Annotated in this window: 56 protein-coding genes and 1 riboswitch (1 of these 57 running past the window's edge); of the genes, 53 read left to right on the top strand and 3 right to left on the bottom strand. The window is 46.8% G+C overall.

The features are described from left to right. Nucleotides 1-517 carry the 3' portion of a 16S rRNA (cytidine(1402)-2'-O)-methyltransferase gene (rsmI, locus tag AB4Z30_RS26185; protein WP_441930360.1) on the top strand. It extends 368 nt beyond the left edge of the window, so the window shows 517 of its 885 coding nt (coding positions 369-885); the start codon falls outside the window, past its left edge; the stop codon is at nucleotides 515-517. A 238-nt stretch (nucleotides 518-755) separates the two neighbouring features. Here rsmI and AB4Z30_RS26180 read toward each other — a convergent pair whose 3' ends face one another. After that, nucleotides 756-1,010, bottom strand: coding sequence for an AbrB/MazE/SpoVT family DNA-binding domain-containing protein (locus AB4Z30_RS26180; protein WP_017691383.1), 255 nt, complete (start codon nucleotides 1,008-1,010; stop codon nucleotides 756-758). A gap of 328 nt (nucleotides 1,011-1,338) precedes the next feature. On the opposite strand from AB4Z30_RS26180, the gene AB4Z30_RS26175 reads away from it, so the two are divergent. The 14 genes from AB4Z30_RS26175 to AB4Z30_RS26110 all read left to right on the top strand — a co-directional run bounded on the left by AB4Z30_RS26175 (nucleotide 1,339) and on the right by AB4Z30_RS26110 (nucleotide 14,316). Further along, entirely contained in the window at nucleotides 1,339-2,616 is a 1,278-nt protein-coding gene (locus AB4Z30_RS26175) for an HD domain-containing protein (RefSeq protein WP_441930359.1), read from the top strand. A gap of 340 nt (nucleotides 2,617-2,956) precedes the next feature. Then, nucleotides 2,957-3,724 carry a TatD family hydrolase gene (locus tag AB4Z30_RS26170; protein WP_441930358.1) on the top strand — a complete coding sequence of 256 codons (768 nt, stop codon included), beginning with the start codon at nucleotides 2,957-2,959 and terminating at the stop codon, nucleotides 3,722-3,724. A gap of 241 nt (nucleotides 3,725-3,965) precedes the next feature. Then, nucleotides 3,966-4,219: riboswitch (cyclic di-AMP (ydaO/yuaA leader) on the top strand. A gap of 269 nt (nucleotides 4,220-4,488) precedes the next feature. Next, nucleotides 4,489-5,673, top strand: a complete 1,185-nt coding sequence (locus AB4Z30_RS26165) for a ubiquitin-like domain-containing protein (protein ID WP_441930357.1) — start codon at nucleotides 4,489-4,491, stop codon at nucleotides 5,671-5,673. Between the two features lie 154 nt (nucleotides 5,674-5,827). Beyond that, nucleotides 5,828-6,373 carry a ribonuclease M5 gene (rnmV, locus tag AB4Z30_RS26160; protein WP_441930356.1) on the top strand — a complete coding sequence of 182 codons (546 nt, stop codon included), beginning with the start codon at nucleotides 5,828-5,830 and terminating at the stop codon, nucleotides 6,371-6,373. Nucleotides 6,374-6,377: 4 nt separating this feature from the next. Continuing rightward, nucleotides 6,378-7,280 (top strand): 16S rRNA (adenine(1518)-N(6)/adenine(1519)-N(6))-dimethyltransferase RsmA, encoded by a 903-nt coding sequence (gene rsmA, locus AB4Z30_RS26155; protein WP_441930355.1) that lies wholly within the window; start codon nucleotides 6,378-6,380, stop codon nucleotides 7,278-7,280. Between the two features lie 57 nt (nucleotides 7,281-7,337). Continuing rightward, the gene (yabG, locus tag AB4Z30_RS26150) at nucleotides 7,338-8,234 is read left to right on the top strand and encodes a sporulation peptidase YabG (protein WP_441930354.1); all 897 of its coding nucleotides are present in this window, start codon (nucleotides 7,338-7,340) and stop codon (nucleotides 8,232-8,234) included. 176 nt (nucleotides 8,235-8,410) lie between these two features. After that, nucleotides 8,411-8,686, top strand: a complete 276-nt coding sequence (gene veg / locus AB4Z30_RS26145; protein WP_145336376.1) for a biofilm formation stimulator Veg — start codon at nucleotides 8,411-8,413, stop codon at nucleotides 8,684-8,686. Between the two features lie 252 nt (nucleotides 8,687-8,938). Beyond that, nucleotides 8,939-9,115: a small, acid-soluble spore protein, alpha/beta type gene (locus tag AB4Z30_RS26140; RefSeq protein ID WP_090924606.1), complete on the top strand. Its 177-nt coding sequence runs from the start codon at nucleotides 8,939-8,941 to the stop codon at nucleotides 9,113-9,115. Nucleotides 9,116-9,264: 149 nt separating this feature from the next. Next, complete coding sequence (ispE, locus tag AB4Z30_RS26135) at nucleotides 9,265-10,119, top strand: 4-(cytidine 5'-diphospho)-2-C-methyl-D-erythritol kinase (protein WP_441930353.1); 855 nt, start codon at nucleotides 9,265-9,267, stop codon at nucleotides 10,117-10,119. A gap of 96 nt (nucleotides 10,120-10,215) precedes the next feature. Further along, a complete protein-coding gene (purR, locus tag AB4Z30_RS26130) occupies nucleotides 10,216-11,043 on the top strand; it encodes a pur operon repressor (protein ID WP_441930352.1) in 828 nt (275 codons plus the stop codon). Between the two features lie 188 nt (nucleotides 11,044-11,231). Then, nucleotides 11,232-11,516 carry a septation regulator SpoVG gene (gene spoVG, locus AB4Z30_RS26125; protein ID WP_017691372.1) on the top strand — a complete coding sequence of 95 codons (285 nt, stop codon included), beginning with the start codon at nucleotides 11,232-11,234 and terminating at the stop codon, nucleotides 11,514-11,516. A gap of 209 nt (nucleotides 11,517-11,725) precedes the next feature. Next, nucleotides 11,726-11,860 (top strand): hypothetical protein, encoded by a 135-nt coding sequence (locus AB4Z30_RS26120; RefSeq protein WP_441930350.1) that lies wholly within the window; start codon nucleotides 11,726-11,728, stop codon nucleotides 11,858-11,860. A gap of 11 nt (nucleotides 11,861-11,871) precedes the next feature. Further along, nucleotides 11,872-13,263, top strand: coding sequence for a bifunctional UDP-N-acetylglucosamine diphosphorylase/glucosamine-1-phosphate N-acetyltransferase GlmU (gene glmU / locus AB4Z30_RS26115; RefSeq protein ID WP_441930371.1), 1,392 nt, complete (start codon nucleotides 11,872-11,874; stop codon nucleotides 13,261-13,263). Nucleotides 13,264-13,362: 99 nt separating this feature from the next. After that, a complete protein-coding gene (locus AB4Z30_RS26110; RefSeq protein WP_441930349.1) occupies nucleotides 13,363-14,316 on the top strand; it encodes a ribose-phosphate diphosphokinase in 954 nt (317 codons plus the stop codon). Nucleotides 14,317-14,425: 109 nt separating this feature from the next. Here AB4Z30_RS26110 and AB4Z30_RS26105 read toward each other — a convergent pair whose 3' ends face one another. Then, nucleotides 14,426-14,626, bottom strand: coding sequence for a hypothetical protein (locus AB4Z30_RS26105; RefSeq protein WP_110899227.1), 201 nt, complete (start codon nucleotides 14,624-14,626; stop codon nucleotides 14,426-14,428). Between the two features lie 116 nt (nucleotides 14,627-14,742). On the opposite strand from AB4Z30_RS26105, the gene pth reads away from it, so the two are divergent. The 37 genes from pth to AB4Z30_RS25920 all read left to right on the top strand — a co-directional run bounded on the left by pth (nucleotide 14,743) and on the right by AB4Z30_RS25920 (nucleotide 55,847). Beyond that, nucleotides 14,743-15,303 carry an aminoacyl-tRNA hydrolase gene (gene pth / locus AB4Z30_RS26100; RefSeq protein WP_441930348.1) on the top strand — a complete coding sequence of 187 codons (561 nt, stop codon included), beginning with the start codon at nucleotides 14,743-14,745 and terminating at the stop codon, nucleotides 15,301-15,303. 108 nt (nucleotides 15,304-15,411) lie between these two features. Beyond that, nucleotides 15,412-15,642: an anti-sigma-F factor Fin gene (locus AB4Z30_RS26095; RefSeq protein ID WP_434748614.1), complete on the top strand. Its 231-nt coding sequence runs from the start codon at nucleotides 15,412-15,414 to the stop codon at nucleotides 15,640-15,642. 341 nt (nucleotides 15,643-15,983) lie between these two features. Then, on the top strand, nucleotides 15,984-19,511 hold the full coding sequence (mfd, locus tag AB4Z30_RS26090) for a transcription-repair coupling factor (protein WP_441930347.1): 3,528 nt from the start codon (nucleotides 15,984-15,986) through the stop codon (nucleotides 19,509-19,511). Next, a complete protein-coding gene (locus AB4Z30_RS26085; protein WP_441930346.1) occupies nucleotides 19,495-20,640 on the top strand; it encodes a peptidylprolyl isomerase in 1,146 nt (381 codons plus the stop codon). The genes mfd and AB4Z30_RS26085 overlap by 17 nt, the downstream gene beginning before the upstream one ends. Before the next feature lie 340 nt (nucleotides 20,641-20,980). Then, entirely contained in the window at nucleotides 20,981-21,523 is a 543-nt protein-coding gene (gene spoVT, locus AB4Z30_RS26080) for a stage V sporulation protein T (protein WP_441930345.1), read from the top strand. Nucleotides 21,524-21,960: 437 nt separating this feature from the next. Further along, nucleotides 21,961-23,781 carry a putative polysaccharide biosynthesis protein gene (locus AB4Z30_RS26075; protein ID WP_441930370.1) on the top strand — a complete coding sequence of 607 codons (1,821 nt, stop codon included), beginning with the start codon at nucleotides 21,961-21,963 and terminating at the stop codon, nucleotides 23,779-23,781. A gap of 176 nt (nucleotides 23,782-23,957) precedes the next feature. Further along, the gene (gene mazG / locus AB4Z30_RS26070; protein WP_441930344.1) at nucleotides 23,958-25,451 is read left to right on the top strand and encodes a nucleoside triphosphate pyrophosphohydrolase; all 1,494 of its coding nucleotides are present in this window, start codon (nucleotides 23,958-23,960) and stop codon (nucleotides 25,449-25,451) included. Between the two features lie 304 nt (nucleotides 25,452-25,755). Beyond that, nucleotides 25,756-26,028 (top strand): HU family DNA-binding protein, encoded by a 273-nt coding sequence (locus tag AB4Z30_RS26065; protein ID WP_090924617.1) that lies wholly within the window; start codon nucleotides 25,756-25,758, stop codon nucleotides 26,026-26,028. Continuing rightward, nucleotides 26,028-26,306, top strand: a complete 279-nt coding sequence (locus AB4Z30_RS26060) for an RNA-binding S4 domain-containing protein (RefSeq protein ID WP_090924618.1) — start codon at nucleotides 26,028-26,030, stop codon at nucleotides 26,304-26,306. Before AB4Z30_RS26065 ends, AB4Z30_RS26060 begins: the two co-directional genes overlap by 1 nt. A 180-nt stretch (nucleotides 26,307-26,486) precedes the next feature. Beyond that, nucleotides 26,487-26,771 (top strand): sporulation protein YabP, encoded by a 285-nt coding sequence (gene yabP, locus AB4Z30_RS26055; protein ID WP_441930342.1) that lies wholly within the window; start codon nucleotides 26,487-26,489, stop codon nucleotides 26,769-26,771. Then, the gene (gene yabQ / locus AB4Z30_RS26050) at nucleotides 26,768-27,361 is read left to right on the top strand and encodes a spore cortex biosynthesis protein YabQ (RefSeq protein ID WP_441930341.1); all 594 of its coding nucleotides are present in this window, start codon (nucleotides 26,768-26,770) and stop codon (nucleotides 27,359-27,361) included. The genes yabP and yabQ overlap by 4 nt, the downstream gene beginning before the upstream one ends. Further along, nucleotides 27,354-27,689 carry an FtsB family cell division protein gene (locus AB4Z30_RS26045; RefSeq protein WP_441930340.1) on the top strand — a complete coding sequence of 112 codons (336 nt, stop codon included), beginning with the start codon at nucleotides 27,354-27,356 and terminating at the stop codon, nucleotides 27,687-27,689. Before yabQ ends, AB4Z30_RS26045 begins: the two co-directional genes overlap by 8 nt. 198 nt (nucleotides 27,690-27,887) lie before the next feature. Then, nucleotides 27,888-28,415, top strand: coding sequence for a S1 domain-containing RNA-binding protein (locus AB4Z30_RS26040; protein ID WP_090924622.1), 528 nt, complete (start codon nucleotides 27,888-27,890; stop codon nucleotides 28,413-28,415). A 501-nt stretch (nucleotides 28,416-28,916) separates the two neighbouring features. Then, nucleotides 28,917-31,424: a stage II sporulation protein E gene (spoIIE, locus tag AB4Z30_RS26035; RefSeq protein ID WP_441930339.1), complete on the top strand. Its 2,508-nt coding sequence runs from the start codon at nucleotides 28,917-28,919 to the stop codon at nucleotides 31,422-31,424. Nucleotides 31,425-31,576: 152 nt separating this feature from the next. Continuing rightward, on the top strand, nucleotides 31,577-32,329 hold the full coding sequence (locus tag AB4Z30_RS26030; protein WP_441930338.1) for a VWA domain-containing protein: 753 nt from the start codon (nucleotides 31,577-31,579) through the stop codon (nucleotides 32,327-32,329). Then, the gene (locus AB4Z30_RS26025) at nucleotides 32,313-33,260 is read left to right on the top strand and encodes a protein kinase domain-containing protein (protein WP_441930337.1); all 948 of its coding nucleotides are present in this window, start codon (nucleotides 32,313-32,315) and stop codon (nucleotides 33,258-33,260) included. The genes AB4Z30_RS26030 and AB4Z30_RS26025 overlap by 17 nt, the downstream gene beginning before the upstream one ends. A gap of 50 nt (nucleotides 33,261-33,310) precedes the next feature. After that, the gene (gene tilS, locus AB4Z30_RS26020; protein WP_441930336.1) at nucleotides 33,311-34,750 is read left to right on the top strand and encodes a tRNA lysidine(34) synthetase TilS; all 1,440 of its coding nucleotides are present in this window, start codon (nucleotides 33,311-33,313) and stop codon (nucleotides 34,748-34,750) included. 52 nt (nucleotides 34,751-34,802) lie between these two features. After that, nucleotides 34,803-35,342, top strand: a complete 540-nt coding sequence (hpt, locus tag AB4Z30_RS26015; RefSeq protein WP_441930335.1) for a hypoxanthine phosphoribosyltransferase — start codon at nucleotides 34,803-34,805, stop codon at nucleotides 35,340-35,342. 100 nt (nucleotides 35,343-35,442) lie between these two features. Further along, nucleotides 35,443-37,488 (top strand): ATP-dependent zinc metalloprotease FtsH, encoded by a 2,046-nt coding sequence (gene ftsH / locus AB4Z30_RS26010; RefSeq protein WP_441930333.1) that lies wholly within the window; start codon nucleotides 35,443-35,445, stop codon nucleotides 37,486-37,488. 298 nt (nucleotides 37,489-37,786) lie between these two features. Continuing rightward, the gene (gene nadA / locus AB4Z30_RS26005; RefSeq protein ID WP_441930332.1) at nucleotides 37,787-38,725 is read left to right on the top strand and encodes a quinolinate synthase NadA; all 939 of its coding nucleotides are present in this window, start codon (nucleotides 37,787-37,789) and stop codon (nucleotides 38,723-38,725) included. Nucleotides 38,726-38,760: 35 nt separating this feature from the next. After that, the gene (nadB, locus tag AB4Z30_RS26000) at nucleotides 38,761-40,398 is read left to right on the top strand and encodes an L-aspartate oxidase (RefSeq protein WP_441930331.1); all 1,638 of its coding nucleotides are present in this window, start codon (nucleotides 38,761-38,763) and stop codon (nucleotides 40,396-40,398) included. Then, a complete protein-coding gene (gene nadC, locus AB4Z30_RS25995; protein WP_441930330.1) occupies nucleotides 40,395-41,261 on the top strand; it encodes a carboxylating nicotinate-nucleotide diphosphorylase in 867 nt (288 codons plus the stop codon). The genes nadB and nadC overlap by 4 nt, the downstream gene beginning before the upstream one ends. Nucleotides 41,262-41,267: 6 nt before the next feature. Then, nucleotides 41,268-42,038 carry a type III pantothenate kinase gene (locus AB4Z30_RS25990; protein ID WP_441930329.1) on the top strand — a complete coding sequence of 257 codons (771 nt, stop codon included), beginning with the start codon at nucleotides 41,268-41,270 and terminating at the stop codon, nucleotides 42,036-42,038. Between the two features lie 78 nt (nucleotides 42,039-42,116). Continuing rightward, a complete protein-coding gene (gene hslO, locus AB4Z30_RS25985) occupies nucleotides 42,117-43,034 on the top strand; it encodes an Hsp33 family molecular chaperone HslO (RefSeq protein ID WP_441930328.1) in 918 nt (305 codons plus the stop codon). A gap of 23 nt (nucleotides 43,035-43,057) precedes the next feature. Then, nucleotides 43,058-44,008, top strand: a complete 951-nt coding sequence (locus AB4Z30_RS25980) for a peptidylprolyl isomerase (protein WP_441930327.1) — start codon at nucleotides 43,058-43,060, stop codon at nucleotides 44,006-44,008. Nucleotides 44,009-44,405: 397 nt separating this feature from the next. Next, nucleotides 44,406-45,344: a cysteine synthase A gene (cysK, locus tag AB4Z30_RS25975; protein ID WP_441930326.1), complete on the top strand. Its 939-nt coding sequence runs from the start codon at nucleotides 44,406-44,408 to the stop codon at nucleotides 45,342-45,344. Nucleotides 45,345-45,618: 274 nt separating this feature from the next. After that, on the top strand, nucleotides 45,619-47,196 hold the full coding sequence (locus AB4Z30_RS25970; RefSeq protein ID WP_441930325.1) for an anthranilate synthase component I family protein: 1,578 nt from the start codon (nucleotides 45,619-45,621) through the stop codon (nucleotides 47,194-47,196). A gap of 134 nt (nucleotides 47,197-47,330) precedes the next feature. Further along, nucleotides 47,331-47,909: an aminodeoxychorismate/anthranilate synthase component II gene (gene pabA, locus AB4Z30_RS25965; RefSeq protein ID WP_441930324.1), complete on the top strand. Its 579-nt coding sequence runs from the start codon at nucleotides 47,331-47,333 to the stop codon at nucleotides 47,907-47,909. After that, nucleotides 47,910-48,803, top strand: a complete 894-nt coding sequence (locus AB4Z30_RS25960) for an aminotransferase class IV (RefSeq protein ID WP_441930322.1) — start codon at nucleotides 47,910-47,912, stop codon at nucleotides 48,801-48,803. Beyond that, on the top strand, nucleotides 48,800-49,666 hold the full coding sequence (gene folP, locus AB4Z30_RS25955) for a dihydropteroate synthase (protein ID WP_441930320.1): 867 nt from the start codon (nucleotides 48,800-48,802) through the stop codon (nucleotides 49,664-49,666). Before AB4Z30_RS25960 ends, folP begins: the two co-directional genes overlap by 4 nt. 123 nt (nucleotides 49,667-49,789) lie before the next feature. After that, nucleotides 49,790-50,152 carry a dihydroneopterin aldolase gene (gene folB / locus AB4Z30_RS25950; RefSeq protein ID WP_090924638.1) on the top strand — a complete coding sequence of 121 codons (363 nt, stop codon included), beginning with the start codon at nucleotides 49,790-49,792 and terminating at the stop codon, nucleotides 50,150-50,152. Nucleotides 50,153-50,161: 9 nt separating this feature from the next. Further along, complete coding sequence (folK, locus tag AB4Z30_RS25945; RefSeq protein ID WP_441930319.1) at nucleotides 50,162-50,710, top strand: 2-amino-4-hydroxy-6-hydroxymethyldihydropteridine diphosphokinase; 549 nt, start codon at nucleotides 50,162-50,164, stop codon at nucleotides 50,708-50,710. Continuing rightward, nucleotides 50,671-50,865 carry a helix-turn-helix domain-containing protein gene (locus tag AB4Z30_RS25940; protein ID WP_441930369.1) on the top strand — a complete coding sequence of 65 codons (195 nt, stop codon included), beginning with the start codon at nucleotides 50,671-50,673 and terminating at the stop codon, nucleotides 50,863-50,865. The genes folK and AB4Z30_RS25940 overlap by 40 nt, the downstream gene beginning before the upstream one ends. A gap of 109 nt (nucleotides 50,866-50,974) precedes the next feature. Further along, nucleotides 50,975-51,994: a tRNA dihydrouridine synthase DusB gene (gene dusB / locus AB4Z30_RS25935; RefSeq protein ID WP_441930317.1), complete on the top strand. Its 1,020-nt coding sequence runs from the start codon at nucleotides 50,975-50,977 to the stop codon at nucleotides 51,992-51,994. 251 nt (nucleotides 51,995-52,245) lie between these two features. After that, nucleotides 52,246-52,725: a transcription elongation factor GreA gene (gene greA, locus AB4Z30_RS25930; RefSeq protein WP_090924651.1), complete on the top strand. Its 480-nt coding sequence runs from the start codon at nucleotides 52,246-52,248 to the stop codon at nucleotides 52,723-52,725. Nucleotides 52,726-52,839: 114 nt separating this feature from the next. Then, a complete protein-coding gene (gene lysS / locus AB4Z30_RS25925; RefSeq protein ID WP_441930316.1) occupies nucleotides 52,840-54,351 on the top strand; it encodes a lysine--tRNA ligase in 1,512 nt (503 codons plus the stop codon). 158 nt (nucleotides 54,352-54,509) lie between these two features. Next, nucleotides 54,510-55,847 (top strand): TrkH family potassium uptake protein, encoded by a 1,338-nt coding sequence (locus tag AB4Z30_RS25920; RefSeq protein WP_441930315.1) that lies wholly within the window; start codon nucleotides 54,510-54,512, stop codon nucleotides 55,845-55,847. 132 nt (nucleotides 55,848-55,979) lie between these two features. Here the strand turns inward: AB4Z30_RS25920 and AB4Z30_RS25915 are convergent, their stop codons facing one another. Next, the gene (locus tag AB4Z30_RS25915) at nucleotides 55,980-56,576 is read right to left on the bottom strand and encodes a TetR/AcrR family transcriptional regulator (RefSeq protein WP_441930314.1); all 597 of its coding nucleotides are present in this window, start codon (nucleotides 56,574-56,576) and stop codon (nucleotides 55,980-55,982) included. 87 nt (nucleotides 56,577-56,663) lie between these two features. Here AB4Z30_RS25915 and AB4Z30_RS25910 point away from each other — a divergent pair, with 87 nt between their 5' ends. After that, entirely contained in the window at nucleotides 56,664-57,212 is a 549-nt protein-coding gene (locus AB4Z30_RS25910) for a hypothetical protein (protein WP_441930313.1), read from the top strand. Nucleotides 57,213-57,671: the final 459 nt, after the last annotated feature.

Raw genomic sequence — 57,671 nt, 5'->3', positions numbered from 1 at the left:
TCCGATCCCTGGACCGAATGCAGCATTATCAGCTCTGATCGTATCCGGATTACCCACGGAGCGTTTTACCTTTGGTGGTTTTTTGCCGCGGGAGAAAAAGGATATGCGTAAGGTACTGGAATCTTTCGATGAGTCCAATGGTACATTGCTATTTTATGAGTCCCCTCACCGGATTCGCAAAACGTTAATGTATCTGGAGGAAATTCTGGGCGAACGTTCAATTGTACTGGCTCGTGAGTTGACCAAGCGGCATGAGGAATTTGTCAGAGGTAGTCTGAAGGAATGCATGGAATGGCTCGAGGAGCACCCGCCTTTGGGTGAATACTGCCTATTGGTTGAAGGAATCAGAGAAGAAGAGCGTAAGGCTGAACGGGAGGCTTGGTGGCAGGTTCTATCGCTGGAGGAACATGTGGCACATTACGAAAATGAAGGAAACAGCCGTAAAGATGCGATGAAAAAAACAGCAACAGATCGGGGCTTGGCGAAACGAGACGTCTATAATGCATTGATTGAATAGTTAGCACTATTCAAAATACCAAATTTGGTTTTAAATACCTTAAAGAGAGATTAAATCCAAGCTTAATATAACCTTAAAATGTAAAAAGAGCAGTACACCTAAATGTGAAAGATATGTGTCTGCTCTTAAAGGTGAAAAAAGAAAACCTTCCATCGGTGGGTTCACACCGGGAAGGTCATGGAGAAATATAAAAAGGTTAGAATTAACGATTTGGATAATTCCATTATACCTGTTTTTCTTATTTTGCTACAGGTGCAGGGATTTCGGAAATACATTCGTTACAAACGATTTTACCTTTGAAGTAAGTTACGTTCTCAGCGTTACCACAGAAGATACAAGCTGGCTCGTATTTTTTGAGCATGATGCGCTCACCATCAACGTAGATTTCCAAAGCATCTTTTTCGCCAATACCAAGTGTACGACGCAATTCGATTGGAATAACTACCCGTCCCAGTTCATCCACTTTTCTTACAATACCTGTTGATTTCATCATTATAATCAGTGCTCCTCTCAGCTAACTATCATTGTCATTATTCGACATAATTTTATGTTTTATGATACTCATCATACCAACGATTCCCAAAACAGTCAACCTTAAAATTAGCTTAAAATATAGGGTGTTTTTCTTAAGTTTACTGGTGGTAAGGGATTAAGAGCAATTTTTCGTATATGAACATCCATGTAAGCTTTGTCGATTTGGAAACCGACAAAAGTGCTTTATTCGACAAAATTCGTCATAGTGTGTCGAATCTTTGTTGGGAAATGAAGCTGGAAGCGTTATTCTTTAAGGCAAGAGAACATTATAAAAGGAGTGAATCGAAATGGAACATCGTCTGACAGAAGAAAAAGTATTTAAAGATCCGGTACATAATTACATTCATGTGCAAGAACCGATTATATGGCAACTGATCAATACACCTGAATTTCAGAGGCTACGTCGTATTCGTCAACTAGGGACATCTTATCTTACTTTTCACGGGGCAGAGCACAGTCGCTTCTCTCATTCCCTAGGCGTATACGAGATTACTCGCAAAATTATCTCTCAGTTTGAACGAAGTCACTATTCCGACTGGCCGAAGGAAGAAAAGCTGGTGACATTGTGCGCAGCCTTACTTCATGATCTTGGACATGGACCGTTCTCTCATTCTATTGAAGAGGCTTTTGATATGAATCATGAAGATTGGACATGCCGCATTATCAAGGGTGACACCGAAGTAGGGGCGATTCTAAGACGATATGCTCCTGATTTTGACGAGAAAGTGGCTTCAGTTATCCAGAAGACGTATGATAAACCGATTGTCGTAAATCTGGTGACCAGTCCACTTGATGCGGACCGAATGGATTACTTGCTCAGAGATGCCTACTTTACAGGAGTAAATTATGGCACAATTGACCTGGATCGCATTCTTCGTATGTTGCGTCCGTTTCATGGACGAATTGTAGTCAAAGAGTCTGGCATGCATGCTGTAGAAGATTATCTAATGTCGCGCTACCAGATGTATTGGCAAATTTACTTCCATCCTGTGACACGCAGCTCCGAGATTATATTACGGCAAATCTTCAAACGGGCAAAAGAACTTGTGAAGCAAGGCTTTCCATTCCATTTCATGGTGGAGCCACTGCCAAAACTGTTTCTTGGAGAAATTTCAGTTGATGAATATCTGCAGCTTGATGAATCATTAATTCAAACAGCTTTTATGCAGTGGCGTAAGGAGGACGATTCTGTTCTGAGTGAGTTATGCGAACGTTTTATGAATCGCAGGTTGTATAAGTATGTGGAACTCGAACAGATGGATCTGGATATGATCGAAGAAATTCGGGAAGCGTTTGTAAAAGCAGGACTGAATCCCGAGTACGATCTTGAAATTGATTTTCCAACGGATAATCCGTATGATGTGTTTCGTCCAGATCAATCCATGGATAAACAAATTCTTTTGCTGGATCGGCAGGACAAGCTACATGAGTTATCAGAAGTTTCTGATATTGTGCGTTCTATCAGCGGACTTCATCTGGGCAAACATCATCTGTACTATCCGCAAAATAAGGTGGATGCTATCCTACATGAATTACCGTCCTATATACGCCCCTATTTTCTGTAATCATGAGTAATGCAGCCGGGTGAAACATTTTGATACTAAAAGACTTTCTAAGAGAGCTATTTTACATGATACATTAATCTGCTTTAATGGGGAGGATGTGTAGATCGACATAATTTTGTAATCTGTGTGAGTAAATATACAGTTTCGCACACCTGTTCTTGCAAGATGTTGATTTGACTTTTTATTTTTCTTCTATATATAGTAGCTTGAGCATTGAAAATGAAAACAACTGAAATGATTGCTTGTCCCAATCAATTTATGATGGAAAAAATAATTTTCGAATTCAAGTACAGGAAATAATCTAAATTTAACTTTCGACATGAAGGGAGAAATAAAGAGAATGTTATTCGACACACATACACATCTCGATGCACCACAATTCGACGAAGACCGAGAGGACATGATCCAGCGGGCCATTGATGCAGGCGTTACTCGTATGATCAACATTGGCTTTAATCGGGAAACCATTCCGACAACGTTGAAATTGGCTGAAACGTATGAATTTATCCATGCAGCTGTAGGGTGGCACCCGGTGGATGCAATCACGATGCAAGAGGGGGACCTGGAATGGATTGCATCATTGTGCAAACATGAAAAAGTGGTAGCTATCGGTGAAATTGGTCTAGACTATCATTGGGACACTTCGCCGAAGGAGGTACAGCACCGCGTATTACGACAACAAATTGCTCTGGCACGTGAATTAAATATGCCCATTGTTATCCATAATCGGGATGCTCATGAGGATATTGTGCGTATTTTGCGTGAAGAGAAGGCTGGGGAGGTCGGCGGTGTGATGCATTCCTTCTCAGGCAGCTGGGAAACAGCGAAAATGTGTCTGGATTTAGGATTCCATTTGTCCTTTGGCGGACCCGTCACATTTAAGAATGCAAAACAGCCTAAAGAGGTGCTAGCCAAAGTGCCGATGGATCGATTTTTCCTGGAAACAGACTCCCCGTATCTGACACCCCACCCTTATCGTGGAAAACGGAATGAGACAGCGCATGTACGTCTGGTTGCCGAAGCAGCTGCGGAAATTAAAGGCATTTCGGTGGAGGAAATTGCTGCAATAACCACCAAAAATGCCATGGAACGTTTTGGGATTCGGTAAGAAAACGAGTAAATCAGGTGAAAAAGGGAGTTATAGAGAGGTAATTTGCCCTTAGCCTCGAATAATTGAAGAATATTACAATATTTTAACCAAATATTTAGAAAAACGTACTTGATCCACGCTTTACAACATGCATCAAAACAGGATATCATCTTTTCAGTGAATTGTTGTGCGGAAAATTGGACAGATGTTCGGGGGATGAACAAAGGGACACTTTCCGATTAAACAACATTACTTTCATGAATCAATCTCGCTGAGTCTCCGTTATCGGAGAGCGGGGGAACCAATAGGGCTTAAACATCGGTGATTTAAGCCGGTGCGCATCGTTCGCTGACCCAAAAGCAGCGGAATGTTCTGCGAAGCCGTATTTGATTTCTTCTTTGGGTCTCGGGGTGAATTCAAGGGCATCCGCCATGAGCGGGTGGCCTAAGATAGGGCGGCTCTCTTTCGCCCGAACCCGACAGCTAACCTCGCAAGCGGAAAAAGAGAGGCAACCTCGTGCATGAATTTCCGATATTCAAAATTATTCGGAAGCCACGAAAGGGTCTCTTACACTCTTTCTTTGGCTTTTTTTGTTTTGAATAAAAGAAATATTGTCATCATACGGTAGGTATTCAGGAGGATGACATCATGTTGCGAAGAGGGGTTCATGGTGCAGAACCGGTCATTATCTCTGATCTGTGTTCTGTAGAAAATTTGGTATAGTCGCGTCAAAGACATCATGCATTACTTTAGACGGCGAGGCTATGAAGGAGGACGGAGAAGTGGGCATATTCCAACCAGAAGAGACCCATGAGTCACGATCATCCAGTAAGTCTTTCGCGTTGCGGTGGAAGCATGAGAACTTGCGTCAAATGGCATTGATCGCGATATTCTCAATTGCGCTTGCAATCATGATCTTGTTAGTCGTTTACGGTCAGGCCGGGAAGCAGGTATCACTGGTTATTGACGGCAAAGCTCAGATGGTAGAGACTCGTACAGGAATGCTTCAGGAAATGTTAGAGGAGCAATCAATCACAGTCAGCCCTCACGACAAGGTATCCATGCCCATGAACGGGGCAATTACCGACGGAGACCGAATCGTTATTGAGCGGGCCGTTCCAGTTAAAATCACGGCAGACGGAGACACCAAGACTCTTTATACAACCGATTCATCGGTACAGGGTGTAATTCAGCAATCAGGTATTGAAGTTGCAAATCATGATAAAGTGTATCCAGCGCTCGGAACCGCAATTAAAGCGGATATGAAGATTCGTGTAGTGCGTGTAACAAAGCATACAGTGGATGTGAAACAACCGATTGCTTATAAGGTTGTGAAAACGGCAGACCCGAGTTTGTTCCAAGGGGATAACCGTGTTGTAGTGAAAGGCAAGGAAGGCACAATTGTGCAGCATATCGAAAAGGTATTTCAAGACGGGGAACTGGTTTCCAAAAAGATGGTGGGTAAAACGGTCGCAGCCAATCGTGTAGATAAGGTGATCGCTGTAGGTACGAAGGCGAAGCCGGTTGTGAAGGAATCTGAAGTTCAATTGGTATCGGCCAAAACTTCAACCACCAAAACAGCAGTAACGACGAACTCGAAGAAAACATCTGCCTCGGGCAGCAAGGTGATTACGGTCTCCGGGAATTCTTTTAAGTATTCTAAAGTTTTGAAAAATGTATCGATGACTGCCTACTCTTCTGAAGAGCCGGGTATTGGTACAAAAACAGCTTCCGGTACTCGTGTAACGGAAGGGCGCACCATTGCGGTTGATCCCAAGGTCATTCCAATCGGCTGGTGGGTATACATCGAAGGCCTCGGCTTCCGTCGTGCGGAAGATACAGGTGGTGCTATTAAAGGGAATAAAATCGACGTTTATTACGACAGTGTGAAGCACGCCCTGAATTTCGGACGTAAAAAAGGCAAAACGGTCTATGTGATTGGTCCAGTAAAGCCTGAAGCGAACTAAAATCGTTTTACTTTGAAATGGGAATGCTATAAAATAGTGCATGAATGATTCATGCGGAATATGCGGCGGAGGGGTCTGAATTCAGTCTCCTCCGCCGTTTGGCAGAGAAGAGGATATTCCTCTTCTTTTTGCGTTAGAAAGGAAGAAACGGAACATGATAAAAGAAGTGATTGTTGTGGAGGGTCGTGACGACACGGTAGCAATTCGCCGAGCGGTTGAAGCGGATACGATTGAAACCGGAGGTTCTGCCATTAATCAGCGTATTCTGAAAAGAATCGCACTTGCTCAGGAGAGACGTGGTGTCATCATTCTGACGGACCCGGATCATGCAGGGGAGCGTATTCGCAAAATTATCGCCAATAAGGTGCCTGGCTGCAAGCATGCTTTCATTCCAGAGGCAGACGCAACGCGTAAAGGGGATATCGGGGTAGAGAATGCTTCACCGGAAGCCATTCGTCATGCACTCGCTCGCGTACATACATCCTATGAGGGTGCACCTAGTCTAATTGATTGGGAGGATCTGATCGAAGCGGGATTGATCATACATCCGCAGGCAGCCGCACGTCGTATGGAGATGGGCAATTTACTCGGTATCGGGTATTGTAACGGCAAACAGTTCCACAAACGATTGAGTGTATTCCAGATTACAAGAGAAGAGTTCTCCACTGCATTAGCGCAAATTGAACGTGAAGGATTGTGAGCATATGAAGGACATGGAGCAAACCATTGAAATAGCAACACCGAAACGTACCAAAGAAATTATTCAAAAGCATGGATTCTCCTTCAAGAAAAGTCTGGGCCAGAACTTCTTGATCGATCAAAATATATTGAATAAAATCGTGGGCGCAGCCGATTTGGACGAGACCAAGGGTGCGCTGGAAATTGGTCCGGGTATCGGAGCGCTTACAGAACGTCTCGCACGTGTAGCAGGCCCTGTTACAGCCGTAGAGATCGACCAGCGCCTGATTCCGATTCTCGGGGAGGTCATGGAGCCTTATCCTAATGTGCGTGTTCATCATGGAGATGTACTCAAGCTGGATCTGGCTGAACTGTTTGCCACGGACTTTGCTTCGGTCGAAAAAGTCAGCGTTGTAGCAAACTTACCCTATTATGTAACGACACCAATCATGATGAAGCTACTGGAAGAGAAGCTGCCGGTAGACAGTATCGTGGTTATGATTCAGAAGGAAGTGGCTGAGCGTATGGCGGCCGCACCAGGTTCCAAGGATTATGGAAGTCTAAGCATTGCCGTGCAGTATTACAGTATGCCAGAACTGGTCTGTGTGGTTCCGCCTACCGTGTTTATTCCACAGCCGAATGTAGAGTCGGCGGTAATTAAACTGAAGGTGCGTGAGCAACCGCCAGTAGAGGTCCCAAGCGAGAAGCATTATTTCGAGGTTGTACAGGCTTCTTTTGCCCAGCGGAGAAAAACGATCTCCAACAATCTCAAAGCTCGCTTCTTCACGAAGGAGAACAGAGAACAGGCGGACCAACTGCTGGAGAAGGCAGGTATCCAGCCTTCACGGCGTGGTGAAACATTAAGTCTGCAGGAATATGCGACCTTAAGTACTGTAATGTGGGAAGCGGGGGTTCGCGGCGAGCTTTAATTTCAATGAACCAATCCGGGTCTCTGCCCATACGATAGGGTAGAGGTGATAATGGTGATGAATATCGGAGACTTGGTCGTTCGGAAGTCATATGGTGGCGATGTGACCTTCCGGGTAGAAGGACTACAGTCGGATGCTGCGGTAATTAAAGGGACCGAGTTCCGGCTGTTGGCAGACTCCCCGGTGGACGATTTGATACAGGTTCCTTACGAACCACAGAGCGCAAAAACGCGTCAGGCACACATTAAAGCCCATCAGACGCTCTCACGTTTGCAGCAGAACCGAATGGAGCAGGCAGAGCGTAACCGGGAAGGGCTGATGCAAGAATGGACTGCTCAGCAGGAACCGGCGTATTTTGAAATGCCTGGCAAGGTGTTACATCTGGATGGTGACCCAAATTACTTGAAAAAAAGTATGAACCTGTATGAGCAACTTCGTGTTCCTGCGGAAGGACAGTATGTACATGAATCAGCCATGGCTGATACGTTGTATCGCCTGCTGCCCAAAGTCCGTCCTGATATCGTCGTGATCACGGGTCATGACGGTGTGCTAAAAACACGACAGCCTTATGATCTTTACAGTCTGGGAAGCTACAAAAATTCACAAAACTTTGTCTCGGCCATTCAGGTTGCAAGGCAATACGAGCGTCATCTGGATGCGCTGACGATTATTGCCGGAGCCTGTCAGTCTCACTTCGAGGCACTGCTGCGTGCCGGTGCAAACTTTGCCAGTTCGCCAGGCCGAATTCTTATCCATGCGCTTGATCCGGTTTACGTGGCTGCCAAGGCTTCCTTCACGTCTGTTCGCGATACCGTCAATATGACTGATGTATTGAATAACACCATTAGCGGCATCCAAGGTGTAGGCGGTGTGGAAACCAAGGGGAGCTACCGAGTTGGTTTGCCGGGACTTAATGATTTATCTACACTAAAGGTGAATCCATCCGCAGTATGATGATGAAGTTATCTAAAGGTTTAATCCCGAATCAGAAAAGCCCGTTTGAGGGCTTTTTTTATTTGCGAAAAAATTCATTGACAACGACTTTTTAGTGCTGATATAATATTTAGCTTTGATTTGACAGTGACTGTAAAATACAGTATAATGGACAAGAAAAGAGGTGGACGTCCACAATGGCTAAAAATACGCTGTTGGATATCAAACGCAATCTCGATGCACATATTGGTCAGAAAATTACGCTGCGGGCTAATGGTGGCCGCCGTAAGACGATTGAGCGTACGGGTGTATTGGAAGAAACGTACCCTTCTGTTTTTATTGTAAAGCTTGATGAAGAGCAAGAAACCTTCAAGCGAGTATCATACAGTTATGCGGATATACTTACGGAGTCTGTAGAAGTCATGGTCTTTGACCCGGGCAGTGAGACTAATTCCTACAACATGGAGACGTAAGCATTGGTTTACGGGCGATTCACCTCTTAGGTGGATCGCTTTTTGTATTCTCCGAGTACGGCTACTGTTTCTTATAAGGACGAAACCATACATATACAGGAATGACTGAGGAATGCAGGCGGCATACTATTTGAACAGGTCCGGGGAAAGTTCTCTGTTAAAGCGGGGAGGTTGAACCAGGACTTGGGGGTGAACAATCCCGAATTGCAGGGACTCATTTTGTCTTGAATAAGATCTGGAGGAGGATGGTTCATGAGTCGGAGAAGAAGAAGTGTCATGTCGGAAGAACTGAAGTATGAGCTGGCGAAGGATCTGGGCTTCTATGATACCGTTCAGCAGGAAGGCTGGGGCGGAATCAAAGCCAAGGATGCCGGTAACATGGTGAAACGGGCAATCCAAATGGCAGAGCAAGCAGCGCGTAAATCTTAATCAGGTTCTACCAGATTGAAGAGCGGGGCAATTCGCAGGAATCACCCCGCTTTTTCCCGATAAGATGAGGAATACAAATGACTTGACAGCCCCATTTTGATATAATATGTTAAGTTGTCTTAGGGAAAAGGTGAGGACGGGTGAACGTCTTGAAAATTTACGAAAAAGCGCCTGCTAAAATTAATTTGATGTTGGATGTTCTACATAAAAGAAGTGATGGATTTCATGAAGTTGAAATGATCATGACGATGGTTGATCTTGCCGATCGACTGGAAATGTCAGAATTGCCACGAGATACGATTGTAATCTCCAGCCAGGCTGGCTATATTCCGCTTGATGAGAAAAACCTGGCGTTTCAAGCGGCAAGACTGATTAAGGAACGGTACAACGTACGTACAGGAGTTCATATTCATCTGGACAAAAAAATTCCGGTTGCTGCCGGTCTTGCTGGTGGCAGCAGTGATGCAGCAGCAACACTGCGCGGATTAAACCGTCTATGGCGGCTTAATATACCGGATCAGGAGTTGCAAGAGCTGGGTGCAGAACTGGGCTCGGATGTTCCGTTCTGTATTACAGGCGGCACTGCACTGGCAACAGGGCGGGGGGAGAAGTTAACCCCGATGCCTAATCCGCCGCAATGCTGGGTTATTTTAGCCAAACCTCCAATCAATGTGTCCACAGCAGATGTATACGGACGTTTTCGCAGCGACAAGATTGTTCGGCATCCAAGCGCAGCCAGAATGGAGCAAGCCATTCGCAATCAATCCTTTACAGAGGTCTGCAATCAGATGGGCAATGTCTTGGAGGATGTGACGCTCAAGCTGTATCCGGAAGTGCAGCATCTCAAGGATGCAATGATTCGTCTTGGAGCGGACGGAGTATTGATGTCTGGCAGCGGACCAACGGTATTCGGACTTGTGTCCAAGGAAGCCAAAGTGGCACGTATTTATAACGGACTTCGGGGGTTCTGCAAAGAGGTCTATGCGGTACGGTTGTTAACGTAAACCCACTTTTTATAATGTACAAACACGTATAAAGGTGGTATATTTTTAAATAATTATTCGGATTTGGATGTTCCGTGATCGTGAGGATGGATCTCTGTGAAGAAGTTAAAACGAAGTGCAAGGCTGGTTGAAATGACGCAATACTTATTGTCCAGACCACATACGGTGATTCCACTCACCACATTTGCCGAACGTTATGGTGCTGCCAAGTCATCCATTAGTGAGGATCTGGCTATTATCAAGGAAGTGTTCGAAGAAGGTGGGTCAGGAGAACTGCATACGCTGGCAGGGGCAGCTGGAGGAGTAAAGTGGATTCCAAAGGTACCTGTGGAACATGCTCTCGCTTTTGCTGAGCGGCTATCTACACAGCTTGCGCAGCCGGATCGGATTTTACCAGGGGGATATCTCTATATGTCAGATCTTCTTGGACAGCCTGCTCTAATGAATGAAGCGGGCAAAATCTTTGCAACGGCCTTTGGCGATATGAATATTGATGTAGTCATGACGGTGGAAACTAAAGGAATCCCGCTTGCTTATGCGACTGGAGCCCAGCTTAACCTTCCTGTTGTACTCGTTCGCAGGGACCATCAGGCTACGGAAGGATCGGCCGTAAGTATTAATTACGTATCGGGGTCCCACAAAAGTCTGCATACTATGTCCCTATCTCGCCGGGCGATGAAGGAGCATTCCCGAGTATTGATCGTGGATGATTTCATGAAAGCCGGGGGTACTGTTCAAGGTATGATCGACTTGCTTGCGGAGTTTAATGCTAAGGTGGCTGGAGTAGGTGTTTTGGTGGAATCCGGTTCTGTGGATTCAGAGGAACGTCTGCTGACGGACTATGTATCTCTCGCGAAGCTGACAGCAGTTGATGCCAAGAGCAGACACATATCTGTCTCACCTGGTAACTATTTTAACCTGTAGAATAATGACGAATGACATGTCGGGAAAGGTTCTTTTCCATCGACCTGGCACTAACGTTGTCGAATTGTGTATTAAATAAAAAAATTCCTGAAATTAGGATATTTTTATGGTCGTGAAAAGAAGGAGTTCGTATAGGCTGTGTGGAATTATACACCAAGTTCTGATGGAAAAAGGTGGTGAACACACACATGCAAATTACGGATGTCAGACTCCGCCGCGTTAACTCGGAAGGGAGAATGAAAGCTATCGCATCCATTACCATCGATAACGAATTCGTCGTTCATGACATTCGTGTCATCGATGGTAACAACGGAATGTTTGTTGCAATGCCGAGCAAGCGGACTCCTGACGGAGAGTTCCGTGATATCGCCCACCCGATCTCTTCTGGTACGCGTGAGAAGATTCAGGCAGCAGTATTAACTGAGTACGATCGTGCAGCTACTGAGGAAGAAGTCATTGAAGAAGGTGCCTGAGAACATTATTGGGGTTCGAAGGAAAAGAGAGCCATGTCTTATGGCTCTCTTTTCTTTTTGACCGGAATAAGATATATTCAGTATTGAGTTTATTCAAAAGAGAACCGGAGCGCGTCCTGCGTTCGGTTGCAGAGCGGCATCTTAGGAATCGTTGGGATTCAGTTAAGCTCGCGGGTACACGGCGTAACATATGAGGTCATGGATTGATCATGAATCTGTTGTTACGCGTGATTACAGAGACAGCAGGCGATGAACAAGACCGGCTTGAAGCCGGCTGGATGATACTCATTGGAGATGAAATGTGTAAGGTATTCAATGGGATTTTCAGAACAGGAGGTCGTTAATTTTGAAACGCATGGCAATTGTTCTAGCCGCAGGGCAGGGCAAACGAATGAAATCGAAATTGTACAAAGTGCTGCATCCCGTATGCGGTAAACCGATGGTCGGACATGTGCTGGATGCAGCACTTCGCGCAGGCGTTGAACGTAGCGTAGTTGTTGTCGGACATGGGGCCGAAGCGGTGCAGTCATTTTTAGGTTCCAGAGCGGAGTACGCACTTCAAGCGGAACAACTCGGAACAGGGCATGCTGTAAAACAGGTGAATCCCCTGCTCGGTAGTGAGAATGGATCAACGATTGTGGTTTGTGGTGACACACCTCTCGTTACAAGCGAAACGCTGGAAGGTCTGATGAAGCTGCATGAGGAAAGTGGCGCAGCTGCGACAGTGCTCACGGCTCAGCTCGATAATCCTAAAGGATATGGACGGGTGATTCGCGGGGAAGACGGTTCCGTACAACGGATCGTGGAACAAAAGGATTGCACACCGCAGGAAGATGCCGTAAATGAAATTAATACAGGCACATACTGCTTTGATAATGCGAAGTTGTTCGCCGCGCTGGAGAAGGTGACTAACCAGAACGCACAAGGCGAATATTATCTGACAGACGTGGTTGGCATTTTCAAGAGTGAAGGTGAAGTGGTTGAGGCTTATATGTCTGATGATATTGCGGAGTCCATCGGAGTAAACGACAGACTTGCACTTTCACAGGCTGAAGCTTATATGCGCGAGCGTCTGGCAATCCGTCATATGTTGAACGGTGTAACCATCATTGATCCGTCATCGACATATATCGGAGCAGATGTTACGATTGGATCAGATACGGTATTGTATCCGGGAACCGTTCTTAAAGGTACTACTTCGATTGGTGAGGCATGTCATATCGGTCCTCATGCAGACATTGAAGACAGCATCATACAAGATGGTGCCGCAATTAAACATTCGGTGCTTTCGAAGGCAGAAGTTGGCCCTGATGCAACCGTAGGTCCTTTTGCCAATCTACGCCCTGGCACTAAGTTAGGTCGCAACGTAAAAATTGGTGACTTTGTTGAAGTGAAAAATGCTACAATTGACGAAGGGTCTAAAGTGTCACATCTCAGTTATATCGGGGATGCACAGGTAGGCAAGAACGTAAATGTTGGATGCGGAGCAATAACGGTCAATTATGATGGATATAATAAGGCTGTAACTACGATTGAGGATGATGCCTTTGTAGGCAGCAACGTCAATTTGATTGCACCGATTACGGTTGGAAAAGGCGCTTATGTCGTTGCAGGTTCCACCGTGACACATTCCGTTCCTGAGAATGATCTGGCGATTGCTCGTCCACGTCAGGAGAACAAAGCAGGTTACGCGGAAAAAATCCGCGGACGTGCAAAAGCCAAGAAACAAAATGCTAAACCCGAATAAGGGGTTTTGATAACGAATTGCCTCCCGCTAATCGGGAGGTGCCGACATGTCGCAGACGCTTATAGATTCCAATGAACCAGCACGGAGGGTTTTTATTTTATGACTTATTTTGACTCGAAATTAAAAATATTTACTTGCAATTCTAACCCCAAGCTTGCTCATCAAATTGCTGATTATATCGGGATTCCTATGGGTGAATCGCATACAACCAGCTTTAGTGATGGCGAGATTCAAGTGAAACTCTCCGAGAGTGTTCGTGGCTGTCACGTGTATATCGTACAGTCAACTTGCTTGCCGGTTAATGACAACCTGATGGAAATGCTCGTGATGATTGATGCATTGAAACGTGCATCGGCCAAAACAATTAACGTCGTTATTCCGTATTACGGCTATGCACGTCAAGATCGCAAAGCGCGTTCACGTGACCCGATTACGGCCAAGCTGGTGGCTAACCTGATTGAAAAGGCAGGAGCAACCCGTGTGATTGCAATGGATTTGCATGCAATGCAAATTCAGGGATTCTTCGACATTCCAGTCGATCATCTGCTGGGCGTGCCGATTCTGGCCCAATATTTCCGCTCGAAACAGATTGAAAATCCAGTTGTCGTGTCACCTGACCACGGTGGTGTGGTTCGTGCGCGTAAACTGGCCGATTTCCTGAATGCACCGCTTGCGATCATCGACAAACGTCGTCCTGAGCCAAACGTCAGTGAAGTCATGAATATTATCGGTAACATCGAAGGCAAAACAGCGATTTTGATTGATGACATCATTGATACTGCCGGGACAATTGTACTGGGAGCCAATGCCCTGATGGAAGGCGGCGTTAAGGAAGTATATGCATGCTGTACTCACCCGGTATTGTCCGGACCTGCGATGGAACGTCTGGAAAATGCACCGCTGAAGGAAGTCATTGTAACGGATACGATTCCAATTACACATCCAAATCCAACAAGCAAGCTTAAAGTGCTCTCTGTAGCGCCGTTGCTTGGGGAAGCGATCATCCGGGTTCATGAGGAATTGTCCATCAGCAAGCTGTTTGAAATTGAATAAGGATGTCTGCATAACGTAGTAGAGGGGTTACGTCTTCCGGTTGAACGGAAAATGTAACCCCTGTCGGCGTGCCGTTTTTAAAGGATGATGTAAAAGGGTGCCTGGCGCATTAATATCCCGGGCGGGAAATAAAGCGGAAGCGGCGTCTGTGAAACAGCGTGTCAGCAATTTCGACAAATTGACTATCGAAACGGGTAATCAGACCAATTTCGATATGAGTGTCACGGTCATACACTTGTACAGGCACATGATGCTCCAGATGATAAATAAAGTCACTATGTTGAGTCAGTTGTCCATTATCTTCGCGCAAAACCCGCTCACCTTCCTGGGTGGATAAATGTTCGATACGTACTTTCCTGATATTATATGAAATATAACATTCGAAGTCTATGCCTCACCTAAGTGATAATTGAAGGAGGGAACAAGATGAAGTGGATTGTCGGACTTGGAAATCCAGGCTCGAACTATGCCAAAACCCGGCATAATATCGGTTTTATGGCGCTGGATCGATTGGCAGATCGCCATAACATTTCGATTACACAGAACAAGTGTAAGGCACTGATCGGAGAAGGCAACATTGGCGGTGTCAAAACGGTATTAATAAAACCGATGACCTATATGAACCTTTCGGGTGAATCGGTGCGAGCTTACATGGATTTTTATAAAGTGAGTCTGGAAGACCTGATCGTTGTATATGACGATATGGATACAGAGATTGGCAAGGTGCGCCTGAGATATCAGGGTAGCGCCGGTGGACATAATGGGATCAAGTCCATTATTCAGCACACAGGTACACAACAGTTTAACCGGGTTCGTATGGGTATATCCCGGCCTGATCCAGGACATGCCATTGTAGATTATGTACTGTCAACATTCATGAAGAAAGAAAAAGAAGCACTGGAGCAGACGATTGAGCAAACATGTGATGCGCTGGAGCATAGCCTGACGAATACGTTTGAGCAAACGATGGCCAAATTCAACGGTTGATACAATCCAGTATTAAGGCAGTAACACTGGAAAAAGATCAAATGTGCGACTTTTATTCGGACAACCTGGGCATACTGGATGTATAAACCATGTTCAGGAGGCATAACTATGTCAGTGAATTATGTATGTCGGCATTGCCGTACCTTTATTGGACGAATTGATTCGGCTAAAATCACGGAAGCACAGCTCGGTTTTCATTTCTTGACCCCTGACGAGCGGAGGGATATAATAGCGTATAATTCGGGTGGTGATGTTACCGTTCGGATTACATGTGATTATTGTAAGGAAGCGTTAGAACACAACCCCGAGCTGAGTTTGCTTGCGAATCCGCTTCAGTAGGTATCGCCTGCAGTAGGACTAGAATGAAGATATGAATGGATGAACATTGAAAAAATGAAAGAGAGGAAGGCCGCAGTTGCAGCGACCTGACTTTTATAGCCTTGGCAGCCTGCTGAGGCTTCTTTTCAGTTGGAACAAAAACAGAATCTCTTCAAACCTGAATTTTAAATTAGAGGGTTGCTGCATGAACAGATGTGGCAATGTTTCGATTAATCCTTTATGATGAAACAGGACGAAAAGGAATAACTATCCAATTTTTAAAAATTCCAATGACCATGCAGATACTGCACAACAGCGTGCAATGATCAATAATCAAGAAAGTTATAAGAGAGGTGCCCCTTTTGTTACAAGCACTCATAAAAGCTTTTTCCAAAGATCCGGACTTTGCGTCCATTACGGCTGGAGTCAAATCCGGCATGAAGGAGCAGTTGGTTTCGGGTTTATCCGGTTCAGCTCGCCAGATTATGCTGGCAGCGCTGCATCAAGAGATGGACCGGCCATTGCTCGTCGTCACACATAACATGTTTGCTGCACAAAAAATCGCAGAAGATTTACAGGAAGCGCTTTCAAGCGATCAGGTGTTAATCTATCCTGCTAATGAGCTCGTTGCGGCTGAGGCAGCGGTGTCCAGTCCGGAAACCCTCGCTCAGCGTATAGAAGTTTTGGTTCGTTGCGCCCAAGGGTTCAGGGGCGTTGTTGTCATTCCTTTTTCCGGGGTAAGACGTTATGTTCCTCTGCCTGAAGTAATGGCAAGTGCACATATTCAGATTAAACAGGGTAGCACGCTTCAACTGGATTCGTTCTTGCTGGAGATGGTGAAGCTTGGCTATGAGCGTGTGGAGCGCGTTGAGTCGCGCGGAGAGATGAGTGTACGTGGTGGCATTATCGACTTCTATCCGGTGACTTCATCGATTGCGTATCGGGTGGAGCTATTTGACGACGAAATCGATTCTATTCGTACATTTGATCCCGCGGATCAGCGTTCTATTGAAAAGATAGAGGAGATCACGGTACTGCCGTGTAAAGAACTGATTGCAGATCAGCAGCGTATGGAGAAAGCGGCCGATACGGCGGCACTTCTGCTTGAACAGCAACTGGAAAAGATGACAGATCGTCAGGCTAAGCTGCGTCTACGTGAAGAGATGCATCGCGAGATCGAGTTGCTGCGTCAGCATGTTTATTTTTCGGAAATGTACAAATACATCTCCCCACTCTACCCGGAAAATAAAACAATCTATGACTACATGCCAGAAGATACAATTCTGGTATTGGATGAGCCGGCAAGACTGTCGGAAACATCCAAGCAGCTGGATCGGGATGAGTCCGAGTGGAATTTGCATCTGATGCAAAATGGAAAAACACTGCCAGATCTGCCGCTATCGGCAGATGGGGATGAGCTGCTCTATGAGCGTTCGTTCCAGACGATCTTTATGTCGATCTTTCTGCGCCAGGTGCCGCATACGCAACCACAGAACATTCTGAACTTTATCAGCCGGGGCATGCAGGATTTCCATGGACAGATGAACGTGCTGAAGGCAGAGATGGAACGCTGGCAAAAAGCCGGAGTACAGGTGCTGATGCTTGCGAATGGTGAGGAACGGATGGATCGGATGCGCCGGGTATTGCAGGATTACGACATTCCTGAGCCGGAGATGCTGAACGGCAATCTGCAAACGGGATTCGAAATGCCGTCCATTCATTTGGCGGTGATCACAGAAGGTGAGATGTTCTCACAGAAGCAGCGTAAAGCCCGCAAACCGATTCGAAACATCGACAATGCCGAGCGTATCAAGTCCTATAGCGAGCTGAAAGTGGGCGATTATGTCGTTCACCAGAACCACGGGATTGGTAAATACCTCGGGATTGGCACGCTTGAAGTTGCCGGTATTCATAAAGACTACATGCACATTCTGTATGCTGGTGGAGACAAGTTGTCTGTTCCGATTGAACAGATTGATCTGATCCAGAAATATGTGGGTTCTGAAGAAAAGGAGCCGAAAATATACAAGCTGGGCGGCAATGAATGGACACGCGTTAAAAATAAAGTTCGTTCATCCGTTCAGGATATCGCCGATGATCTAATCAAGTTGTACGCAGAACGTCAAACGTCCAAAGGCTATGGATTCGACAAGGATTCTGCAGAGCAGCAGGAGTTTGAAGACATGTTCCCTTATGATGAAACCCGGGATCAGATGCGTGCGATTGAAGAAATCAAAAAAGATATGGAACAAAACCGTCCCATGGATCGTTTATTGTGTGGAGACGTTGGGTACGGCAAGACAGAAGTGGCCATTCGTGCTGCGTTCAAAGCGGCAATCGAAGGTAAACAGGTGGCGGTGCTGGTTCCGACCACAATTTTGGCTCAACAGCACTACGAAACATTCCGTGAGCGCTTCTCCGGTTATCCATTCAACATTCATGTCCTTAGCCGATTCCGTTCCCGCAAGGAACAGAATGAGACGGCCAAAGGCATCAAAGCCGGTACAATCGACATTGTTATCGGTACGCACCGCTTGTTGTCACAGGATCTGGTGTTCAAAGACCTGGGACTGCTCATTGTTGATGAGGAGCAGCGTTTTGGTGTAACACACAAGGAGAAACTGAAAAAGCTCAAAACAAACGTGGACGTGCTGACTCTTACAGCAACGCCAATTCCGCGTACTTTACACATGTCCATGTTGGGTGTACGTGACCTGTCGGTTATTGAGACTCCGCCGGAAAACCGTTTTCCGGTTCAGACTTATGTGGTGGAGCACAGCCAGGCGCTTGTCCGTGAAGCAATTGAACGGGAGTTAGCCCGTGGCGGTCAGGTGTATTATCTCTATAACCGGGTGCAAGGCATTCAGGAGATGGCTGCCGAAATTTCAGATCTGGTACCCGAAGCCAAGGTTGGCGTCGGTCATGGCCAGATGAGTGAAACCGAGCTGGAGAAGACGATCCTCGACTTCCTGGACGGCGAGTATGATGTACTGGTAAGCACGAGCATTATCGAGACGGGTGTCGATATTCCGAATGTAAATACACTGATCGTACATGACGCAGATAAAATGGGGCTTTCCCAGTTGTACCAGCTACGTGGACGGGTGGGCAGGTCTAACCGTATTGCCTATGCGTATTTCACGTACCAACGGGATAAAGTACTTACCGAAGTTGCGGAGAAGCGCCTGCAGTCCATTAAGGAATTTACCGAGCTTGGTTCAGGTTTCAAAATTGCGATGCGAGATCTGTCCATTCGTGGTGCGGGTAACCTGCTTGGAGCGGAACAGCATGGCTTTATTGCTTCTGTCGGGTTCGACCTGTACTCGCAGATGCTGGCGGAAGAAATCAACAAACGTAAAGTTACAATGCTGGGCGAGGAGCCTGTTCCTTCCGATCAGTGGAATACAACGCTGGATCTCAGTATCGATGCCTACTTGCCATCGGATTATATTTATGACAGTATTCAGAAAATTGAGATCTATAAAAAGGTCGCAGTTATTGCTTCCTTCGACGACGCAATGGAACTTGAAGACGAATTGGTTGACCGATTCGGTGATCTGCCGGAGGCTGTAATCAATTTGATGGCGGTGGCCCGCCTTAAAGTGTACGGGAAAATCTATGGCATTGAGTCTATCACACAGCGTGGTGACGATCTTACAGTCAAGTTTTATGAAGGGCGTGAGCATGCCTTCGAGCTCTCAAAAATCTCACACATTGGAAATCAGTTCGAAAGACGTGTACAATTTGAACAAGGACCCCATATGCTGATTCATGTCAAAGGCAAGGGTCTTGGGGATAAGCAACTGATGGAACTGGTAGAGAAGTTTCTGGAGTCCATGAAGACTGCTTTTAAATCAAAGGGGGAACTAAAAGATGTTAGCAAAGTATAAAAAAGTGGGAAAAGTGCTGTCCGTAGGTATGGTTGCAGTACTGTCCCTGTCCTTGCTTGCTGCATGTGGCAAGAAGGAAGAAGCGAAAGCACCGGAATCAACAGATAAGAGCGCTGTAGTTGCTACGTATGATGGTGGCACGATCACGGCGAATGAATTCGACATGGAACAACGTGTCATGAAGTTCCTCTATCCGGAATATGCACAGATGATGGATATGGATGATTTTAAAGAGTACCTGGTAAAGCAAGAGATTGCTTATGAATATTTGAGCGGCAAAGCAAGTGCAGAAGCAAAAACGGCTGGTGCCAAAACAGCATCCGAACAATTCGACAAAATGAAAGCTCAAGTGAAAGAGGATCAGTGGGCTGAGATGTTGAAAGCTCAAAATCTGACGGATCAAAACATTAAAGACTACATGACTCGCATTATGACGGTGATTAAAGATAAAGAAACAGGCGTAACTGAAGATGCGATCAAGGCAGAGTTTGAGAAAAACAAAGATCAGTTCACAACGGCTTCTGTACGTCACGTGCTGATCGGATTCACGGATTCAAAAACGCAGAAAGAACGTAAGAAAGAAGATGCATTAAAGTTAGCGAAAGAAGTAAAAGCGAAACTTGAAGGCGGAACTGATTTTGCTGAAATCGTGAAAAAATATTCAGATGACGCTAGTTCTGTACCCGATGGTGGATTGTATAAAGATACACCTGTTGCGACATGGGTAGAAGCTTTCAAAGAAGCTGCGAAAACACTGCCGCTTAATAAAATCAGTGATCCGGTTGAAACGGAATTCGGTTATCACGTTATGAAGGTAGAAGCACGTACGGAGGCAGATTACTCCAAATTGAAACCGGAGCAGAAAGAAACGCTGAAAAGCCAGCTAGCTGGTGCTCAAATCGATACGTTTATGCAAAAAGATCTGGATAAAATCATCAAAGAAGTGAAACTTCCTAAGACGGAGAAGAAAGAGGAAGGTACAACAGGAGGTACGACAGGAACAGGTACAGAAGGTACGAAAACAGATGAATCCAAAACAAATTCCAAAGGTTCAGATGCAAAAACGGATCAAGGTACGACAGGAACAGACAAAGATGCGAAAACCGAAGAAGGCACAAGCGGTAAATAAACTTATATAATGTGGTATTAACATGTTTTTTAGAGAAGCCTCAGTGGCTTCCTAAGAGGTGTTAAATTAACGGTTTATGGGACAAGCCTGACGAAGCACGGAGAGAACCAAGGTTCTTTCTGCTGCTTCGTTTTGCTTTTTGACACATGGCGGCCTTGAGAATTACTTTCTATCACTTTTCAAAAAAGATAATCAACTATATTCTGCAAAGCATGTATAAGGATATGGGAACAGATGAATACTATGGTCAAGAAATCACACTAAACGTTCTGGGACTTTCCTCTACCCATTAAGGAACAGTAGTTGAAAAATCTTCTCGAGAAAGTGGGGCAACATGTAAATGAAAGCTACTGGTATTGTCCGCCGTATAGATGACCTGGGTCGTGTGGTCATTCCTAAAGAAATCCGTCGTACGTTACGTATTCGTGAGGGAGATCCTCTTGAAATTTTTGTGGATCGTGATGGAGAAGTTATTCTTAAAAAATATTCACCGATTGGTGAACTTGGCGATTTTGCCAAAGAATATGCGGAATCGCTGTATGAGAGTACGGGGCACGTTACAATGATTTCTGACCGGGATACCATTATCACGGTGGCAGGCGGCTCCAAGAAAGAGTATTTGGATAAACAGGTTGGCAGCCTAGTGGAGAGTTGCATGGAAAACCGTAAGACAATTATGGAAGCAACCAATGGTACTTATGAGCTTAGCAAAGATCATGACGAGACGTTATCCTCTTTTGTTATCGCGCCAATTATCTCTGGTGGTGATCCCATCGGAACCGTTATCCTGTTCAACAAGGACGAGTCCGTGAAGATGTCTCAGATGGAAGTTAAAATGGCTGAGACAGCTGCAGGATTCCTCGGCAAACAAATGGAACAATAGAAAGCAGATGGACTCCTGTGAGCCTGAACCGGGCATACGGGAGTTTTTGCTTTTTACATATAAGTTGAACTATAAGTGTTTACACAAGTACTCCGATGACAGAATAAACTGGAGAGTAGCGGTTATCCCCAGATTTTTTTGGATTCCCTTTTCCAAAGGGGAAAATCCGGTGATAAAGGCGAAGCTTATGCTTCCGATGTAGCTTTCTTGCAGAAAGCTTTTAGCTTCGCTTTTTCAGTTTTTTTCTGTCCTCTCCGTTTAAGTGGAAAAAAATATTTCACCTTACATAGATGGGGGGAGGCTAGAGGCTTTGATCTGATCACAGGTTGTGGCTCAAAGGATGTTCGTATTGTGTGCCTTCTGGCAGGTATAATAGCAAAGGGAGTTATATGCTTCGTTTGAATGCCAGAATACACATGGAAGGAACCGGGAAATTGATAAAACAGCCATCTTTAGGAACAAGGCTGCTACAGGGTGCTTTTATCCTTGGGCTTGCCGCCATTATCTCCAAAATCATTGGTGCTTTTCAAAAAATTCCTCTTCAAAATCTGGGGGGAGACGGTGTCTTTGGTATCTACAATACGGTCTATCCGTTATATATGCTCATTATTACGCTGGCTGCGGCGGGTCTGCCGCTAGCCGTCTCGAAATTTGTAGCAGAACAGCATGCCCTCGGAAGACCAGACGAGAGCCGCAGAATTATACGAATATCATCAATGCTACTCGGAGGCCTTGGATTGCTCACGGCTATGGTGATGTACGTGAGCGCATCGTGGGTCGCAGATTTGATTGGTAATCAGCACGTCATTCCCTCGATCCATGCTGCATCTTTAGCCTTGTTATGTGTACCAGTGATGACAGGTTTGCGCGGATATTTTCAGGGAATGCAGCAGATGATGCCTACAGCTCTCTCTCAGGTAGTAGAGCAGATGGTACGGGTAACGGTCATGATTGTGGTGTTATTGTGGTTAATTCGCCAGGATGCTTCGCTTGAGAATGTTGCTGCAGGGGCAATGTTAGGTTCGGTGGCAGGAGGTTGCGCAGGGCTTGCCGTAATGCTGGGATTTGTATACCGACATCGCCGGAAAGAGAGGGCAGAGCATTCGGTGGATGATAGGGCTTTGGGTACACAAGATGGAGAGAGCAAGGGCGAGCAGGTATATGGTGAGGCGGAGCGGCTAAGGAATATTAGTCAGATTAGACAGTCCGCAGACGCTTCCCAAGACTTAGAAAACAAGCCAAGGGCCAATGCTGGAGGAGTAGCACATGATGTTGCTCCAGTGGAAGGAGATGTACAAGCTCGGGAGACCAGGCGCTCGAACACAGCGTGGATACGCATTTTGCTGATCTATGCCATTCCGGTTTGTCTGGGGTCACTCGCGGTACCCCTGATGAATCTGGTGGACACCTTCACGGTTCCAAGGCTGCTGCGCGGGGAAGGGCTAGATGAGTTGCAAACAATGGTATCCTTCGGCATCTACAACCGTGGATTGCCGCTGGTGCAGCTGGTGACGATGCTTGCCACGTCACTCTCGGTGCTGTTTATTCCGGCGATGGCCGAAGCGCGCCTGAAGGGCGGGCCAGAAGCCGTCAGGCAGCAAGCAGGCATAGCGCTGCGCTGGTTCTGGCTCATCGGTCTGGCGGCATCCGCAGGTCTTGCAGTGCTGGCAGATCCGATTAACCGCATGCTTTACGGCGATGCCGCAGGCACCGAAGCATTGCGGTACATGGCGCTGACGGCAGCGGGCAGCACCGTCAGCATTATTGCGGCGGCGCTACTGCAAGGCCTAGGCGCCGTGCGCGCTCCCGCGTTCAGCATGCTGGCCGCCACAGGCGTCAAGGTGCTGCTGAACGTCATGCTTGTGCCGGCGCTGGGCATTAGCGGCGCGGCGCTTGCAGGTGCAGCCGCCTACATGCTTGCGGCTGGCCTGAATGTGGCGCTGCTGGCGCGGCTCACCGCCATGCGCCCTGCCCCTGGCGCCGTTCTGGCGAAGCCGGCGCTGGTGGTCGCCGCCATGAGCCTGGCGGCGCTAGGCATGGCCTGGGCCGCCGAAGTCATACTCGGCGGCTTAGGCATCGCAGCCACGCATCGGCTGGCTGCGATGGGCGTGAGCCTGCTGGGCATAGCCGCAGGAGCAGCCATGTTTGTGCTGGCCGCGGCCCGGACAGGGCTGCTGACCGCAACAGAATTGTCGGCCTTGCCTAAGCTTGGGCCACGTCTGTCGAAGCTGCTGCGCAGAATGCGTGTACTGCGTTAGCCAAACCGGATGCTATTGGCAGATGCAATTATAGGATATCGACAGATTCTGGTATAATACGTTTAATTATTGAGTGCCATCCTGTTCAGCCGAGATGTTTGAAATGCTTATGGAGACGGATATGCCATGCAGGCAACCCGGAAAAGCAGGATGGTTCGGATGGAGGTTTTAGCGCAATGAGTGCAGCTTTGACAGTAGTAGGTTTAGGATCTGGAGATGCAGATCAACTGACATTAGGTATTATTAAAAAAATGAAACATGCGGCTACTCTGTATGTACGCACACTGGATCATCCGGTAATGAATGATTTGCAGAAAGAGGGACTGGAGATGACGTCGTTTGACGCCATCTATGAATCAAAATCCTCCTTCCCGGAGGTTTACGATGAGATTGCGAACCAATTGATCGAGGCTGCTCGGAGCGGGGACACAGGTACCGAGATTGTATATGCCGTACCGGGCCATCCAATGGTAGCTGAAGCCAGTGTAAGATTACTGAAGGAACGCTGTCCGCAGCAGGGGATCTCGTTACGTGTTATGGGTGGAGAGAGTTTCTTGGATGAAGCCTTTATCCGGCTCGGTTTTGATCCCATTGAAGGTTTTCAGCTGCTGGATGCCAGCAGTCTGAATCCCGAACTGGTACAGCCTCAGTTACATACGTTGATTGGGCAAGTTTACGATGGTTTTACGGCTTCGGATGTGAAGCTGTGCCTGATGGAAGTTTATCCAGATGATTATCCGGTGTTTGTGGGCCATGCACTTGGTGTGCAAGGTCAGGAAGTCATCCACAAGGTACCGCTGCATGAGCTGGATCGGACTCCTGGTTATGGCAATCTGTCACTGATCTATGTGCCGAAAAATACAGATGATGCTTTGCGCCGCCGCTCTTTCGCGCGTTTGCACGAGATCGTGAATATTCTTCGCAGTCCGGGCGGCTGCCCATGGGATCAGGAGCAAACACATCAGTCGATTCGTAAAAACCTGATTGAAGAGACATACGAAGTTATTGAAACCATCGATGAGGATGACCCGGATCATATGAAAGAAGAACTGGGTGATTTGCTGCTGCAGATTATGTTGCACTCTCAGATGGAAGAAGAGATCGGCACATTCAACGTTTATGACGTCATTGAGGGATTGAATGACAAGTTGATCTTTCGTCATCCGCACGTATTTGGTGACAATCAGGCTGAAGACGCGAATGAAGCCCTACAAAACTGGGAACAGATGAAGGCAGAGGAGAAAAAACGCAAAGGTCAGAATGCGGAAAAGACTTCTGTATTGGACGGTGTGCCACGCGACTTGCCTGCATTGATGAAAGGATATAAACTCCAGAAGAAAGCAGCCAAAGTCGGCTTTGACTGGGATAATGTGGAGGGTGTGTTTGCCAAGATTGAAGAAGAACTGGCCGAACTAAGAGAAGCAGTGCAGCAAGGACATGATGCGGAAGCACGCAAGCTGGAGCTGGGTGATGTTTTGTTTGCCACGGCGAATGTAGCACGTTTTATTGATACAGATCCGGAGGAAGCTCTTGCTGCTACAAACCGCAAGTTTGTCGCGAGATTTCAGTATATTGAGGATCGGTTACGTGAGCAGGGTAAGACACCTGCAGACAGTACGGTAGAAGAGATGGAGCAATTCTGGCAACAGGCGAAGAAAGCTGGGCTTTAATTTGTTCCAATTGTAAAAATATCCAAATACCATATTCCATCAGACTGGGCAGTGTGTTATGATGATACGAACATGTGTTCAACCTCATTTTAAGTCTGGTGTTTAATGAGACATCGTTTCGGGTACTGGACTTAGACGATTCTCTGCGATAAAGCGACAAAAGCTAAAAAAAGTCGTAGGTCAAGGCAGGAATTTAACATGCAAGCCAGAATACATGTGTAGTAACGGTGCGAGATATGACTTGGTTAAGGTAAGGCTACCAAGGCTCGCAGATACTTTTTCTTTAATTTGGGAGGCTTTTAACATGAACAAAACAGACCTGATCAACAACATTTCAAACAAAAGCGGTTTGACAAAGAAAGATGTCGAGTCCGTATTGAATGGCTTTTTAGGAGAAATTACAGATGCACTTGCTAGCGGAGACAAAGTACAATTGATCGGCTTTGGCACTTTTGAGACCCGCAAACGTTCCGGTCGTACGGGACGCAACCCGCAAACAGGGAATGAGATCGTGATTCCTGAGTCCACTGTTCCTGCATTCAAAGCAGGTAACAAACTTAAAGAAGCTGTAAAATAATGCGTCTTGATAAATTCCTGAAGGTATCTCGGCTGATCAAACGCCGTACGGTAGCCAAGGACGTATCCGAACAGGGACGTGTCTTGGTCAACGGACGGGAAGCTAAGCCCAGCGCTGCTGTTAAAGTAGGCGATGAGCTGACGGTTCAGTTTGGTCAAAAGCTTGTTACCGTGAAGGTGGAGCGTCTTGCCGAGAGCACCAAGAAGGATGAGGCGAGCAGCCTCTATACCTTGGTTAAGGAAGAGCCGATCGCCAAGGATAATGGAATGGACTGGTAACAGGACTTCCATATAAATGTTTAATTTTGTTTATATCGCTTGAATGAAGCGTCCTCCCGGTAACGGGGGGGCGTTTTTTATGTTGCGTGCCAAAGGGAATTGAAAGGATCAGTGAGTCGGCAGTTCTAATCCGAGTTTCTCATCCATATGCTAGGTACTAAAGAAGGAGGGGTACATGCCATGGTTGAGCACGGAAAGGCCAAACAGCACCATCTGAACATGCAAAATCGGAAACTGCTGGATCTGACAGGGGTCTCGAATGTAGAGAGTTTTGACAGTGAGGAGTTTCTGCTTCAGACCGAACTTGGGCATCTGACGATCCGGGGGCACAATTTACATATCAAAAACCTGAGCCTGGAGGAAGGTCTCTTATCTATTGAGGGTACGGTTAGTTCGCTTCAGTATCTCGATCCCGGTTCCCAGTCCAAAAATAGTAAAGGCTTGTTTGGCAAGATGTTCCGATGATTCTGGATACGCAGTGGCTCACACTGGCCTGGATGGTGTTATCGGGAGTCGTGATGGGTGTGGCTTACGACAGTTACCGGGTACTGTCTGGGCAGTTGCGATTTCCGAGATGGAGCATCCATACACTGGATTTGTTGTATTGGATCTCCTCCGCACTGTTCGTTTTTCGGATGCTGTATGCCGGAAACCACGGACAGTTGCGGTTTTATGTCTTTTTGGGGCTGATTATCGGAGTTTGTTTCTATTTTTGGCTTTTAAGTGTTACAACCCAGCGTTTTGTGGTAATGTTAATTAAACTCGCAAGAACACTCATCCAGTGGTGTGGACATGTCCTTAACATCCTGATTGTTGTGCCAGCGAAGGGAATATACAGATTGGTTCGCGTGTTAGTCGGTTTCTTCATCGCGATCCTGCTATTTCTGGGCAGGCTGGTGCTGCAATGTTTAATCCCTTTCGGCAAGCTTTTCCGCTGGATGTTTAGGCCGCTCCTGAGATATTGGGTAACGCCTCGATGGATGATCCAAGCGGGTACAAGAATTGCAGCGATATGGAAACGCTGGTTTCAAGGAGGTCGTCCGGGGAATGAGTAGAACACCTGTGGGTAGCAAGAAGAGCCCCGCTAATCAGGGAAAGTCTGCTGGTGTACGAAGGCGTCTGATGCTTTGGTTGACATTTGTAACTGTATTTGCGATCTGGGCAGGGTACACTTTTCTGGTACAGAATGCGCAAATTTCGGACAAGAGTGCTTATTTGGCCACGCAGCAAATTTCGCAGCAGGATACGCAGAAAAAGCTCGAGCAGCTGAAGTATGAGGTCAGCCGGTTGAAAGACCCTGAATACATAGGACAGCTGGCACGAAAAAAAGGATACTATCTTCCTGAAGAAACACCAATTCAGGTTGAAGAACCAGGGAACTAATGGAATCCAGCCTTTTGCTTAGCAAGGTTAGTTTTCCATGAGTCTTATGCGCGTAAACCGGAAAAAATAGGCTCTACAATAGGTTAGTGCTCAGTTGACCTTGGTTTATGGCATAAGGTATAATTACAAGTAGCGCAGCATGATTTTGGCATTCAAAAAATCGGGTTGTATATTTTTAAGGGAGGATCATTTTATTCTATGGCAATTGAAGTGGGCACCAAGTTAGAGGGCAAGGTGACAGGAATCACGCATTTTGGAGCATTTGTGGATCTGTCAGGAGGTGTCACGGGTCTCGTTCACATCTCGGAAATCGCCGACAATTACGTCAAAGATGTCAACGACCACCTGAAGCTGAATGACCAAGTTACAGTAAAGGTTATCAACGTTGACAAAGACGGCAAGATCGGACTTTCCATCAAACAGGCTGTTGACAAACCGGTAGAGCAACAAACCCAATCCAGACCCCCGAGAGCTCCTAGACCGGAACGCAGTGGAGGAGATCGCGAACGATTCAGCGGCGGAGGCCCAAGTGGTGGCCAAGGTCGTGGTGGTGGCGGCGGTGGATTTAACCGTGACCGCGGAGGCCGTTCTTTCAAGCCCGCAGCAGGCAAACCTTCATTTGAGGATAAAATGTCACGCTTCCTGAAAGATAGCGAAGAACGGATCTCTTCGCTCAAGAAGAATACAGAGGGCAAACGCGGTGGCCGTGGCGCCAAGCGTGTATAATCTGTTTCAACCTGATATGAATATATAAGTAAAACCGTTAGCCAACTGGCTAACGGTTTTTTTGTGCATTCTTTCTATAATTCATTGAACATTTCGTATTTTCGACGAAACATTGGAGAGGAATTGATTTTTAGGTAAGGCACGACACGATCCTTTCACGATTTGCAACGTCCAACGGAAGGATAAGAACATTTGTCGTCTTCCATTTTTTACCGACAGGTTTCCGTGGCATTCCCCAGTTATTCTGCTCAGATCATGGCGACACCCTATAACTTCTCGTTCAAAATCAGACATGCTACCATTTTTCAGTGTGCTCGAAAATCCTGAAAACTACAATAAGGCCGAGGGTTTCACACCATCGCGCCGCAGCAGTTTCTTTTGTCGTAAACTTTTTGCAACTCGTCCAGCTAATCTGACAAACTATGTCTTCTAATCTATCTATAATCAGAACCATCGAGAATGAAACACGAAATCAAATTATTCGAATGGGGTGCCTTGAGCATGATGGAGAAGTGGAATGTCATTCAATTTCCGGGGATGAAAGCAGGCAAAGGAGGTGCAGCAGCTCGGGAGGAGCTGTCGGCACGTCTGAAACAGTGGCTCGGTTCCCGCAAGGCTGTCCAGGCTGTGGCATCGCGCAAGTGGGTATTGCTGCTTACTTTTATGGGATTCTTACTGGGAAAGGCAATGATTCTGAATGAGTTGTCTCCTTTTGCCATTGCATACTTTGCCGTCATTGCTTTTATGCGCAGGGATTACATCGTCCCGGTAGGTGCGGCGCTTATTGCGGGAAGCTTGTTTGCTCCGTTTCCGGTTTCACTGATCGTAGCCTCCGAAATCGCTATCTTCTATCTTTTGTTCCGAGGGCTGGAGTCTTATGACCGTGCTGAATTATCTTATGCACCAACGATGGTATTTACGACAACTTTTATGGTGAAATTGTTCACCGTTGTGATCGGGCCTTCGTTCAGTTGGTATGCCATGATGATGCTGACGATGGATTCAGTGCTAAGTTTCGTACTGACACTGGTGTTCATTCAGGCTATTCCCATTTTTACGTATCGCAAAAAAAAGTTCAGCCTCAAGAACGAAGAGATTCTGTGCCTGATTATTCTGCTGGCATCTGTAATGACCGGGGCGGTGGGATGGACGATTCAGTCTCTTTCTGTGGAGCATATGCTTTCTCGTTATCTTATTCTGATCTTTGCGCTAGTGGGCGGAGCCCCCCTGGGGGCATCGGTTGGTGTGATCACAGGGCTGATTCTAAGTCTGGCCGACATGTCAGCGGTATATCAGATGAGTTTGCTTGCTTTTGCCGGGATGTTAGCAGGTATGCTTCGTGAGGGGAAACGTGTTGGTGTTGCACTGGGAATGTTGCTGGGTTCATCTATTCTATCCATTTATCTGGGCGGCCCGGGTGACGTGATGAATTCCTTGTGGGAGACGTGTGCAGCCATTGTGCTGTTTATGTTAACACCCAAGAGTATGCTTACGGCGATCTCCAAATACGTACCGGGCACACAGGATCATACTAAATCCCAGCATGAGTACGCAAAACGTATTCGAGATATTACCGCGGAACGGGTTACACGCTTCTCGCAGGTTTTCCGCCAGTTATCCCGAAGCTTTGACCAGATGTCCGGTACGGGGGAGCCGGTACATAAAGAGGGCGGAATGGATCATTTCATGAACGCGGTTGCGGAGGGAACGTGCGCAGGCTGCTTCAAACGTGCGCAATGCTGGGATGCAAAGTTTATTCAAACGTACAGTTACATGACGGACGTGATGAGTTCCATTGAGTCAAACCCGGAGATGACTGGCAAACAAATACCGGTGGAATGGAACAGAGTGTGTGCCAAGCCGGAGGAGGTATTTGAAGTGATGCGTGCCCAATATGGTCTGCATCAGCATAATATGCAATGGAAACGCCAGATTATGGATAGCAGACATCTGGTTGCTGAGCAATTGTCCGGAGTATCCCAGGTGATGGAGGACCTGGCCAAAGAAATTCAACGCGAAAGTGAGGAGATGGTACAGCAGGAGGAACAAATCCGAGATGCACTGGAGTCACTTGGACTGTCCATCCATTCCATTGAGATTATTAATCTGGAAGCAGGCAATGTAGAAATCGAGATCGTACATGCATATACCAGAGGGTTCGATGAATGCCGTAAAATGATCGCTCCGCTCATCTCTAACGTACTGGACGAGCATATTGCTGTTTTGCATGAGACGATGACCGACCCTAGGCAGGGATTGGCAACCGTGACCTTTGGTTCAGCAAAGACATTTGAGGTCACAACAGGTGTAGCTGCTGCTGCCAAGGGAGGAGATGTGATGTCAGGAGACAGTTTCAGCACGGTGGAATTAGGCAATGGTACCTTTGCTGTTGCGCTTAGTGACGGGATGGGAAACGGAGAACGGGCTCGTATGGAGAGTAGCGCCGCACTGAATATTTTGGAGCAACTGCTTCAATCAGGGATGGATGAGAAACTAGCGATCAAATCAGTCAATTCTGTACTGATGCTGCGTTCTCCAGAGGAAATGTACGCTACAGTGGATATGGCACTAATTGATGAATATACAGCAGAGACAACCTTTATGAAAATTGGCTCGACACCAAGTTTTATTAAACGTGGACAGGAGGTTATCCAGGTCTCGGCGAGTAATCTGCCGATTGGCATCATTAAAGATATTGAGGTGGATTTGGTAACACTTCAGTTACAGCCGGGTGATATTTTGATCATGATGACAGATGGTATATATGATGCTCCAGGATATGCGGTGAATAAGGAGTTATGGATGAAACGCCTTATCCAGGAGATCCATACGGATGATCCGCAGGAACTGGCAGACTGCCTGCTCGAAAGTGTGATTCGCTACCAGCAACAAGAGATTTTGGATGACATGACTGTGGTAGTTGGAAAAGTTGAGCATTATCGCCCTGAATGGGCTACCTTACGTGTGCCGGGTATTAATCGTATGGAGCGTCCTCGTACCGTAAGTTAAGTGGCCTGATGCATATGCTTATGATCAGGAATTTGATCCATAGCATAGTCTAATTCGTTCATAATTCAATCCACTCGAATCCGTTTGAACTCTCTTCAATCTGGCAATGCTATTCATAGAGTTGGAGAGTGCGAAAAACGGAGGGATAGCGGATGAAACAAATATTGTTGATCACCGACGGTTGTTCCAATGTGGGGGTAAGCCCAGTACTGGCAGCAGCTGAGGCGCGCGAAGAGGGTATTACAGTCAATGTCGTAGGCGTAATTGATTATGGTACGATTGGTGAGCTAGGTAGCCGGGAAATTGAGGATATTGCGAGTGCGGGCGGAGGAATCAGTCAGATTGTTGGCACAAGACAGCTTGCTCATACGATGCAGATGATGACAAGAAAGACAGTGGTTCAGACCATCCAACAGGCGGTTAATAGAGAGTTGACACAAATTCTGGGAGAGAAGGGTGCCAAAACGGTAACTGATTTGGAGCCTTCCCAGCGCTCGCAGGTCGTGGAAGTGATCGATAACTTGACGGAGAATGCTGCTCTGCAAGTCACGCTTCTGATTGATGTCAGTGCAAGTATGAAACCGAAGCTGGCAGCAGTAGAAGAAGGTATTCGAGATTTGATGTTAAGCTTGCAGGCAAGAGTAGGCAAGAGCAGGCTATCTGTATTTCATTTTCCAGGGCGCCACAGCGGAGAGGATGCGGTAATGGACATTGACTGGACCGATGACCCGGGGCGTGTTCGCTCCCTGTTCGGACGGTTGCAGACAAAGGGGGCAACGCCGACAGGTCCTGCAATTCAGAAGGTGATTGATTTTTACCGTTATGGTACACTGGAGAAACAGCAGGAAATAGAAGGGAACTATCGCATTGAAAGAGAAGGGATGCTCGGTGACAACGTTGTCTGATGCCTCTTTCCCGCCAGGAACCGTGATTACGGGGAAATGGAATCGAAGTCGGTATACGATTCGAAAATTGCTGGGCAGAGGCGCCAATGGGGTTGTTTTCCTTGTCCAGCGCGGGGAGAATGGCAAACATTATGCGCTTAAGATGGGATTTGATCCGATTGATTTGCAATCAGAGATCAATGTTCTCAAATCGTTTCAGTTACAGCGTAATCATGAAGCCCTTCGGCAGAGCGGCATTCCTTCCTATCTTAAAGATGTGGACGATTATGCCGTTCGGGGACGGGATATCCCTTTTTACGTGATGCGCTACGTTCGGGGTGAGGCTCTTCATCATTTCATTCGCCGTCAGGGAACGGACTGGACACTGCTGGTCGGATTAAGACTGCTGCAGAGACTCGCTCAATTACACCAGGCAGGCTGGGTATTTGGTGATCTCAAACCTCAGAATGTACTCGTGTCTGATTATGGACATGTCGAACTGATTGATTATGGTGGAGTTACGTCCATTGGACGCAGTGTCAAACAGTTCACGGAATGGTATGACCGGGGATTTTGGAATGCAGGCAGCCGAACTGCAGATTCTACATATGATGTGTTCGCTTACGCGCTGCTGATGATTCATATTTTGGAAGCAGACGCACTGAAGTCTTTGGCTGCAGACGGACTTCCGCAATTGCGGAATGTGAATCAACTCGTGCTGTTGGTGGAAAAAAGCGAGCGGTTATCCCCTTTTCGTGGGTGGATCATTGAGGCGCTTCAGGGACGTTTCAAGAATGCGGACCATGCTGCAAAATCGTGGAAGGAATTGATGGCACGTCCTACAAAGGTGGGCCGCCGTTCCAGAAGAAGCACACCACGATGGCTAAAAAATGCATTTGCTTTATCGGTCATTTTACTTATCGGTGTACTTATCTATGCACTACGTTTTTGATCTTCGATCTTGAGGGTGCATATACATAACGCAAGGAATGAGGAACAGGTATGGAAGCTTTACGCTGGGACACACTGGTGAATAACGTACTGGATGCAGCGGAAGAGCATCAGTTATGGGTTCCCGGAGACCGGATTATCGTCGCTGTATCGGGCGGGCCGGATTCGGTAGCTTTTTTGCATATTATGCATCAGATCAGCAAGCAGCATGTACCGCTTGAATTGATCTGTGCCCATGTGCATCATGGATTTCGGGCTGAGTCGGATGAAGAAGCCCGTCAGATGATGGATTTGGCACGTCAGCTTGATCTTGCATTTGAATGGGTAAAAGCTGATATACCTTCCTATATGAAGCTGACTGGCCAGGGTCCACAGGAGGCAGCACGTAACCGGCGTTATGCCTTTTTGCATGAAGTCGCTGATAAATATGGGGCAGCAAGCATTGCTTTGGCACATCATGCCGATGATCAGGCCGAGACAATCCTGCTCCATTTGTTACGAGGCAGCGGGCTTTCGGGGCTGGCAGGTATGAAGTTCAAACGTCATGAAAAAAATGTGGAACTTATCCGTCCATGCCTTCGTATAAACAAGACAGACCTTGTAGAAGCTTGTAATACAAAGGGTTTTACTTATTTTCATGATGAGAGCAATGACCAACGCAAATATCGGCGTAATGCGATTCGTTTGGATGTGCTTCCTTTTTTGGGGCAATATAATGGACAACTCACGCCGTCACTGAATCGACTTGCCGAAATTGTGGGTGACGAAGACGATTTCATGGAGCAGAGTACTCATGACACATACAGGTGTCTAGTGCAGGTGAACGGCGGAAGGCAAACCTTTGAGGTGCCTTCCTTCTTGAAGTTACATGTCGCTTTACAACGAAGGTTGATTAAACTAATATTGAATTATCTGCCTTTGGACAGTGATTTTGTCGACTTTACCCGTATCGAATCTATTCGTCGCAAGGTCATGGAGACCGAAGTGACGACCTGGAGCCTTGATATTGGACAAACACTCGTATGTACCCGAGAGTATGGTCTGATCTCTTTTGGCAAACAGACAGGTGCACAGGGTCAATCTTACGAGTATCGTCTTGCACAATGGAGCGGAACTTATGAGCTTTCACTCACCGAAATTGACCGATATATTCGGTTAGTGCCGATGAGTCCCGAGAACTATCATGTACCGGAATCGGCGGATCAAGCCGCGTTTGATGCGGATGGGCTTCAGATGCCGCTGGTTGTACGTTCACGGTTACCTGGAGATACCATGAAAGTAATGGGATTAAACGGAAGCAAAAAGGTGAAAAATATTTTCATCGACGAGAAAATTCCCCCCTCTATCAGACACCGTATTCCTGTGGTGTGTGATGGAGCAGGTAATGTCATCTGGTTACCGGGTGTTCGCCGGTCCGATGTAGCCCCTGTCAGGGAGAGTACTTCCGCAATCCTGTACATGACTGTAGGCGATTCAGCGATTCAGGGGTAGTGGTTATGGTTCAGGTAAGGCTTTCATAGTATAACTTAGGAGGTTCGCACAGTTGCAGAACGACATTCAGGAAGTATTGATCAGTGAAGAAGAAATTCAGAGTAAAGTTAAGGAATTAGGCGCAACACTAAGTGCCGATTATGCTGACCGGAATCCTTTGGTCATTTGCGTGCTCAAAGGTGCGTTTATATTCATGGCTGATTTGGTTAAAAACATAACGGTACCGGTTGAGATGGATTTTATGGCCGTATCCAGCTATGGTGCGTCTACCAAGTCATCCGGTGTTGTCAAAATCATCAAGGATCTGGATGTTTCTGTTGAAGGACGTGAAGTTCTGATTGTCGAAGATATTATCGACAGTGGACTTACCCTCAGCTATTTGATTGAACTTTTGGAAAACCGCGGTGCTGAAACGGTACGTGTGGTTACGCTGTTCGATAAACCATCTGGCCGTAAAGTGGAATTGGAAGCCCATTACACTGGCTTTGATATCCCTGATGCATTTATCGTGGGATACGGTTTGGATTATGCGGAACAATACCGGAATCTGCCTTATATCGGGATTCTGAAACCGGAAATCTACACGAACTGATATCCTGCAAGGCCCAAGCCTTGAGCTGTTCTTGGCTTCTATTGAGAAGCCATGTCGGGCTATGTTAAAATAATTAAAGTGTCTCGAGAGGAGGTAGGGGATGAATCGGTTCATCCGGAATTCTGGTTTTTATTTGATTCTTTTTTTAGTTGTGGTGGGTTTAGTTAGATTTATCACAGATGGAAACGATGTTATAGAAAACCCTAGATATGATCAGTTTCGTGCTGAGGTTAAAGCCAATAATATCGCCGAAGTGACTGTTCAATTCAACGGTCAGACATATCTCGTGACCGGCCGATACAAACAGGCACCTGATGGGGCCAAATCAGAAAATTTCTCAACGTATATTCCTCCTACGGATGAGGCAATTACCGAACTTGTAGCTGCAAGTGAAGCTAACAAATTTGAATATCACCAGGAACCAATGAAAGGTGACAGCATCTGGTTGACACTGCTGACCTCCTTTATTCCTTTGATCATTATGTTCCTGCTGTTCTTCTTCCTGTTCAATCAGGCTCAAGGCGGCGGCGGTAAAGTAATGAACTTTGGTAAAAGCCGTGCTCGTCTCTACAATGAGGAGAAGAAGCGGGTTACATTTGAAGATGTTGCGGGTGCGGACGAGGAGAAACAAGAGCTTGTTGAAGTCGTAGACTTCCTCAAGGACCCTCGGAAATTCGCAGCGGTTGGTGCACGTATTCCGAAGGGCGTATTGCTTGTAGGTCCTCCGGGTACAGGTAAAACATTGCTCGCTCGTGCCGTAGCCGGTGAAGCGGGAGTACCATTCTTCAGCATTTCAGGTTCTGACTTCGTCGAAATGTTTGTCGGTGTCGGTGCGTCACGTGTCCGTGACCTGTTCGAAAATGCGAAGAAAAATGCACCATGTATCATCTTTATTGACGAGATTGATGCAGTGGGACGTCAGCGTGGTGCTGGTCTGGGCGGCGGTCACGATGAACGTGAACAAACCCTCAACCAATTGCTCGTTGAAATGGACGGATTCGGTGCGAACGAAGGTATTATCATCGTTGCTGCAACAAACCGTGCAGATATTCTCGATCCTGCGTTGTTGCGTCCAGGTCGTTTTGACCGTCAAATTACAGTGGATCGTCCAGACGTTAGGGGTCGTGAAGCTGTTCTGAAAGTACACTCTCGTAATAAACCACTCACGAAAGATGTGAAACTGGACATTATTGCGAAGCGTACAACAGGTTTTTCTGGTGCAGACTTGGAGAACTTACTGAACGAAGCGGCATTGCTTGCAGCACGTCGTAACAGAAAAGATATTTCCATGCGCGAAGTGGATGAGGCGATCGACCGTGTTATCGTGGGTACGGAGAAGAAAAGCCGTGTCATCAGTGATCGCGAGAAACGTATCGTCGCTTATCACGAAGCAGGCCATACCATTGTAGGATACTTCCTGGAACATGCTGATATGGTACATAAAGTGACCATCATTCCGCGCGGACGTGCGGGTGGATATGTAATCATGTTGCCAAAAGAAGATCGTATGCTCGTTACCAAACAGGAACTGCTGGATAAAGTAACTGGACTCCTTGGTGGTCGTGTGGCGGAGGAATTGTTCATCGGTGAGATTGGTACCGGTGCATATAGTGACTTCCAGCAAGCGACAGGTATCGTGCGCAGCATGGTTATGGAATACGGTATGAGTGAAAAACTGGGTCCAATGCAGTTCGGAAGTTCGCAAGGGCAGGTATTCCTTGGACGGGATATCGGTCACGAACAGAACTACTCGGATTCGATTGCATATGAGATTGACCAAGAGATGCAGCGTTTTATTAACGACTGCTATGAGAAATGTAAAGCTCTCCTTACTAAACATACGAGAGAGATGCATCTGATTGCTGAAACACTGCTTGAGGTGGAGACGTTGGAAATGGATCAGATCAAGCAATTGATCGAAACAGGTTCCTTGACACCAAAAGTAGATGGCGATGACAATTCGGGAGAAGGTACGCCAAATGAAGGCGGTGAGCCAATCATTGATAACATCGGCGATGTTCGCGTACGCATTCAGGGCAAAGATGAAACATCTGAGCCACCGGTTGGAGATATCCCGAATGAAGCTCCTGACCTGGATAAGGGCAGCAATGATCCGAATGATGGTGGCACGAAGCCAACATCATAATATGTAACATGTCTGGTATTGCTACCGGATTGAAAAGAGAGCCCTTGTGGCTCTCTTTTTTTTGCAACAATTATTCATTTAGAGGAGGAACAGATAATCACGAGCTAGATGGCGAATCAGACAGTATAAGGGGGATAAGGGCAGATATCCTGCCTTTTTTCATTTATTGACAGAGTCGTGAACGTTGTGTACATTAGTTGTTAAACCGCTTGTGATTCGTTTCACCAGCGAACATAACGACTTAGGTTAACCCTATGAAACAGCGCCAGGCGCTGTCCCGATAAGGAGAGGATCACAAGTGGAAGCTCTGGCTTTAGAGCGCAAGGCTGAGATGAATCGTGAGCTGCGTGAGCGGCTGATGGAACTCAAGAAGGAACGCAATGCTATTATTTTGGCTCATTACTATCAACGTGACGAGGTACAGGAAGTCGCAGATTTCCGTGGGGACTCTTTCCTGCTGGCCCAGAAAGCAGCGCAGACAGATGCGGATGTTATCGTATTCTGTGGTGTTCATTTTATGGGTGAAAGCGCTAAAATTTTGGCTCCGAACAAAACGGTGCTGATTCCTGATGAACGTGCAGGATGCCCGATGGCCGATATGGTGAACGTGGACGGATTACGTAAACTCAAGGCACAGCATCCAAATGCCAAAGTCGTAACATACATTAATTCCTCGGCTGAGATCAAAGCAGAAACAGATATTTGCTGTACCTCTGCTAACGCTGTTCGTGTAATCCAGTCTGTAGACTCTGAGGAGATCATTTGGGTACCGGATAAAAACCTGGGGCATTATGTGCAGCAGCATACAGACAAAAAGATGATTATCTGGGAAGGTTACTGTAACACGCATGATATGCTGACCGTCAAAGATGTCGTTGAAATGAAGGCTAAATATCCGAATGCTGAGTTTGTTGTACACCCGGAGTGTCGTCCTGAGGTTGTGGAAATGGGTGACTTTGTAGGTAGCACGACAGCCATTCTGGAGTATTGCAAGAAATCAACAACCAAGCAATTCATTGTAGGTACTGAAGATGGCACAGGATATCAGCTTCGTCTCGACAGCCCGGACAAAGAATTCCATTTTGCAACCAAATTCCTCGTATGTCCTAACATGAAGGTCAACAACCTGAAGAAGCTGGTCAAATGTCTGGAAACGATGAAACCGCAGATTTATGTCCCACCGGCTGTTGCTGATAAAGCCAGAGAATCACTAGAGCGCATGTTACTGGTGAAGTAATATGCGTTACTCTTGCTCCGAGACAGGTGAATAAGATGATACCGCACTATATAGATGATTTTGATCTCTCTGCGCTACCGATGGTAGAGACAGATGTACTGGTAATTGGTTCAGGTATTGCCGGTCTGTTCACGGCCATTAAGGCCAGCGAGCAGCATCGTGTACTGATGATTACGAAGAAGTCTTTGCTTGAGAGTAACACCAGATATGCGCAGGGAGGGATTGCGGCCGTTATTGCTGAAGATGATTCGCCTGCATACCACTTGCAAGACACCCTTGTTGCGGGAGCAGGCTTATGCCGATCCGAGGCAGTTGAAGTATTGGTAAACGAGGGGCCGGACGGTGTCAGAGAACTGATCCGGCTGGGTACATTGTTTGACCTGGAGAACGGCGAGTTGGCGTTGACGCAGGAAGGTGCGCACAGCCACCGCCGTATTTTACATGCCAACGGAGATGCAACAGGATATGAGATTGTAAGAGCGCTCGCTGTAGAGGTGCACGAACATCCTGGCATCGACGTTTGGGATGAACATTTTGTCGTTGACCTCATCACGGATCGCGGAGAATGTATCGGTGCTCTGATTCTGAAAGAAGACGGTTCCAAAGTATTTGTCAAAGCGAAAGCGACGGTGCTCTGCTCTGGTGGTGCAGGGCAGTTGTACCGCTATACGACGAATCCTGATGTGGCTACAGCTGATGGGGTAGCTATGGCATACCGTGCGGGGGCTATAGTTCGTGACATGGAATTTATCCAGTTCCACCCGACATCCTTATGTTACCCGGGAGCTCCACGCTTTCTGGTGTCTGAAGCAGTACGAGGGGAAGGCGCTTACCTTCGCAACGTGAAGGGTGAGCGATTCATGGAGAAATATCATGCCCAGCTTGAACTGGCGCCTCGTGATATTGTAGCTAGAGCAATTGTCAACGAGATGGAACTGACAAATAGTATCTTTGTTTACCTTGACATTACCCATGAGCAACCGGAGATGGTGAAGCATCGTTTTCCTACCATTTACGAAACCTGTATGCGCTATGGCCTCGACATGACCACAGATTGGATTCCGGTTGCACCTGCTGCCCATTACATGATGGGTGGAGTAAAGACAGATTTGAGCGGTGAGAGCAGTATCGCCCGTTTATTTGCTTGCGGTGAGGTATCCTCTACGGGTGTACATGGAGCGAATCGACTAGCAAGCAACTCCTTATCTGAAGCGATTGTATTTGGCCGCAGAATCGTGGATCGAATCCATTCGTTGCCAGAACTTGAAGATTCACTTGGAAGAGATGTGAAATCTCTGAGTGAGGAGAATAAGAATATCAACCATGAAAAAGAACAGCAACATTCCAAGCCGGTATCGGAAAGACGTTTACGTCTGCAGAAGATGATGGTTCGTCAAGTGGGACTTCGAAGAAACGGAGAGAACCTGCAGCAGGCAATGGATAAATTGCAACAGGAGTTGTCATTTTTTGATCAAAGACTTACCCAAAGAGAAGAACTGGAGTATGCGAACCTTCTGACTTGTGCGTGGCTTGTCACCAGCGGAGCGCTGCACCGTGAGGAAAGCCGAGGAGCACATTACCGTGAGGACTTCCCTGCACGGGACGATGTAATATGGCAGAAGCATAGTCTGCAGCAGCGAGAACAAGCGATTGTGGAGGAATGGATGTCATGATACTGAACGGATATAATGAGGAACTAATTGAGACGATCAAAGGCTGGCTGCACGAGGATGTAGGTGCAGGAGATGTCACAACCAATGTGACCATCCCGGCAGGCAGTGAATCCAAAGCCGTAATCCACGCTAAAGATCATGGGATCATTGCGGGCATAACGATTGCAGAGCTTGTATTTCAAGTCGTAGATCCGGAGCTTCGTTATACGGCAAAAGTAAATGACGGCGATGCAGTCACTCCTGGCACTATTTTGGCAGAAGTTGAAGGGAGTACTCACTCTCTGCTTACTGGGGAACGCTTGGCACTTAATCTGTTACAGCGTATGTCGGGTGTCGCTACACGTACACGTTCCTATGTGGATGCCCTTCAAGGATTGAATACCAGACTTGTTGATACACGCAAAACAACGCCAGGTCACCGCTTGCTGGAGAAGTATGCTGTACGTGTTGGTGGCGGTGCGAATCACCGGTTTGGCCTGTATGATGCCGTTATGATCAAAGACAATCATATTAAAGGGGCAGGAAGCATTACCGAGGCGGTGCAGCGTGCACGGGCCGTTATTCCGCATACGATGACGATTGAAGTAGAGACAGAAAATCTGACCCAGGTGCAGGAAGCCTTGCAAGCGGGAGCAGATATCATTATGCTGGATAACATGCGGCCTGATCGGATGCGAGAAGCGATCGTCCTGATTCGTGAACAAGCTCCGCATGTGAAGGTAGAAGCATCTGGCAACGTGTCTCTCGAAACCATTCGTGGAATTGCAGAAACGGGTGTGGATGTAATTTCAGTTGGCAGGTTAACCTATTCTTTTGAGAGTCTGGATATCAGCTTGGATTTAAATGAAAAGAAAGAGGGGTGAACCTCTTTGATTTTAGTCGTAGACGTGGGTAACAGTAACATTGTGCTCGGGGTATATCAGGGCCGTGAACTGTTACACCATTTTCGTCTGAGCACATCTCGTCAGTCCACAGTGGATGAATACGGCGTATTGATTTATAATTTATTTCATATGTCTGGTATCTCGGCTCGCGACATTGAGGGTGTTATTATTTCATCCGTGGTTCCGCCGCTGGTGAATGTTATCGAGACGATGTGTATCAAATATGTGGGCAAAAAACCTCTGCTTGTTGGGCCTGGTATCAAAACTGGCCTGAATCTACGATATGAGAATCCGCGCGAAGTTGGGGCGGATCGGATCGTAAATGCTGTAGCGGCCGTAGAGAAATACGGCGGCCCCCTGGTGGTCGTTGATTTTGGTACAGCTACAACGTTTGATTGTATTGATGAGAAGGGCCATTACCTGGGAGGCGCTATTGTACCTGGCATTCACATTGCTACCGAAGCACTTTACGAGCGGGCAGCGAAGCTACCGCGAATTGAGTTGGAGAAGCCAAAGAAGGTTATTGGGCGCAATACCGTGCATGCCATGCAATCGGGCATCATCTATGGATACGCCGGGCAAGTAGATGGCATCGTAGAACGAATTCGCGAAGAGATGAAAGCCGAGCCTATGGTCATCGCTACGGGAGGCCTTGCTGCTCTGATTGCAGAAGAGACTCGAAGCATTGAGAAAGTCGATCCGTTGCTTACGCTTGAGGGGCTGCGTGTCATCTATGAGCGGAACCGGGAAAGATAGACATACAAGGGGCGGCATACAGCAGGCTGGGATTACAGCTTAAATGTGGAGCCGTTTTTTTTCTGTTAGGATATTAAAATGACACGCCAAAGGAGGCTGAATGACTTGGAAAACAACAACACACAGGACCGGTTGATCCGTGGTACAGCGATGAATGGAAAGGTAAGAGCATTTGCCGTCCAAACCACAGAACTGGTAGAAGAATTGCGCAGAAGACATGATACGTTTCCCACGGCTACAGCAGCTATGGGGCGTACAGTAACGACAGCAGCCATTATGGGTGCAATGTTAAAAGGTGATGAAAAACTTACCATACAAGTGAATGGAGATGGCCCAATAGGCCAGATCGTAGCCGACGCCAATGCCAAAGGTGAGGTTCGTGGTTATGTATCCAATCCGCATGTACATCTACCAAGCAATCGTTTTGGCAAATTGGATGTAGCTGGCGCTGTTGGTACAGAAGGTTTCATTAATATCACAAAGGATCTGGGACTAAAAGACCCGTATCGTGGTAGCATTCCTATTATTTCGGGTGAACTAGGCGAAGACTTCACGTATTACTTTGCTCAGTCAGAACAGACACCTTCTGCTGTTGGAGTGGGTGTCCTGGTCGATACCGATAACTCGGTTATCGTTTCGGGCGGATTTATAATACAGTTGCTCCCAGGCCTCAGTGACCCGGAAATTACAGAAATCGAGAATGCTATTGGTGCCCTACCTCCGGTGACAACCTTATTGAATGAGGGGCTGGAGCTGGAAGAATTGTTGCGCCGTCTTTTGCCGGATATACAGGTTATGGGTGAACTGGATATTACTTTTAGCTGCAGTTGTTCTCGTGAGCGTCTGGAACAAACACTAATCAGTCTCGGTCAGTCCGAACTAGAGCAGTTAATTGAAGAAGAAGGACAGGCTGAAGTGGTCTGCCAATTCTGTAATGAAGCGTATGATTTTAACAAAGAGCAACTAGAAGCCATCCTAGAACAAGCCAAGAGCTGATCGATGCGGGGACGGGATGCGGTATGACCAGACAGGAAAAAGGATTGTGGACGGCGGTTGTTATTTTGACACTTGGTGTGCTCGTGATGGGTACGGTTATGGCGATGCAAATGATCAATCAGGGGAAGGATGAAGCAGAGACACCTCATGATTCCAACCAAGAAGAGGGAAGTACGGTGGCGACGATTAACGGTGAAGTGATTACGGATAAAGCTTGGACGGATGCATTAAAACGACGTTACGGCAGTGAAATCTTGCTGCAGATGCTGAACCGAAAAGCAGTGTATGCGGAGGCTCTTCAACGCAATTTGGTGGTTACGCCCAAAGAGATCGCAAGGGAAATGTCTGAAGCAATGGAGGGGTATGACTCTGAGAAGTCATATTATGATGCCATGAAATCACAGCTCGGCCTGTCAAAGCAGGATCTCGAACTTGAGGCAGGTTACCGTTTACTGCTTGAAAAAATCGCCACAGCAGGTATTCAAGTTAAGGATGATGCTATTGAGCAGTATTGGGTAGAGCATCGTGAAGACTATATCACCCCTGAAAAATATGACCTATCCATCATTGTGGTAAAAGGAAAATCCGAATCAGAGGCTCTGCTCACGGCTCTTCGGAACGGGAAAGATTTCGAAGAAACGGCTCGCTCCGAATCAGAGGATAGTTACTCCCGAGATGCGGGAGGCAGACTGGGGTGGATCGAGCAGAACGACCCGTTCCAGCCCAAATCAATTCTGCAGCTTGCTGCCAATATGGAAATCGGTGAAATTGCTGGTCCGGTAAAGGTGGAGAACGGCTACGCAATCATTAAGATGAATGATAAAGCCGAACGCCAGGAGCAGTCGGCAAAAGAAGTGCATGAAGAGATTCGTATGGAACTGGCATTAAGTCAGGCTGATCCCCTTCCGCAGGTTGAACAGATGCTGCGAGATAAATATGAGGCTGTGATTCTCTCCGAAATCCCTGCCTCCTGAAACGATAAATGTAAAACGTCCTGTCTTATAGGAGTTGCATCTTGATAAAAATACTTTGTCTACGGTCTCAGGGCCCAAGGCAAAGTATTTTTTTGAGTACTCATATTGACAATGACGTGTAACGTTGATAAGATGAAAATAATCAAATACCTACTCATTTACTCGGATATAGATGATTCAAGATATGATAAACATGAATTGATAAGATTCAATGGAATTAAAGAAACTTTCGGAAAACTCGGCGTTGCCTATACCTGTATGCGTGTTTCATTGCAGAATGGAACGGATAATCACCGGATTTCCGCAGTTCCTCATACACATCCAGAGGCTTATTGGCACAGATCGCATAAGGTTACAGGAGTTAAGTGTCATTTATACCACTAAGGAGGGCATTCATATGGCTAAAGTAGTTAATAACGTAACTGAACTCATCGGGGGTACTCCGCTTGTTCGTCTGAACAATATCGTACCTGAAGGCAGTGCTGAAATCTTGGTGAAACTGGAATACCAAAATCCAGGCTCAAGTGTAAAAGATCGTATCGCGATTAGCATTGTTGAAGAAGCGGAAAAAGAAGGAAAGCTGAAACCGGGTGGTACAATTATTGAAGCAACAAGTGGTAACACGGGGATCGGCCTCGCGATGGTTGCTGCTGCTAAAGGCTACAAGTCCGTAATTGTAATGCCTGAAACCATGAGTTTGGAGCGTCGTAATCTGCTTCGTGCTTATGGTGCTGAACTTGTGCTTACACCTGGAGCAGAAGGAATGAACGGCGCAGTCAAAAAAGCCGAAGAGCTTTTGAAAGAAAACCCATCGTACTTCATGGCAGAGCAGTTCAAAAACAAAGCAAATGTGAAGATTCACCGTGAAACGACAGGTCCTGAAATCGTTGAAGCAATTCAGTCTGTAGGTGGAACACTCGATGCATTTGTTGCAGGGATTGGTACTGGCGGTACCATCACAGGTACGGGAGAAGTGTTGAAGGAAGCATTCCCTGGGATCAAAGTTGTAGCAGTAGAGCCTGCTGCATCGCCAATTCTGGCGGGTGGTAAACCGGGACCTCACAAAATCCAAGGTATTGGTGCAAACTTTATTCCTGAGATTCTGGATCAGGAAGTGTATGACGAAATCATTCACATCGAGAATGATGATGCATTTGAAACAGCTCGTGCTGTTGCGAAAGAAGAGGGTATTCTGTCCGGTATTTCATCCGGTGCTGCAATTCGTGCAGGACTTCAAGTAGCGAAAGAGCTGGGAGCAGGTAAACGCGTTGTCGTGATCGTGCCAAGTAATGGTGAACGTTATCTGAGCACACCGCTTTATAATTTCGAGGCATAATTAATTATGAGGATCAAGTTAATCCGGCAACGGATCAGCTTGATATTCCGAAATAGTTTATATGTATCCTTCCTGCCCTGACGGGTGGGGGGGATTTTTTGCGTAATGCTTTTAAAAGCAACGACGCTTTAGTATACTATCAAACAATAAGAACTATATAAGTTGAACACTCGTTTGCACAGCTTAATCTGTCATTGAAGTGGACTGGTAAAATTTTTAGTAACACTTATTTGGTCAACTTATATAGTGACACAGGAAAGGGCGGCGGGCCGCAATGACACACCTGATGACAACATATGCCGACTGGGAAGCGTGGGCTGGACAAGGCTGGACAATGCTACCTTATATAACGAAGTCGGATGAGGGGCCGTATCATGGCGGTTTACCGTTGACGTGGGAAGCTGCATGGCAGCATGCATCTCCTAATGCAATCGTACTGGAGAATGGCAAAGGAGGAAGATATACCTTCCTCGGCTTACATCCGGTGTCCATTGTTTCTGGCAAAGGGCAGGAAGCTACAATTCATGATGTGATTCAAGGGAAAACAAGGACAGACCAGGGCAAGCCACTGGATGTATTAAAACGATGGACGGAGCCATACCACGCACCTAAGGTTAATGGAGCGCCCGATTTTGCAGGCGGTTGTGCTGGATACCTTAGTTATGATGTGGCCAGATCACTGGAGAAACTGCCGACAATGGCTGAAGACAATCCTGCTTTGCCAGATTACTGGTGGATGCGGTTTGAGGAAATATGGGCATATGATCACGAGCAGCAGGCTCTTTTCTGTATGGTGCATGTGGAAGTAGATCCTAAGCAGAAGGAGAAAATGGATCTACGTAGTCTCTATACTGACGCAGAGACACGCGCGGTTGCGATGCAGAAGCGATGGCTTCATATTATGGGTTTTGCCCAGGCAGAGGAGCAGCTACAGGCGCTAGAACTCCGTCATCAGCAGGTTCATCTTGCACTGCGCAAAGAAGAATCTGAGCGGGAAACAGAGGGATGGGAGACGTCCTTCACGCAAGAGGATTTTGAACAAGCTGTGCGTAAGGTACAGGAATATATCCGGCAAGGCGATGTGTTCCAAGTTAATCTGTCACTAAGACATGAAAAGTTGCTTCAATCCAGCAGTGAGCACATCTACGAATGGCTGCGAATCGTGAATCCTTCCCCCTATATGGGGATGCTTCGCAGTCCCGAATTTCAACTGGTCAGCGGATCACCGGAATTACTCGTGAAAGTAGAGAACGGCAAAGTCAGCGCACGTCCTATCGCTGGAACAAGAAGAAGAGGGCGCGATGAGGCAGAGGATCAGGCGATGGAGCATGAGTTACTTGGTAGTGAAAAGGAGCGGGCCGAGCATATTATGTTGGTTGATCTGGAGCGCAATGATATTGGACGGATCGCTGCATATGGATCCGTTCATGTGCCTGAATTAATGACAATCGAGAAGTATTCACATGTCATGCATCTGGTTTCGCAGGTGGAAGGCGAACTTGCCGAAGGATTAACCGTATTTGATGTTATTGCTGCAACGTTTCCAGGTGGAACGATAACGGGTGCTCCGAAAGTACGTACCATGGAAATTATTGAAGAGCTTGAACCGGTACGGCGGGGGCCATATACAGGGTCTATTGGATGGATGGACTACAGTGGCAATATGGAACTGAATATCGTCATTCGTACACTTGCGATTCAGGATGGAACGGGTTATGTTCAGGCTGGCGCAGGTATCGTTATTGATTCTGATCCATATCGCGAGTACAGGGAGTGTCACAATAAGGCCAGAGCGATGATGAGAGCTGTGAATTACAGTGAACGAGCGGAGGCTGACACAGCGCAGGCATGAGCAGGAGTAACCAAGACGTAAGAAGGAACAATCGAACAGAATGAGGAATAGAGCAATTAAACTAGAATTAAATTAAGCAAAATAAACAAGGCATCCGCCGTATGCTGCGGTGGAAGATGAGGGGGAGCAGATTTATGATTCTAGTTATCGACAATTACGATTCCTTTACCTACAACCTGGTTCAATATCTGGGTGAATTGGGGGAGACGGTGGAAGTTCGCCGCAATGACGAGATTGATCTGGCAGGTATTGAAGCACTGGCACCGGATCATATTCTGATCTCTCCAGGTCCATGCACACCGAATGAAGCAGGGATAAGCTTGGCAGTTATTGATCATTTCAAAGGGAGCATTCCCATCTTTGGCGTTTGCCTAGGACATCAGGCGATCGGACAGGCATTTGGTGGCAATGTCATTCGTGCGGATCGTATGATGCATGGCAAAACATCCGAGATGCATCACCAGAGCACATCGGTATTTGCCGGTCTACCTTCTCCGTTTACAGCAACCCGTTATCATTCATTGATTGTGGAGCGCAGCAGTCTGCCGGATTGCTTGGAGATTACAGCGGAAACAGCTGAGGGTGAGATTATGGGTCTGCGTCACAAAGAGTATGCGATCGAAGGTGTACAGTTCCACCCGGAATCCATTATTACAGATCATGGTCATCAGATGCTTCGCAATTTCCTTTCACAACAAAGGGCGAACGTATAAATGCAATATGCCGCGATTAACGGACAACTGGTTCAACTGGCGGCAGCCGTGGTTCCTGTAACGGATCACGGCTTTTTGTACGGGCTAGGGCTGTTTGAAACCTTTCGAACATACCAAGGCGTACCTTACCTTCTGGAACGGCATCTGGAGCGCATGGCCTCAGGCTGTGAAGAGTTAGGGATTCCTTTTACCGTAACAGCAGAGGAAGTAAAAGATGGGATATCCCGTCTGATGCAGGCCAATAGTCTTGAAGAGGCGTACGTGCGTTATACGGTATCTGCTGGTGAAGCGCCGCTTGGTCTCCCTTCAGGAGATTATACGAACCCTAACCATGTCGTACTGGCAAAAGCATTACCTGAACCATCTCCAACCCTGTATGAGAGGGGGAAAATGCTCCAACGTCTCTCTACACCGCGTAATACGCCGGAAGGGCAAGTCAGGTTCAAGTCTCTTCATTACATGAACAGCATACTGGCGAAACGTGAGTTAAACGGTTATGGTCAGCACGACCAGCGAATACTGGGAGCAGAAGGGTTGCAGTTTACTCGGGAAGACTATGTGGCGGAGGGCATTGTTAGCAATGTGTTTTGGGTGCATGAAAAAATCCTCTACACCCCATCGTTGTCCACTGGCATTCTTCCAGGGATCACCAGAGCGGTAGTGATGGAGATTGCTACGGAGCAAGGCATCGCTTGCAGAGAAGTACAGGCACCGTGGGGAGATTTATTGCAAGCGGATGAAATATTTCTGACTGGCTCGGTGGCCGAGATCGTTCCAGTGACGACACTACGGGATCTGGAAGGCACAGAAACTTCGGTCAGTCACGGACATATCGGACCGGTTACCGCAGCGTTGCTGCGTATGTACCGAGAGAAAGCGGGGTATACTTCATGACACTTACACCAGTCATTTATGAACGGAAATATGAATGGGGGCCAGCTTCAATTACGTTGGGAACCCGGACACAGATTATGGGTATTTTGAACGTGACACCAGATTCATTCTCGGACGGTGGGCGATACAATAGTATGGAGCGGGCTGTAGCCCATGCCAAACAGATGATGGAAGACGGTGCCGATTTGATTGATATCGGCGGAGAATCCACTCGCCCAGGTTCAGATATCGTCAGTGCGGACGAAGAGCTTCACCGGATTATTCCGGTCATTGAAGCTTTGCACGTAGAGGCACCGCATATCCCAATCTCGGTGGATACCTACAAGGCCGATGTGGCTCGCCAGGCGATTCAGGCCGGGGCGCATATCATCAACGATGTATGGGGGGCCAAGGCCGACCCGGATATGGCGCGGACTGCAGCCGAGTTGGGCTGCCCGATTATTCTGATGCATAATCGCCAGGCGCGGGACTATACCGATTATCTGCCCGATGTTGTACGTGATGTACAAGCCAGCATTCAGCTTGCGCTTGCAACGGGTGTACAAGAGGATCAGATTATATTGGATCCGGGGATTGGTTTTGTGAAGGACCTCTCGGAGAACCTGGAGCTGATGTCTTCCCTTGGTCTGCTGAACGAATTGGGGTATCCAGTACTGCTTGCCACATCCCGCAAACGGTTTATCCAGCATACACTCAACGTGGGTGCAGATGATACATTGGAAGGCACCGCGGCTACAGTGGCATTTGGCATTGCCCAAGGCTGCCAATTGGTAAGGGTCCATGATGTGAAGTCGATCCGGCGGACGGCAGACATGTGTGACGCGATGTTATATCGTTCTCCGGGCTTACGGAGAAGATCATAATGGAGGGCCTCTACCGGCCCGTCCATGTTGGAGCGAAGCGTTTTGATATAGAAAACTTAGGGAAGATATAAGCGATACTCTCTCTACTTACACCGATATTTGAATAGAAGGCAGGCGAAATGGATGGACAGAATGGTATTGCACCGCATGGAGTATTACGGTTATCACGGTGTGTTCGCAGAAGAACGGAAACTCGGGCAACGATATTACATCGATCTGGAGATCGATATGGATCTGGGTGAGGCCGGGCGTAATGATGATCTGACCAAAACGATTAATTATGCAGAGATTCATGAACTGGTGAAACAGATCGTTGAAAATAAATCATTCCAGTTAATTGAAGCGTTGGGTGAACATATTGCATCTTCTTTACTAGACACTTATACTATTATCAATGCATTGACAGTCAAGGTGACGAAGCCACATCCGCCATTTGATATTCATTTTGGAGGCGTAACGGTAGAGCTTCGCCGCTCAAGAAAGTGAGAACCGATCATGATTGCACATTCGACCTCTGATTCCTCAGAGGCTTATATTGCTTTAGGGGCTAATTTGGGTGACCGGGAGCAGACGTTACTTGAAGCGTTAACGCTTCTGGATGCACACCCTCATATATCTGTGCTGCGCTGCTCTGCGCTATATGAGACAGAGCCGGTAGGGTATGTCGATCAACCTGCGTTTTTGAATATGGCCGCTGCGGTTAGCACTAGCCTGACACCAGAGCAACTTCTCGGCGAATTGCTGAGTGTAGAGAACCAGCTTGGGCGGGTTCGAGATATTCGTTGGGGTCCGCGTACGGTGGATCTGGACTTGCTCTGGATGCAAGGGGAGACAAGAGACACTGATCTGCTTCAACTGCCGCATCCACGTATGGGAGAGCGGGCTTTTGTACTGGTGCCGCTGTCGGACATTGTACCGCAGGATGAGGCATCAGGTTTGCATACCTTTGTACACGCATCGTTGTCTGTACTGGATGGAAAGGATGGAATACAGCGTTGGAAAACATGCAATTGGCCAATCGAATCCGGGCATTCCGGAAGTTGAAAGGGTTAACCCAGCATGAGCTTGCAGCTGAGACAGGCATTTCCTTGGCTATTCTGGGAACGATTGAACGGGGAAATCGCAAGGTGACACCAAGGGAACTCAGCAAAATTGCAGGGGTGCTGGCCATTAGTATTGAAGAGTTGCAGGGTCAATAATGGGCAACAATGAGCGAACAACAATGTATGAAAAAATAAATATCAGGACAGCCCTGGAATGTTGAAGACAATTGGGGCTCGGTATGGATAAAGAGGTGAAACAGCAAAGATGCTTAAGATTGGTAATATTGAAATGAAAAATCAGGTTGTCCTTGCACCGATGGCTGGTGTGTGTAATCCGGCTTTTCGCCTGATCGCGAAAGAGTTTGGTACAGGCCTTGTCTGCGCAGAGATGGTAAGTGGCAAAGCTATTGTGCATGGCAACCAGCGGACACGCGAGATGTTGTTTGTTGATGAACGTGAGAAGCCGCTCAGTCTTCAGATTTGGGGAGGCGACCGGGAATCACTCGTCGAGGCAGCCAGAATCGTGGATAAGGAAACGAATGCAGATATCATCGACATTAATATGGGTTGCCCTGTACCGAAGGTAACGAAGTGTGATGCAGGTGCACGCTGGCTTTTGGATCCGAATAAAATCTACGAGATGGTATCTGCCGTTGTAGAAGCTGTTGAGAAACCAGTCACCGTTAAAATGCGGATCGGTTGGGACAACGAACACATCTATGTGGTGGAGAACGCTCTTGCCGTGGAACGAGCTGGCGGAAGTGCTGTCAGCGTGCATGGACGAACAAGGGAACAACTCTACACAGGTACAGCCGATTGGTCGCATATCAAAAACGTCAAAGAGGCTGTCTCTATTCCAGTCATCGGTAATGGTGACGTATCTTCACCTGAGGATGCCCGCCGTATGCTGGATGAAACAGGCTGTGACGGAGTGATGATTGGGCGTGCTGCGTTGGGTAATCCATGGATGTTATATCGTACAATCCAGTACTTGAGCTCTGGCGAACTGCCTCCTGATCCAAATGCAGAGGAAAAGATTCGTGTTGCTGTTTTGCATATGGATCGCCTCATTGCACTCAAGAACGAAACGGTCGCTGTACGCGAAATGCGCAAACATCTGGCCTGGTATCTGAAGGGATTAAAAGGATCGGCCCGAATCAAGGACGTTATTATGGAAGGAACCAAGCGGGATGAGATGGTGGGCATTCTGGAGAACTTTGTGGAGCAGTTGAAAATGGAGGGGAACCTGGAGTCTGAACCGGTAATTGCGGGTAATGCCTCTTAATTAGGAGGTGTGTTGTAAAACGTTTACAGCCGCAGGGGATGTAACATTGACTTTTCGAGATCGTTCACCTATAATTTCTCAGTATAAATTCGCCATGTGCGTTTACTAAGTATAGTGCATCAGGAGGAATATTCTATTTCTCTGGAGAACTTCATATAGTTTTGAAGATGTATGCGGGCGGAGTTCTGTCATCAGCACTGATTCCGTTGCCGTACAATCAAATTATTCCCATGACAGGAGAATCGGTTGAGATGAGCGACAAGGAAGTTATCCTTACACCAGAAGGACTCAAGAAGCTGGAAGAAGAACTGGAAACACTGAAGTCAGTGAAGCGCCGCGAAGTGGCTGAACGGATCAAAGTAGCCATCGGTTACGGTGATATCAGTGAAAACTCCGAATACGAAGATGCGAAAAATGAGCAGGCTTTTATTGAAGGGCGTATCATTACACTTGAGAAGCTATTGCGTAACGCTCGAATTATCAACAGCGACGAAATCGATACCGATTCCGTAAGTGTGGGTGCAACCGTAACTGTAGAGGATTTGGAATTCGGCGATATCACAGAATATACGATTGTAGGTACAGCGGAATCCAATCCGCTTCAGAACAAGATTTCCAATGAAAGTCCTGTAGGTAAAGCGATTTTGGGCAAGAAAAAAGGTACAGTGGTTGATGTAAGTGTGCCTGCTGGCGTAATTCAATATAAAATTGTAGATATTAAAAAGCTGTAGTAACGGAGCAGTCAGGCGTAGTAGACAAAAGCTTCCTTAGGGAAGCTTTTTTCAACATTACGGACAAGCCTACACGTACAGGCTGCAATGTAAATAAGGAGATGAATACAGATCATGACGGATGAAGTCTTGAATCAGGAAACCGAACTTAGCGAGCTGTTACAGATTCGCCGCGACAAATTGGACGAGCTCCGCAAATTGGGAATCGACCCTTTTGGCCAAAAATACGTACGTACCGAAGAGGCCGGCTCCATTCTGAAGAAGTATGAAGAACTGACCAAGGAAGAGCTGGAAGAGAAGGACATCGAAGTCAGTATTGCCGGACGGATTATGGCGAAGCGGGGCATGGGTAAAGCAAGCTTTGCACATATTCAGGACCTGAGCGGCCGAATCCAGATCTATGTTCGTCAAGATAGCGTGCCAGAGGACAAGTTTACGGCATTTAGTCTGCTTGATCTTGGGGATATCGTTGGGGTATCCGGCGTTGTTTTCAAAACAAAAACAGGTGAGACTTCCGTTAAAGTTAAAGACTTGGAAGTGTTATCGAAATCACTCTACCCACTTCCGGATAAATATCACGGTCTGACCGACGTTGAACTGCGTTATCGTCAGCGTTATGTAGACCTGATCACGAACCCTGAAGTGCAGCAAACCTTCATTACCCGTTCGAAAATCATTCAATCCATGCGTCGTTACCTGGACTCCCATGGTTATCTGGAAGTGGAGACACCGACTTTGCATACCATCGCAGGTGGTGCAGCGGCACGTCCGTTCATTACACATCACAACGCGCTTGATATGGAATTGTACATGCGGATTGCGATCGAACTTCACTTGAAACGTCTGATTGTCGGCGGTTTAGAAAAAGTATATGAGATCGGTCGTGTATATCGGAACGAAGGTATGTCTACACGTCACAATCCGGAATTTACGATGATTGAGCTGTATGAAGCGTATGCTGATTACAAGGATATCATGGCATTGACTGAAAACCTGGTAGCTCACATCGCACAGGAAGTACTTGGTACACAAGTGATTCAATATGGTGATCATGAAGTGGATCTTACGCCGCAATGGCGCCGTGTTACCATGGTGGATGCGGTTAAGGAAGTTGTCGGTGTAGACTTCTCCGTTCATATGACCAACGAGGAAGCGCACAGCTTGGCTAAACAGCATAATGTTAAAGTAGAACCACATATGACATTTGGTCACATCCTGAATGCCTTTTTCGAAGAGTTTGTTGAAGAGACATTGATTCAGCCAACGTTCATCATGGGACATCCGCTTGAAATTTCGCCACTGGCGAAGAAAAGCGATACAGACCCACGCTTCACGGATCGCTTCGAGTTGTTTATCGTTGGACGTGAGCATGCCAATGCCTTTACTGAGCTGAATGATCCAATCGATCAGCGTCAGCGTTTTGAAGCACAGATGTTGGAGAAAGAGCACGGCAATGACGAAGCTCATGAGATGGATGACGATTTCATCCGTGCGCTTGAATATGGTATGCCACCAACAGGTGGTCTGGGGATCGGTATCGACCGTCTGATCATGTTGCTGACCAACTCACCGTCCATCCGTGACGTACTGCTTTTCCCGCATATGCGTCCCCGTACACAAGAGTAAATAAGGAACGTATCTTTCGTTCATAATAGAAGAGGAACCTGCCACTTGCTTCAAAGCTGGGCAAGTTCCTCTTTGGGTTTACATAGACAACTCAGGCGGATAGGTTAAGGTTTATACCGTTGCTCACATTTTTATTTTGGCTAAAAGAGGTGCCACTCATGAAGTTCAGGCTTCACATCGCCAGGTTCATATCTCCCCCTTTGATATTGGTTGGCGGTTTCTTGCTGATTATCTCTATTGGTACCGTTTTGTTGATGTTGCCGTTTTCCAATCAAAGTGGTACACATCTCGACTTTATTGATGCTTTATTTACAGCTACTTCTGCGGCATGTGTGACTGGGCTGGTAGTGGTAGACATAGGGACGACCTTCAATCTGTTTGGTCAGATTGTCATCATGATCCTGATGCAGCTTGGCGGACTTGGATTTATGACTATGGCTACGTTGTTTGCACTTGTGCTGGGCAAACGCATCTCTCTTAAGGATAGGTTATTGCTGAAGGAAGCCATTAATGCAGATAGCATGGAGGGGATTGTGCGGATTATCCGCAAGGTTCTGATCTTTTCATTCACTATTGAAGGGGTAGCTGCAGTTATTCTGGCTTTGCGCTGGGCTACCGAGATGCCTTTCATGCAGGCCGTATACTATGGAATTTTCCATTCCGTATCCTTGTTTAACAACGGCGGATTTGATCTGTTTGGTAACAGTTTTCAATATTATACCGGAGACTGGATTTTCAACATCACAGCTTCGGTTCTCGTGGTATCGGGTGGACTTGGCTTTGTTGTCCTGAATGATCTGTTTGAGTATCGCAAACGCCGTCGCTTATCTTTGCAGTCCAAACTGGTGCTATCTGTGTCAGGTGCGCTGATCGGTATAGGTGCAGTGGTGCTGTTTATTTTTGAATTCACGAATAGTCATACGCTGGGTTCATTAACTTGGAGCGAGAAAATCTACGCATCGTTCTTCCAGTCTGTCTCCACACGTTCTTCCGGAACCAGTACCATTGATATCACCCAGATGCGGCAGGCAACTCAGTTCTTCTTTATTTTGCTGATGTTCATCGGTGCTTCTCCGGGTTCGACAGGTGGGGGAATCAAGACAACCACGTTTCTGATTATGATCGGGGCAGTCTATGCCATGATTCGTGGCAACAAAGATATCGTCTTTTTCCGTCAGCGCGTCCCCAAAGAGTTGCTGATGAGGGCATTGACCATCATTATGGTCTCCTTGATTATTTTCATGATTGTGGTGATGCTTCTGCTGACGACAGAGGATGCCCCATTCCTTTCACTCATGTTCGAAGCAGCTTCGGCTATTGGTACGGTGGGGCTGTCGGTGGGCGTAACCCATGAGATGACTAATTGGGGAAAAATCATTATTACCTTCACCATGTTTGTTGGTCGGATCGGTCCGTTAACGATCGCGTATGCGCTTCGTCCCCGTAAAGAAAAGAAACTGTATCGCCATCCGGAAGGCCGGATTATTATTGGATAAAACAAAAAACGCAGACATTCATTATGGAGTCCCTATACAGAAATTGGGGCCGACATTGAATGCGTTGCGTTTTTTTCTATTGCCCCGCACACCAACACCTTAATAACCATGGAAAGAAATTCCCAACGTGGGCTATGTTCTAGGGCATAAAGATGCCAGGTGCAGGGTGAGAGCCTCGTCCATAAGTTGACCATTTACCTGATCGGGTCTAAGCACGGCATGGATAGCCAAGCCATCGATGAGAGCATACAGTCTGTCGATCTCAAGTTCCTGATTTAGATCTGGTCTGAAGATGCCGAGCTGCATTAAAGAAGTAATAACGATCTCGACAGATCGTCTAATATCATTATATACAGTGTCAGCCAGTTTTTTGAGTGCAGGATCAGTTTTGGATTTGGCAGTAAAAGCGTACCACACCTCCATTTCAGCCATTTTCTCATCCGTATTGGGTATGAATTCAAGCAGTAACTGTTTCATATGTTCCATCGGAGGGCCGTCGAAAGACATGCTTTGAATCCGGGCAGTTACCCGTTCCGATACAAGATTCATTGCATATAACAGAAGCTCCGACTGAGTGGAAAAATAGTGGCGCATGGATCCGACCGATATTCCAGCTTCCTCAGCGATATTTCGAACAGAAGCTTGTTCCATACCATGTTTCCGGATAATACGCCAAGCGGCTTCGGCTACGAGCATGCGCTGTTTGTCATGATCTACGATTTTAGGCATGTCATGATTATAACATCATTGATTATTATGGTACAAATGTGTTAAATTAATTGTAATACAGTCCTACTATATCGAGGGGGTGAAATTATGGTTGCTTATTTCATTATTGCGTGTGAGATTGCATTTTGGATATTTGTTGCGGCAGGTCTAAGTGTTCGGTATATGCTGGGTAAGAAGCGATTGGGATTGGCTTTGCTCGCGGCCACACCGATTGTTGACGTTTTGTTGCTCGTAGCCACTGTAGTAGATCTCCAACGCGGAGCAACAGCAAGTATGGTTCATGGCATAGCAGCTATCTATATTGGAGTAAGCATTGCTTTTGGACATCAGATGATTGCTTGGGCAGATCGTTACTTTCAATACTGGTTTAGAGGGGGAGAGAATCCTAGGAAGAATAAGTTATATGGAAGAGAACATGCGAGGAGCGAGCGTATAGGGTGGATCAGACATCTTTTCGCTTGGAGTATCGGGAGTGCGCTTTTGTATATTATGATATGGTGGATTGGTGATCCGGCTCGAACAGAGGTGTTTTCAGGTCTAATCCGAGTATGGGCAATGGTGTTGGGGATTGATCTCGTGATAAGTATTAGCTATATCTTTTGGCCGAGGAAAGCTCCTGTTAAAAATATAGGTTAACAATCCATAAGGAGTAACCGGTGTATATAAAATGTATTACTCATTTAATACCCTATTTCCTTGGGCAGTTCAGATTGTCCTAGGAAATGATCAAGATTATTGATAAAAGTGATAAAAAGCTTGCATTCGAAAACCATACATGGTATATTCTAATTCCGGCCAAGAAAACACAGTTTACACGGTGCGGCAAGCAAATGAAAACAAGCTTCGAAAGAAACTTGARAAAAAGAGCTTGCAAAGTTGGTTCGGAAATGKTATGATATAAAAGTTGCTGAAGCGAATGAGTGACRGTGACTAAACAAGTTTGATCTTTGAAAACTGAACAACGAGTGAGTGAAACATTCTGCTTGCAGAATGAACGTGAAGGTTTTGGTACATGCCATCTGGCTGTATGAAAACTGGAACACAATTGAGATTTTTAATCTCGTCAGATTCAAAATGAGCTTATCTGAGCTTATC

The organism is Paenibacillus sp. 2TAF8 (genome assembly GCF_052114825.1).
Taxonomy (GTDB): Bacteria; Bacillota; Bacilli; order Paenibacillales; family Paenibacillaceae; genus Paenibacillus.
This window is presented reverse-complemented; position numbering and strand designations above follow the sequence as displayed.

What these genes read in the sequence shown, in the direction of transcription:
- AB4Z30_RS26170 (WP_441930358.1), top strand. Translation starts at nt 2,957, where the DNA reads ATGTTATTCGACACACATACACATCTCGATGCACCACAATTCGACGAA.
- rsmA (WP_441930355.1), top strand. Translation starts at nt 6,378, where the DNA reads ATGAAGGACATGGAGCAAACCATTGAAATAGCAACACCGAAACGTACC.
- AB4Z30_RS25920 (WP_441930315.1), top strand. Translation starts at nt 54,510, where the DNA reads ATGAAGTTCAGGCTTCACATCGCCAGGTTCATATCTCCCCCTTTGATA.
- spoIIE (WP_441930339.1), top strand. Translation starts at nt 28,917, where the DNA reads ATGATGGAGAAGTGGAATGTCATTCAATTTCCGGGGATGAAAGCAGGC.
- AB4Z30_RS26065 (WP_090924617.1), top strand. Translation starts at nt 25,756, where the DNA reads ATGAACAAAACAGACCTGATCAACAACATTTCAAACAAAAGCGGTTTG.
- folP (WP_441930320.1), top strand. Translation starts at nt 48,800, where the DNA reads ATGACACTTACACCAGTCATTTATGAACGGAAATATGAATGGGGGCCA.
- AB4Z30_RS25960 (WP_441930322.1), top strand. Translation starts at nt 47,910, where the DNA reads ATGCAATATGCCGCGATTAACGGACAACTGGTTCAACTGGCGGCAGCC.
- yabQ (WP_441930341.1), top strand. Translation starts at nt 26,768, where the DNA reads ATGATTCTGGATACGCAGTGGCTCACACTGGCCTGGATGGTGTTATCG.
- cysK (WP_441930326.1), top strand. Translation starts at nt 44,406, where the DNA reads ATGGCTAAAGTAGTTAATAACGTAACTGAACTCATCGGGGGTACTCCG.
- glmU (WP_441930371.1), top strand. Translation starts at nt 11,872, where the DNA reads ATGGCAATTGTTCTAGCCGCAGGGCAGGGCAAACGAATGAAATCGAAA.
- AB4Z30_RS26180 (WP_017691383.1), bottom strand. Translation starts at nt 1,010, where the DNA reads ATGATGAAATCAACAGGTATTGTAAGAAAAGTGGATGAACTGGGACGG.
- nadB (WP_441930331.1), top strand. Translation starts at nt 38,761, where the DNA reads ATGATACCGCACTATATAGATGATTTTGATCTCTCTGCGCTACCGATG.
- tilS (WP_441930336.1), top strand. Translation starts at nt 33,311, where the DNA reads ATGGAAGCTTTACGCTGGGACACACTGGTGAATAACGTACTGGATGCA.
- AB4Z30_RS26045 (WP_441930340.1), top strand. Translation starts at nt 27,354, where the DNA reads ATGAGTAGAACACCTGTGGGTAGCAAGAAGAGCCCCGCTAATCAGGGA.
- AB4Z30_RS26060 (WP_090924618.1), top strand. Translation starts at nt 26,028, where the DNA reads ATGCGTCTTGATAAATTCCTGAAGGTATCTCGGCTGATCAAACGCCGT.
- rnmV (WP_441930356.1), top strand. Translation starts at nt 5,828, where the DNA reads ATGATAAAAGAAGTGATTGTTGTGGAGGGTCGTGACGACACGGTAGCA.
- AB4Z30_RS25915 (WP_441930314.1), bottom strand. Translation starts at nt 56,576, where the DNA reads ATGCCTAAAATCGTAGATCATGACAAACAGCGCATGCTCGTAGCCGAA.
- folK (WP_441930319.1), top strand. Translation starts at nt 50,162, where the DNA reads ATGATTGCACATTCGACCTCTGATTCCTCAGAGGCTTATATTGCTTTA.
- AB4Z30_RS26040 (WP_090924622.1), top strand. Translation starts at nt 27,888, where the DNA reads ATGGCAATTGAAGTGGGCACCAAGTTAGAGGGCAAGGTGACAGGAATC.
- AB4Z30_RS26085 (WP_441930346.1), top strand. Translation starts at nt 19,495, where the DNA reads ATGTTAGCAAAGTATAAAAAAGTGGGAAAAGTGCTGTCCGTAGGTATG.
- folB (WP_090924638.1), top strand. Translation starts at nt 49,790, where the DNA reads ATGGACAGAATGGTATTGCACCGCATGGAGTATTACGGTTATCACGGT.
- pth (WP_441930348.1), top strand. Translation starts at nt 14,743, where the DNA reads ATGAAGTGGATTGTCGGACTTGGAAATCCAGGCTCGAACTATGCCAAA.
- nadC (WP_441930330.1), top strand. Translation starts at nt 40,395, where the DNA reads ATGATACTGAACGGATATAATGAGGAACTAATTGAGACGATCAAAGGC.
- mazG (WP_441930344.1), top strand. Translation starts at nt 23,958, where the DNA reads ATGAGTGCAGCTTTGACAGTAGTAGGTTTAGGATCTGGAGATGCAGAT.
- AB4Z30_RS25980 (WP_441930327.1), top strand. Translation starts at nt 43,058, where the DNA reads ATGACCAGACAGGAAAAAGGATTGTGGACGGCGGTTGTTATTTTGACA.
- AB4Z30_RS26140 (WP_090924606.1), top strand. Translation starts at nt 8,939, where the DNA reads ATGAGTCGGAGAAGAAGAAGTGTCATGTCGGAAGAACTGAAGTATGAG.
- lysS (WP_441930316.1), top strand. Translation starts at nt 52,840, where the DNA reads ATGACGGATGAAGTCTTGAATCAGGAAACCGAACTTAGCGAGCTGTTA.
- hslO (WP_441930328.1), top strand. Translation starts at nt 42,117, where the DNA reads ATGACACGCCAAAGGAGGCTGAATGACTTGGAAAACAACAACACACAG.
- AB4Z30_RS26030 (WP_441930338.1), top strand. Translation starts at nt 31,577, where the DNA reads ATGAAACAAATATTGTTGATCACCGACGGTTGTTCCAATGTGGGGGTA.
- greA (WP_090924651.1), top strand. Translation starts at nt 52,246, where the DNA reads ATGAGCGACAAGGAAGTTATCCTTACACCAGAAGGACTCAAGAAGCTG.
- pabA (WP_441930324.1), top strand. Translation starts at nt 47,331, where the DNA reads ATGATTCTAGTTATCGACAATTACGATTCCTTTACCTACAACCTGGTT.
- veg (WP_145336376.1), top strand. Translation starts at nt 8,411, where the DNA reads ATGGCTAAAAATACGCTGTTGGATATCAAACGCAATCTCGATGCACAT.
- spoVT (WP_441930345.1), top strand. Translation starts at nt 20,981, where the DNA reads ATGAAAGCTACTGGTATTGTCCGCCGTATAGATGACCTGGGTCGTGTG.
- ftsH (WP_441930333.1), top strand. Translation starts at nt 35,443, where the DNA reads ATGAATCGGTTCATCCGGAATTCTGGTTTTTATTTGATTCTTTTTTTA.
- AB4Z30_RS25970 (WP_441930325.1), top strand. Translation starts at nt 45,619, where the DNA reads ATGACACACCTGATGACAACATATGCCGACTGGGAAGCGTGGGCTGGA.
- yabP (WP_441930342.1), top strand. Translation starts at nt 26,487, where the DNA reads ATGGTTGAGCACGGAAAGGCCAAACAGCACCATCTGAACATGCAAAAT.
- yabG (WP_441930354.1), top strand. Translation starts at nt 7,338, where the DNA reads ATGAATATCGGAGACTTGGTCGTTCGGAAGTCATATGGTGGCGATGTG.
- AB4Z30_RS25910 (WP_441930313.1), top strand. Translation starts at nt 56,664, where the DNA reads ATGGTTGCTTATTTCATTATTGCGTGTGAGATTGCATTTTGGATATTT.
- AB4Z30_RS26175 (WP_441930359.1), top strand. Translation starts at nt 1,339, where the DNA reads ATGGAACATCGTCTGACAGAAGAAAAAGTATTTAAAGATCCGGTACAT.
- AB4Z30_RS26095 (WP_434748614.1), top strand. Translation starts at nt 15,412, where the DNA reads ATGTCAGTGAATTATGTATGTCGGCATTGCCGTACCTTTATTGGACGA.
- AB4Z30_RS26120 (WP_441930350.1), top strand. Translation starts at nt 11,726, where the DNA reads ATGAATCTGTTGTTACGCGTGATTACAGAGACAGCAGGCGATGAACAA.
- dusB (WP_441930317.1), top strand. Translation starts at nt 50,975, where the DNA reads ATGCTTAAGATTGGTAATATTGAAATGAAAAATCAGGTTGTCCTTGCA.
- AB4Z30_RS26110 (WP_441930349.1), top strand. Translation starts at nt 13,363, where the DNA reads ATGACTTATTTTGACTCGAAATTAAAAATATTTACTTGCAATTCTAAC.
- AB4Z30_RS25940 (WP_441930369.1), top strand. Translation starts at nt 50,671, where the DNA reads ATGCAATTGGCCAATCGAATCCGGGCATTCCGGAAGTTGAAAGGGTTA.
- spoVG (WP_017691372.1), top strand. Translation starts at nt 11,232, where the DNA reads ATGCAAATTACGGATGTCAGACTCCGCCGCGTTAACTCGGAAGGGAGA.